This is a genomic window from Pseudomonas sp. MONT-RG-20F-20-E-7-02, assembly GCF_022662395.1.
In the GTDB taxonomy this organism is placed as follows: Bacteria; Pseudomonadota; Gammaproteobacteria; order Pseudomonadales; family Pseudomonadaceae; genus Aquipseudomonas.
Map to the genome: position 1 here is coordinate 1 of NZ_JAKNQN010000012.1, position 57,299 is coordinate 57,299.

The 57,299-nt window shown below is 60.0% G+C and carries 51 protein-coding genes (1 of these 51 running past the window's edge); 18 read left to right on the forward strand and 33 right to left on the reverse strand.

The window, feature by feature from the left end; genetic code table 11:
* Nucleotides 1-92: 92 nt before the first annotated feature.
* On the reverse strand, nt 93-569 hold the full coding sequence (locus tag L8I05_RS26330) for a cupin domain-containing protein (protein ID WP_242174399.1): 477 nt from the start codon (nt 567-569) through the stop codon (nt 93-95).
* Entirely contained in the window at nt 566-1,561 is a 996-nt protein-coding gene (locus L8I05_RS26335) for an aldo/keto reductase (RefSeq protein ID WP_242174400.1), read from the reverse strand. The genes L8I05_RS26330 and L8I05_RS26335 overlap by 4 nt, the downstream gene beginning before the upstream one ends.
* A 98-nt stretch (nt 1,562-1,659) precedes the next feature.
* On the opposite strand from L8I05_RS26335, the gene L8I05_RS26340 reads away from it, so the two are divergent.
* Nucleotides 1,660-2,553 (forward strand): LysR family transcriptional regulator, encoded by an 894-nt coding sequence (locus tag L8I05_RS26340; protein ID WP_242174403.1) that lies wholly within the window; start codon nt 1,660-1,662, stop codon nt 2,551-2,553.
* 113 nt (nt 2,554-2,666) lie between these two features.
* On the opposite strand, the gene L8I05_RS26345 is transcribed toward L8I05_RS26340, so the two are convergent.
* Nucleotides 2,667-3,998: an LLM class flavin-dependent oxidoreductase gene (locus L8I05_RS26345; protein ID WP_242174406.1), complete on the reverse strand. Its 1,332-nt coding sequence runs from the start codon at nt 3,996-3,998 to the stop codon at nt 2,667-2,669.
* Between the two features lie 205 nt (nt 3,999-4,203).
* Here L8I05_RS26345 and L8I05_RS26350 point away from each other — a divergent pair, with 205 nt between their 5' ends.
* A complete protein-coding gene (locus L8I05_RS26350) occupies nt 4,204-5,148 on the forward strand; it encodes an aliphatic sulfonate ABC transporter substrate-binding protein (protein WP_242174425.1) in 945 nt (314 codons plus the stop codon).
* A gap of 157 nt (nt 5,149-5,305) precedes the next feature.
* Here L8I05_RS26350 and L8I05_RS26355 read toward each other — a convergent pair whose 3' ends face one another.
* From L8I05_RS26355 to L8I05_RS26365, 3 genes are all read right to left on the reverse strand, one after another.
* On the reverse strand, nt 5,306-6,490 hold the full coding sequence (locus L8I05_RS26355) for a sugar transporter (protein ID WP_177017739.1): 1,185 nt from the start codon (nt 6,488-6,490) through the stop codon (nt 5,306-5,308).
* Between the two features lie 111 nt (nt 6,491-6,601).
* Entirely contained in the window at nt 6,602-6,964 is a 363-nt protein-coding gene (locus L8I05_RS26360; RefSeq protein ID WP_242174428.1) for a type 1 fimbrial protein, read from the reverse strand.
* A gap of 86 nt (nt 6,965-7,050) precedes the next feature.
* Nucleotides 7,051-8,049 (reverse strand): bile acid:sodium symporter family protein, encoded by a 999-nt coding sequence (locus L8I05_RS26365; RefSeq protein ID WP_242174437.1) that lies wholly within the window; start codon nt 8,047-8,049, stop codon nt 7,051-7,053.
* Nucleotides 8,050-8,134: 85 nt separating this feature from the next.
* On the opposite strand from L8I05_RS26365, the gene L8I05_RS26370 reads away from it, so the two are divergent.
* A complete protein-coding gene (locus L8I05_RS26370) occupies nt 8,135-8,923 on the forward strand; it encodes a helix-turn-helix transcriptional regulator (RefSeq protein WP_242174448.1) in 789 nt (262 codons plus the stop codon).
* Nucleotides 8,924-9,007: 84 nt separating this feature from the next.
* On the opposite strand, the gene L8I05_RS26375 is transcribed toward L8I05_RS26370, so the two are convergent.
* Entirely contained in the window at nt 9,008-10,021 is a 1,014-nt protein-coding gene (locus L8I05_RS26375) for an ABC transporter substrate-binding protein (RefSeq protein ID WP_242174459.1), read from the reverse strand.
* 166 nt (nt 10,022-10,187) lie between these two features.
* Between L8I05_RS26375 and L8I05_RS26380 the strand changes: the two genes are divergently transcribed.
* A complete protein-coding gene (locus tag L8I05_RS26380; RefSeq protein WP_242174460.1) occupies nt 10,188-10,616 on the forward strand; it encodes a hypothetical protein in 429 nt (142 codons plus the stop codon).
* A gap of 134 nt (nt 10,617-10,750) precedes the next feature.
* Here the strand turns inward: L8I05_RS26380 and L8I05_RS26385 are convergent, their stop codons facing one another.
* Genes L8I05_RS26385 through L8I05_RS26410 form a run of 6 tightly spaced genes read right to left on the reverse strand, consistent with a single transcriptional unit; the run spans nt 10,751 to nt 16,673 of the window.
* Nucleotides 10,751-12,493 (reverse strand): ABC transporter substrate-binding protein, encoded by a 1,743-nt coding sequence (locus L8I05_RS26385; protein WP_159955431.1) that lies wholly within the window; start codon nt 12,491-12,493, stop codon nt 10,751-10,753.
* 31 nt (nt 12,494-12,524) lie between these two features.
* A complete protein-coding gene (locus L8I05_RS26390; protein WP_159955429.1) occupies nt 12,525-12,797 on the reverse strand; it encodes a DUF2160 domain-containing protein in 273 nt (90 codons plus the stop codon).
* Between the two features lie 10 nt (nt 12,798-12,807).
* Nucleotides 12,808-13,608: a carbohydrate ABC transporter permease gene (locus L8I05_RS26395; protein ID WP_159955427.1), complete on the reverse strand. Its 801-nt coding sequence runs from the start codon at nt 13,606-13,608 to the stop codon at nt 12,808-12,810.
* Nucleotides 13,609-13,618: 10 nt separating this feature from the next.
* Complete coding sequence (locus tag L8I05_RS26400; RefSeq protein WP_159955425.1) at nt 13,619-14,485, reverse strand: sugar ABC transporter permease; 867 nt, start codon at nt 14,483-14,485, stop codon at nt 13,619-13,621.
* On the reverse strand, nt 14,482-15,579 hold the full coding sequence (locus L8I05_RS26405; RefSeq protein ID WP_242174464.1) for an ABC transporter ATP-binding protein: 1,098 nt from the start codon (nt 15,577-15,579) through the stop codon (nt 14,482-14,484). Before L8I05_RS26405 ends, L8I05_RS26400 begins: the two co-directional genes overlap by 4 nt.
* Nucleotides 15,579-16,673: an ABC transporter ATP-binding protein gene (locus L8I05_RS26410; RefSeq protein ID WP_242174468.1), complete on the reverse strand. Its 1,095-nt coding sequence runs from the start codon at nt 16,671-16,673 to the stop codon at nt 15,579-15,581. Before L8I05_RS26410 ends, L8I05_RS26405 begins: the two co-directional genes overlap by 1 nt.
* Nucleotides 16,674-17,039: 366 nt before the next feature.
* On the opposite strand from L8I05_RS26410, the gene L8I05_RS26415 reads away from it, so the two are divergent.
* The gene (locus L8I05_RS26415) at nt 17,040-18,872 is read left to right on the forward strand and encodes a sigma-54-dependent Fis family transcriptional regulator (RefSeq protein ID WP_242174474.1); all 1,833 of its coding nucleotides are present in this window, start codon (nt 17,040-17,042) and stop codon (nt 18,870-18,872) included.
* Nucleotide 18,873: 1 nt separating this feature from the next.
* Here the strand turns inward: L8I05_RS26415 and L8I05_RS26420 are convergent, their stop codons facing one another.
* From L8I05_RS26420 to L8I05_RS26440, 5 genes are all read right to left on the reverse strand, one after another.
* Nucleotides 18,874-19,806 carry a FecR family protein gene (locus L8I05_RS26420; RefSeq protein WP_242174481.1) on the reverse strand — a complete coding sequence of 311 codons (933 nt, stop codon included), beginning with the start codon at nt 19,804-19,806 and terminating at the stop codon, nt 18,874-18,876.
* Nucleotides 19,803-20,345, reverse strand: coding sequence for a sigma-70 family RNA polymerase sigma factor (locus tag L8I05_RS26425; RefSeq protein WP_242174490.1), 543 nt, complete (start codon nt 20,343-20,345; stop codon nt 19,803-19,805). Before L8I05_RS26425 ends, L8I05_RS26420 begins: the two co-directional genes overlap by 4 nt.
* A gap of 291 nt (nt 20,346-20,636) precedes the next feature.
* The gene (locus tag L8I05_RS26430; RefSeq protein WP_242174494.1) at nt 20,637-22,748 is read right to left on the reverse strand and encodes a TonB-dependent receptor; all 2,112 of its coding nucleotides are present in this window, start codon (nt 22,746-22,748) and stop codon (nt 20,637-20,639) included.
* Between the two features lie 141 nt (nt 22,749-22,889).
* Nucleotides 22,890-23,159: a hypothetical protein gene (locus L8I05_RS26435; protein WP_242174496.1), complete on the reverse strand. Its 270-nt coding sequence runs from the start codon at nt 23,157-23,159 to the stop codon at nt 22,890-22,892.
* A 138-nt stretch (nt 23,160-23,297) separates the two neighbouring features.
* Nucleotides 23,298-24,038 carry a hypothetical protein gene (locus tag L8I05_RS26440; RefSeq protein ID WP_197629255.1) on the reverse strand — a complete coding sequence of 247 codons (741 nt, stop codon included), beginning with the start codon at nt 24,036-24,038 and terminating at the stop codon, nt 23,298-23,300.
* Between the two features lie 284 nt (nt 24,039-24,322).
* Here L8I05_RS26440 and L8I05_RS26445 point away from each other — a divergent pair, with 284 nt between their 5' ends.
* From L8I05_RS26445 to L8I05_RS26455, 3 genes are read left to right on the forward strand one after another with little or no spacing between them, the layout of a single operon-like run.
* Nucleotides 24,323-24,775, forward strand: a complete 453-nt coding sequence (locus L8I05_RS26445; RefSeq protein WP_159955409.1) for a (2Fe-2S)-binding protein — start codon at nt 24,323-24,325, stop codon at nt 24,773-24,775.
* Nucleotides 24,775-27,012, forward strand: a complete 2,238-nt coding sequence (locus tag L8I05_RS26450) for a xanthine dehydrogenase family protein molybdopterin-binding subunit (protein WP_242174507.1) — start codon at nt 24,775-24,777, stop codon at nt 27,010-27,012. Before L8I05_RS26445 ends, L8I05_RS26450 begins: the two co-directional genes overlap by 1 nt.
* Nucleotides 27,013-27,028: 16 nt before the next feature.
* Nucleotides 27,029-28,369 (forward strand): cytochrome c, encoded by a 1,341-nt coding sequence (locus L8I05_RS26455; protein ID WP_242174509.1) that lies wholly within the window; start codon nt 27,029-27,031, stop codon nt 28,367-28,369.
* Nucleotides 28,370-28,648: 279 nt separating this feature from the next.
* Here the strand turns inward: L8I05_RS26455 and L8I05_RS26460 are convergent, their stop codons facing one another.
* Nucleotides 28,649-28,894 carry a hypothetical protein gene (locus tag L8I05_RS26460; protein WP_242174511.1) on the reverse strand — a complete coding sequence of 82 codons (246 nt, stop codon included), beginning with the start codon at nt 28,892-28,894 and terminating at the stop codon, nt 28,649-28,651.
* Nucleotides 28,895-29,559: 665 nt separating this feature from the next.
* On the opposite strand from L8I05_RS26460, the gene L8I05_RS26465 reads away from it, so the two are divergent.
* Entirely contained in the window at nt 29,560-29,862 is a 303-nt protein-coding gene (locus tag L8I05_RS26465) for a hypothetical protein (RefSeq protein ID WP_242174521.1), read from the forward strand.
* 180 nt (nt 29,863-30,042) lie between these two features.
* On the opposite strand, the gene L8I05_RS26470 is transcribed toward L8I05_RS26465, so the two are convergent.
* Nucleotides 30,043-30,288, reverse strand: coding sequence for a hypothetical protein (locus L8I05_RS26470; RefSeq protein ID WP_242174523.1), 246 nt, complete (start codon nt 30,286-30,288; stop codon nt 30,043-30,045).
* Nucleotides 30,289-30,556: 268 nt separating this feature from the next.
* Between L8I05_RS26470 and L8I05_RS26475 the strand changes: the two genes are divergently transcribed.
* From L8I05_RS26475 to L8I05_RS26485, 3 genes are read left to right on the forward strand one after another with little or no spacing between them, the layout of a single operon-like run.
* Nucleotides 30,557-31,504 carry an ornithine cyclodeaminase family protein gene (locus tag L8I05_RS26475; RefSeq protein ID WP_242174526.1) on the forward strand — a complete coding sequence of 316 codons (948 nt, stop codon included), beginning with the start codon at nt 30,557-30,559 and terminating at the stop codon, nt 31,502-31,504.
* 21 nt (nt 31,505-31,525) lie between these two features.
* A complete protein-coding gene (locus L8I05_RS26480; protein WP_242174528.1) occupies nt 31,526-32,659 on the forward strand; it encodes an FAD-binding oxidoreductase in 1,134 nt (377 codons plus the stop codon).
* Nucleotides 32,659-33,285, forward strand: coding sequence for a PAS domain-containing protein (locus tag L8I05_RS26485; protein ID WP_242174531.1), 627 nt, complete (start codon nt 32,659-32,661; stop codon nt 33,283-33,285). The genes L8I05_RS26480 and L8I05_RS26485 overlap by 1 nt, the downstream gene beginning before the upstream one ends.
* Before the next feature lie 142 nt (nt 33,286-33,427).
* Here L8I05_RS26485 and L8I05_RS26490 read toward each other — a convergent pair whose 3' ends face one another.
* Entirely contained in the window at nt 33,428-34,204 is a 777-nt protein-coding gene (locus L8I05_RS26490) for an ABC transporter substrate-binding protein (RefSeq protein ID WP_242174533.1), read from the reverse strand.
* Between the two features lie 251 nt (nt 34,205-34,455).
* Between L8I05_RS26490 and L8I05_RS26495 the strand changes: the two genes are divergently transcribed.
* From L8I05_RS26495 to L8I05_RS26515, 4 genes are all read left to right on the forward strand, one after another.
* Nucleotides 34,456-35,205, forward strand: a complete 750-nt coding sequence (locus L8I05_RS26495) for a response regulator (RefSeq protein WP_242174536.1) — start codon at nt 34,456-34,458, stop codon at nt 35,203-35,205.
* The gene (locus L8I05_RS26500) at nt 35,202-36,263 is read left to right on the forward strand and encodes an ATP-binding protein (RefSeq protein WP_242174538.1); all 1,062 of its coding nucleotides are present in this window, start codon (nt 35,202-35,204) and stop codon (nt 36,261-36,263) included. The genes L8I05_RS26495 and L8I05_RS26500 overlap by 4 nt, the downstream gene beginning before the upstream one ends.
* A gap of 230 nt (nt 36,264-36,493) precedes the next feature.
* Nucleotides 36,494-36,823 carry a hypothetical protein gene (locus L8I05_RS26510; protein WP_242174549.1) on the forward strand — a complete coding sequence of 110 codons (330 nt, stop codon included), beginning with the start codon at nt 36,494-36,496 and terminating at the stop codon, nt 36,821-36,823.
* Nucleotides 36,824-37,002: 179 nt separating this feature from the next.
* Nucleotides 37,003-37,626: a glycosyltransferase family 25 protein gene (locus L8I05_RS26515; protein WP_242174551.1), complete on the forward strand. Its 624-nt coding sequence runs from the start codon at nt 37,003-37,005 to the stop codon at nt 37,624-37,626.
* Nucleotides 37,627-37,718: 92 nt separating this feature from the next.
* Here the strand turns inward: L8I05_RS26515 and L8I05_RS26520 are convergent, their stop codons facing one another.
* The 3 genes from L8I05_RS26520 to L8I05_RS26530 form a co-directional block, all read right to left on the reverse strand.
* Entirely contained in the window at nt 37,719-38,564 is an 846-nt protein-coding gene (locus tag L8I05_RS26520) for a DNA/RNA non-specific endonuclease (RefSeq protein ID WP_242174567.1), read from the reverse strand.
* A 157-nt stretch (nt 38,565-38,721) separates the two neighbouring features.
* Nucleotides 38,722-40,008, reverse strand: a complete 1,287-nt coding sequence (locus L8I05_RS26525; RefSeq protein ID WP_242174569.1) for an MFS transporter — start codon at nt 40,006-40,008, stop codon at nt 38,722-38,724.
* Nucleotides 40,009-40,078: 70 nt separating this feature from the next.
* Entirely contained in the window at nt 40,079-41,464 is a 1,386-nt protein-coding gene (locus tag L8I05_RS26530) for a M20 family metallopeptidase (RefSeq protein ID WP_242174578.1), read from the reverse strand.
* 120 nt (nt 41,465-41,584) lie between these two features.
* Between L8I05_RS26530 and L8I05_RS26535 the strand changes: the two genes are divergently transcribed.
* Both L8I05_RS26535 and L8I05_RS26540 read left to right on the forward strand, forming a co-directional pair.
* Nucleotides 41,585-42,469: a LysR family transcriptional regulator gene (locus tag L8I05_RS26535; protein ID WP_242174586.1), complete on the forward strand. Its 885-nt coding sequence runs from the start codon at nt 41,585-41,587 to the stop codon at nt 42,467-42,469.
* A gap of 101 nt (nt 42,470-42,570) precedes the next feature.
* On the forward strand, nt 42,571-43,587 hold the full coding sequence (locus L8I05_RS26540) for an alpha/beta hydrolase (protein ID WP_242174588.1): 1,017 nt from the start codon (nt 42,571-42,573) through the stop codon (nt 43,585-43,587).
* 81 nt (nt 43,588-43,668) lie between these two features.
* On the opposite strand, the gene L8I05_RS26545 is transcribed toward L8I05_RS26540, so the two are convergent.
* The 9 genes from L8I05_RS26545 to tssI form a co-directional block, all read right to left on the reverse strand.
* Nucleotides 43,669-44,835 carry a restriction endonuclease gene (locus L8I05_RS26545; RefSeq protein ID WP_242174589.1) on the reverse strand — a complete coding sequence of 389 codons (1,167 nt, stop codon included), beginning with the start codon at nt 44,833-44,835 and terminating at the stop codon, nt 43,669-43,671.
* 50 nt (nt 44,836-44,885) lie between these two features.
* On the reverse strand, nt 44,886-45,872 hold the full coding sequence (locus L8I05_RS26550; RefSeq protein ID WP_347341238.1) for a hypothetical protein: 987 nt from the start codon (nt 45,870-45,872) through the stop codon (nt 44,886-44,888).
* A 75-nt stretch (nt 45,873-45,947) separates the two neighbouring features.
* The gene (locus L8I05_RS26555; RefSeq protein WP_242174595.1) at nt 45,948-47,270 is read right to left on the reverse strand and encodes a hypothetical protein; all 1,323 of its coding nucleotides are present in this window, start codon (nt 47,268-47,270) and stop codon (nt 45,948-45,950) included.
* Between the two features lie 51 nt (nt 47,271-47,321).
* Nucleotides 47,322-50,963 carry a type VI secretion system membrane subunit TssM gene (gene tssM / locus L8I05_RS26560; RefSeq protein ID WP_242174597.1) on the reverse strand — a complete coding sequence of 1,214 codons (3,642 nt, stop codon included), beginning with the start codon at nt 50,961-50,963 and terminating at the stop codon, nt 47,322-47,324.
* A gap of 130 nt (nt 50,964-51,093) precedes the next feature.
* Entirely contained in the window at nt 51,094-52,137 is a 1,044-nt protein-coding gene (locus L8I05_RS26565) for a PoNe immunity protein domain-containing protein (RefSeq protein WP_242174600.1), read from the reverse strand.
* Entirely contained in the window at nt 52,134-53,564 is a 1,431-nt protein-coding gene (locus tag L8I05_RS26570) for a hypothetical protein (protein ID WP_242174617.1), read from the reverse strand. Before L8I05_RS26570 ends, L8I05_RS26565 begins: the two co-directional genes overlap by 4 nt.
* Before the next feature lie 4 nt (nt 53,565-53,568).
* Nucleotides 53,569-54,612 carry a PoNe immunity protein domain-containing protein gene (locus L8I05_RS26575; protein ID WP_242174619.1) on the reverse strand — a complete coding sequence of 348 codons (1,044 nt, stop codon included), beginning with the start codon at nt 54,610-54,612 and terminating at the stop codon, nt 53,569-53,571.
* A gap of 8 nt (nt 54,613-54,620) precedes the next feature.
* Entirely contained in the window at nt 54,621-56,039 is a 1,419-nt protein-coding gene (locus tag L8I05_RS26580; RefSeq protein ID WP_242174622.1) for a hypothetical protein, read from the reverse strand.
* On the reverse strand, nt 56,036-57,299 hold the 3' portion of the coding sequence (gene tssI, locus L8I05_RS26585) for a type VI secretion system tip protein TssI/VgrG (protein WP_242174634.1). It continues 1,256 nt past the right edge of the window; 1,264 of the gene's 2,520 nt are visible here — the last part of the coding sequence; its start codon lies off the right edge, out of view; it ends in the stop codon at nt 56,036-56,038. Before tssI ends, L8I05_RS26580 begins: the two co-directional genes overlap by 4 nt.

Below are 57,299 nucleotides of genomic sequence, written 5' to 3' on the forward strand. Positions count from 1 at the left end.
GCGGGACGCGGAGCGTCCCAGGCGGCGTTCCCACGCAGAGCGTGGGGACGATCAACAAATTGAGTTGATCGTTGCGCGTACATGCCGGGAAGTCAAGGCGCCGACGCGTACTGGCCGTCGCTGACCTGCTCCAACCAGTCCACTACCTTGCCGTCCAGCACCTCGGCAATCGCGATGTGGGTCATCGCGGTGTTCGGCGTGGCGCCATGCCAATGCTTGACGCCGGGGGCGATCCATACGGTGTCGCCGGGGCGGATGGCCCGCACTGCCTGGCCCCATTCCTGGACCAGACCGGCGCCGGCGGTGACGATCAAGGTCTGCCCCAACGGATGGGTGTGCCAGGCGGTGCGTGCGCCCGGCTCGAAGGTTACCGTGGCGCCGCTGACGCGCGCGGCGTCGGTGCCTTTGAACGGCGCGTCCACGCGCACGGTGCCGGTAAACCAGTCGGCGGGGCCTCGGGCAGAGGGTTGCGAGCCATTCGGGGTGATGGTGAGCATTGGGGTCTCCTGTGCGCTGGATTCTTGAGTGAGCATTGACAGCGAAAGTGCTGCGGCGGTGAGGGTTTTCATAGGCCGGTCATCTTTTCCAGGGCCTCGGGGTAGCGTTCGCCTTGCACGCTGATGTTCGCCGCGGCCAGGTCAAGAGCCGACAACTCTTGCGCGCTGAGTTGGATCTGCACCGCAGCGAGGTTTTCGGTCAGGCGCGAGGCTTTGGTGGTGCCAGGAATCGGCACAATCCACGGCTTTTGCGCCAACAGCCAGGCCAGGGCGATCTGTGACGGCGTGGCATTGTTGCGTTGCCCGACCTGACGCAACAGCTCCACCAACGCCTGGTTGGCCTGCAAGGCTTGCGGGGTAAAGCGCGGCAAGTTGCTGCGAAAGTCACTGCTGTCAAACGTGCTTTGGCTGTCGAACTTACCGGTGAGAAAGCCTTTGCCCAATGGGCTGTAAGGCACCAGGCCAATGCCCAGTTCTTCCAGCAACGGCAGGATCTCGGCTTCCGGCTTGCGCCACCACAGCGAATATTCACTTTGCAGCGCCGTCACCGGCTGCACCGCGTGAGCACGGCGGATGGTTGCGGCGCCGGCTTCCGACAGCCCGAAATGCTTGACCTTGCCTTCCTGGATCAAGTCTTTCACGGCACCGGCCACCTCTTCGATGGGCACATTGGGGTCGACCCGGTGCTGATAGAACAGGTCGATCACATCGGTTTTCAGACGTTTGAGAGAGGCTTCCGCCACCTGGCGAATATGCTCGGGACGGCTGTTGAGACCCGACCACTTGCCATTGCCGGACGGGTCGAGCGCGAAACCGAATTTGGTCGCGATAACCACCTGTTCGCGCACCGGCGCCAGGGCTTCGCCGAGCAATTGTTCATTGATGAACGGGCCGTAGACTTCGGCGGTGTCGAAGAAGGTCACGCCCTGCTCCACCGCACCGCGCAACAGCGCGATCATTTGCTGTGAATCGGCCGGCGCGCCATAGCCGAAGCTCATGCCCATGCATCCCAGGCCCAGGGCCGAGACGTTTAGCGAGCTGTTGCCGAGTGTGCGTTTAAGCATGGTATTTCTCCAATTCAAGGACTGGTTTAAATCTAACAGCCGCCTATTGAGATGATTAGCCGCTAGAATCAGAAAATACTTATGAGGGCGGCTCACCAATGCTCAGGGAAAATGCCAATGACCTGCTCGCTTTCCTGGCTGTCGCGCGCGAGCGCAGCTTTACCAAGGCGGCGGCAAAACTTGGGGTGTCACAGTCGGCGCTGAGCCATACGATCCGCGCGCTCGAAGCGCGCCTTGGGCTGCGCTTGCTCACGCGCACCACGCGCAGCGTGTCGCCGACCGAAGCCGGGCAGCACCTGATCGACACCGTCGGGCCGCACTTCGATGAAATCCAGATCGGCCTGGAAGGCTTGAGCAACTTGCGTGATACGCCCTCCGGCACGATCCGCATCAACGCCATGGACCATGCGCTGGAGCACATCCTCTGGCCGGTGCTCAAACCCTTCCTGGCGCAATACCCCGACATTGCCGTCGAGGTCTGCTGCGACTACGGTTTTGTCGATATTGCCGCCCAGGGTTTCGACGCTGGCGTGCGCTTGGGCGAGGACGTGGCCGAAGGCATGATCGCCACCCGTATTGGCCCGGACATGCGCATGCGCGTCGTCGGTTCGCCGGAGTATTTTGCCCGGCATGCACGGCCGACAACGCCGCGCGACCTCACCACCCACGCCTGCAACAACCTGCGCCTGCCCACCAACGGTGGCTTGTATGCATGGGAGTTTCGCAAGGGCGGGGAAAGCCTGAATGTGCGCGTGTCAGGCCAGGTGACCTTCAATGGCGTGTATCAACTGCTCAAGGCTGCCGTGGATGGGTTTGGCCTGAGCTACATCCCGCAAGACCTGGTGGCACCGTATTTGGCGGACGGCCGCTTGATCGCCGTATTGGATGATTGGTGCGCGCCGTTTGCCGGGTTTCACCTGTACTACCCCAGCCGGCGCCAGGCTTCACCGGCGTTTGCTCTGCTGGTGGAGGCGCTGCGTTATCGCGGTTGAAGAAACTTGGCTCGCGGGACGCGGAGCGTCCCAGGCGGCGTTCCCACGCAGAGCGTGGGGACGATCAATATGGCCTGTGGGAGCTGGCAAGCCAGCTCCCACATTGACCGCGTTCAGTGAGTGAGATCGGCCAACCCCAGATGCTCACGCAGCGTCGAGCCTTCATACGCCGTACGGAACAACCCCTTGCGCTGCAAATGCGGAATCGCGCTCTCGACAAACTCAGTGAACGAGCCCGGCAAGTAGCCCGGTGAAATCACAAAGCCGTCGCAACCGCCCTGCTCGAACAGCTCCGCCAACTGGTCAGCGACTTGCGCGCCGGTGCCCACCAATTGCGGCACGCGCACGCTGCTGGCGAACAGGCGCCCCAGTTGCTCCAGGGTGGTGTCGGGGCCTTGCATCAGCAGTTTTTCGGCGGCGGCCGCAGGAATCAGCGGCGACTGCGCGATCTCGGCCAGGGTGGCCGACAGCGGGAACGGCGACAGGTCCACATTCAGCTGCGAAGCGAGTGTCACCAGCCCCAGTTCGGGCCGCGCCAAGGCATTGTGTTTGTCGCGTTTGGCGCGGGCTTCGGCTTCGCTGCCGCCAATAAACGGCATCACCGCCGTCAGCACCTTGCAGCTGTCGGCAGCACGGCCTTGCTGTACCACTTGCGCGCGCACGTCATCGCGAAACGCGCGCATGGCCGCCAAATGCGGGTGAATGGTGAAAATCGCCTCGGCCCAGCGTGCGCCAAACCGCCGACCACGTCCGGATGAGCCGGCCTGGATCAGCACCGGTCGCCCCTGGGGCGTGCGCGGGATATTCAACGGGCCTTCCACCTTGAACCACTCGCCCTGGTGCTGCACCGAGGTAATCAAACCCGGGTCGGCAAGCACACCGCTTTCGCGGTCCAGCTTGAGGGCGCCCTCGCCCCAGCTGTTCCAGAGCTTGAGCGCAACTTCCACAAACTCATCGGCGCGGTCATAGCGCAGGTCGTGTTCCAGGTGCCTGGCCTTGCCGAACAAGCGCCCTTCGCTGTCGTTCATCGAGGTCACGATGTTCCACGCCGCACGGCCCTTGGACAGGTGATCGAGGGTGGCGAATTCACGCGCGATATGCGCCGGCTCGTAGTAGGTGGTGGAGCGTGTCGCACCGAGGCCCAGCTTGGTTGTCTGGCCGATCAGGTAAGAGAGGATCGGCAACGGGTCGAGGCGCGTGGCGTCCTGGGCGCCGTAGCGCAAGGCGAATTCGCGCGAGCCGCCCATCTGATCGCCCACGGCCAGGCGGTCGGCGAAGAACAGGAAGTCGAACAGGCCTTCTTCCACCACCTTGGCGATGCGTGAATAGTAGTCAGGGTCGAGGTAGTTGCCGACGGTTTCCGGGTGGCGCCACACCGCATGGCTGTGCACCACAGGGCCGCTCAACAGAAATGCCGATAGGTGGATTTGGCGGCGGGTGGTCATGGCAGGCCTTAGCTTGTCGCGTAAAGGGTTCAGTCTTAAAACTTATATTAGTAATCGACCGTTATAAAATAACGATATATTCCATGGTTATGCCCGATTCAACGAAATGCTGAAAAACCGCCCTAAGCTCAGATCAAAAGAGTATTTAGCCAATACTTTTTAGAACTTTATGCTTGGCCTTATTTCGCTGAAGATCGAGCGTGCCATGCCTATTCGTCGTCCCCTCGCCGTTGTCATCGGGCTGCTGGCGTTTTCTGTCGCCGTGAGCGCCGAAGCCCAGGAAACCCTACGCATCGGTTACCAGAAGTCTTCAACCCTGATCACCCTGCTGAAAACCCAGGGCACTCTGGAAAAAGCCCTCAAGGCCGACAACATTGACGTGAGCTGGCATGAGTTCCCCAGCGGGTTGCCGCTGCTCGAAGCGCTGAATGTGGGCAACGTCGATATCAGCGCCGACGTGGCCGACACCGTGCCGATCTTCGCCCAGGCCGCACAGGCCAAACTCACCTACTTCGCCCAGGAAGCACCCTCGCCTTCCGCCCAGGCCATCGTGGTGCGCAAGGACTCGCCGATCCAGCAGCTGGCGGATTTGAAGGGCAAGAAAATCGCGGTGACCAAGGCCGCCGGCACCCACTACTTGCTCATCGCGGCGCTGGCCAAAGCCGGCTTGGCCTTTTCGGATATCGAACCGGCCTACCTGTCGCCAGCCGATGGTCGCGCAGCCTTTGAGAACAACAAGGTTGATGCCTGGGTCACCTGGGAACCCTTCCTCACCAGCGTGCAGCGTCAATTGCCGACGCGCACCCTGGCGGACGGCGCAGGCCTGGCCAGCTACAAGCGTTATTACTTGACCGGCACGCCCTACGCCAAGGCGCATCCCGAGGTGCTGAAACTGGTGTATGCGCAGTTGGAAAAAGCCGGCCAGTGGGTGAAAACCCACCCGCAGGACGCGGCGAAAGTGCTCGGCCCGCTGTGGGGCAACCTGGACGTGGCCACGGTTGAAGCGGCCAATGCGCACCGCAGTTATGAGGTGCAGCCGGTAACGATTGATCAGTTGGGGGAACAGCAGAAGATTGCGGACGCGTTCTTCAAGGCGGGGTTGTTGCCCAAGGCGGTGGATGCCCAGGATGTGCAGACCTGGAAGCCATAGCCTAAAGGCTCGTTCCCACGCTCTGCGTGGTAATGCATCACGTGACGCTCTGCGTCACCCTACTCAGCGCTCAAGTTTGCCGGGACGCAGAGCGTCCCAAGGTGCATTCCCACGCAGAGCGTGGGAACGATCAAACAACACATCAGGTTGTTACGCCTCAGTGCCGCACCACACCCTGGCCGAAGCGGTGTATTGCCAGGCAATAGCCAATCAATGCCAGGGCCGCCAGTGCACCGCCCGCTGCGCCGATCCAGGCGAAGCCGAAGTGGCTGCCGACCCAGCTGCCCATCAGCGCGCCGCCGCCGATGCCGATGTTGTAGATGCCGGAGAACATCGCCATCGCGACGTCGGTGGCGTCGGGTGCCAGCACCAGCACCTTGGATTGCATGGCCAGGCCGAAGCCCATGATCGCCATGCCCCAGAACACGCTCAGGCCGACGAGGTACGACTCGGCGCCGCTCAAAGGCAGCATCAGTGCCAGGCACGCGGCGAGCAGGAACACCGCGCTGACCACGAAGAGGTGCGGGTTGAAACGGTGCACCAGGCTGAACAGCAGCGAGCCGATGATGCCCGCGCCGCCGAACACCAGCAGGAACAGCGTCACCACATTGCCGCTCAGGCCGGCGACGCCTTCAACAAAGGGTTCGATGTAGCTGTAGGCGGTGAATTGCGCGGTCACCACCATGGCGGTCAGCACATACAGCGCCACCAGCGCCGGGCGCTTGAACAGCAGCGGCAGGCTGCGCAGCGAGCCGGAGTTCTGGCTCGGCAGCAGCGGCAAGGTGCGCGCCAGCCAGAACACCAGGGCCGCGGCAAACGCCGCGATCACCAGGAACGTGGTGCGCCAGCCCATGGCCTCGCCCAGCAGACGGCCCAGCGGAATGCCCAATACCATCGCCAGGGACGTGCCGGTGGCCAGCAGGCCGAGGGCTTGCACCTGTTTGCCTTCCGGCGCCAGGCGCACTGCCAGCGACGCGGTGATCGACCAGAACAACGCGTGGGACAAGGCGATGCCGATGCGGCTGACCATCAACAGGCCAAAACTGGTGGCGACGCTGGAAAGGATATGGCTGGCGATAAACAAGCCGAACAACACGATCAGCAGTTTGCGCCGCTCGACGTTACGCGTCAGCAGCATCACCGGCAGCGAGGTCAGCGACACGATCCAGGCATAGATGGTGAGCATCAGGCCGACGCTGGCGATGGGCATGTCGAAGCTGGCGCCGATGGCGCTGAGCAGGCCGACCGGCACGAACTCGGTGGTGTTGAATACAAACGCGGCCAACGCGAGGGCGATGACCGGTTGCCAGTTGGCTTGGGGCGTTGCGGCTGAAATGCTCATTGACGGGCGAGGTACTCTGGCGATGGTCCAACGGCCGCGCAGAACAGCGCCGCCGCTGGGCATTCTATAGGTTTCTCGGCCCGCTGTTGACGCGGATCGTCGCCCTGTTGCTCAGGGCGAGGTCATGGTGATGACGTAGTTGCCCGACTTGATCGGCTGGCCGGCCTTGTCCACCAACAGATAGCGCTGATCGTAGTAACGCCCGCTGCCGCTGTCTGCGACCAGCAGCACATGGGCCGCGTTGACACTGGCCACCGGCGCCACATTGCGCACATCGAAGCGGCTGCCACGGTTGGAAACGGCGCAGCCGGTCAACTCCATTACCGCGCCGCTGCGCGCATTTGTCGCACACCCAGGCTCGACGATGGCACCGGTGAACTGAATGGTGCCCTGCCCGACTGTCTGCGCGGCGCCACAAGCGCCCGCCCATAGGCAAAACAGGCCGGTAAACACTGAAATACCTTTAACCTTCATGCCGACACTCCTTATTGGGCTCTCAATAAGTAAGTCGTCTGGCCGGGCGTTAACTTGAGGTGATTCGGCCCGAGGTGTGACCTAGATCACGGATCCACCTGCCCCATCAACTCGGGGATGCTTTCCGGCCGCTTGGCATAACGCTGCGCCAGTGCCGCGCACACCATCAACTGGATCTGGTGAAACAGCATCAGCGGCAAAATCAACACGCCCATGCTCGCCCCGGCGAACAGCACCTGGGCCATCGGCACACCGGTCGCCAGGCTTTTCTTCGAACCGCAGAACAGGATGGTGATGCGGTCTTCCTGGCTGAAGCCGAAGGCCTTGCCCAGAACGGTCGACGCCACCAGCACCAACGCCAGCAACACGCAGCAGGCCACCACCAGGCCGCCGAGTTCCCACAGTGGGATCTGGTGCCAGATGCCTTCGTTGACCGCTTCACTGAACGCGCCGTAGACCACCAGCAAAATCGAGCCTTGGTCGACGAACTTCAGCCAGGACTTGTTGCGGCCGACCCACTCGCCAATCCAGCGGCGGGCGATCTGCCCGGCGATGAACGGCAGCAGCAATTGCACGCTGATCTTCAGGATTGCGTCGAGGGTCGAACCGCCGTCGCCGTGCACGTTGAGCAGCAACGTCACCAGCAACGGCGTGAGGAAAATGCCAAACAGGCTCGACGCCGCCGCGCTGCAGATGGCCGCGGGGATGTTGCCGCGCGCCAGGGACGTGAAGGCAATCGCCGACTGCACCGTGGCCGGCAGCGCGCAGAGGTAGAGCATGCCCATGTACAGGTCTTTGCCGATCAGCGGCGAAAGCACCGGCTTCAGCGCCAGGCCCAGCAAGGGAAACAGCACGAACGTGAGGCTGAACACCAGCAGGTGCAGGCGCCAGTGGCCGGCCCCGGCGACGATGGCCTGGCGCGACAGCTTGGCGCCGTGCAGGAAAAACAGCAGCGCGATGGCCAGGTTAGTCACCCAGCCGAAGGCCACGGCGGTCTGGCCGCTGGCGGGCAGCAGTGACGCGAGGATCACCGTGCCGATCAGGGTCAGGGTGAAGTTGTCAGGTAGAAAACGTGGGCGGTTCATAAGCAAATCTTCCAGGGGTTGCCAAGCGCATCGCTGCGACTCTAACGTAACGGCTTGTTACCGACTAACGCCAATGAGCCAGTAAATGCCGCCTAAAGGACATGACAAGACGGTTCGCCGCAGCGTGCCCGGGCTTTCCAGCCTGCCACGGCCGGTGTATGGGCGCACCGAATCGCTGCCCAATCGCGCCCTGACCCGCCGCCACAGCCACCCGTGGGTGCAATTGTCTTACGCGATTTCCGGGGTGCTGGAGATCCAGACCAGCGTCGGCCGCTTTGTCGCGCCGCCGCAGCGTGCGGTGTGGATTCCGGCGGGCGTGCCGCACCGGGTGTTCAGTTCGCCGCACACGGAAATGCGCAGCCTTTACCTCGACTGCAGCGTCACCGCCTGGGCGCCCGAGCGCTGCCAGGTGTTGGAGGTGAGCAGTTTGTTGCGCGAGCTGATCCGCAGCTTCAGCGAGTTGCCGGTGGAATATGCCGAGGACGGGCCGGATGGGCGTCTGGCCCAGGTGGTGCTGGACCAACTGGCCGCTGCACCGCAGGTGGACTTGATGCTGCCGTTGCCCCACGACGCGCGGTTGCGGCAGATTTACCGCAGCCTGAGCCTGCACCCGGAGCAGCAGACAACCTTGGGTGACTGGAGCCGCAAGCTGGCGGTGAGTGAGAAGACCCTCAGCCGGTTGTTTCTCAGTGACACCGGGCTGACCTTTCGCGCCTGGCGCCAGCGCTTGCGGCTGCTCAGCGCCCTGCCCGCGCTGGAGCAAGGTGAACGGGTGACGGATGTGGCGTTGGGGTGCGGGTATGAGTCGACGTCGGCGTTTATCAATGCGTTTCGCCAGCAGTTTGAGGCGACGCCGGGTGAGTTTTTCCGCTGAGTCTTAGACGAAGAAGTTCAACTGTGGGAGCTGGCTTGCCAGCTCCCACATTTTTTAACTGTATTTCAAATCTGGTGAGGGGGCTTAGCTGCCGTCACCACCATGCGCCTCTTCAAAAAAGTAATCCTTCCAACTCGCCGCCTTGTTCTTCAACACGCCCAGTTCCTGCAATTTCTGCGCATAGATGTAAGTACGCTGCGGCACGATGGTGAAGTCGATTTCCGGGTCCTGGACGATTTTTTCCACCAGGTCCAGCGGCAACCTGGATTCCTCTACCCGAATATAGGTTTTGGCTGCAGCGGGCTTGTCGGCCTTGATGATCTGCTCGGCCTCGGCCAGCGCGGAGTAGAACGCCTTGTAGGTCTTGGGGTTTTCATCGTGGAATTTCTCGGTGGTGTAGAGCACGTTGAACGAGGCCTGACCGCCGAGGATGTCGTAGGAACTGAGCACCTTGTGCACATTAGGGTTGAGCAATTCCTGGTACTGGAACGGCGGGCTGGAGAAGTGCGAGTTGATCTCCGAACCACCGGCAATCAACGCCGCCGTGGCGTCCGGGTGGGCCAGGCTGATGGAGATGTCGTCGAACTTCTTGAAATTGGCGTCGCCGAATTGTTTTGCGGTTTCGATCTGCAAGGTGCGCGACTGGAAACCCACGCCGGCGGCGGGCACAGCGATGCGGTCTTTTTCGGTGAAGTCCTTGAGGGTCTTCACGTTGGGGTTATTGGTCAGCAGGTAGTTGGGCATGGAGCCAAGGGAAGCGATGGCCTTGACGTTCTGCTTGCCCTTGGTGCGATCCCACAGGGTGAGCATCGGCGGCACACCGGCCGAGACCACGTCCAGGGCGCCGGCCAGCAGCGATTCATTCATCGCGGTGGCGCCGGAAATGCTGTTCCATTCCACCTTAATATCCAGGCCCTGTTCCTTGCCGTGCTTCTCGATCAAGTGCTGGTCGCGCACCACGTCGAGGATCAGGTAGCCAATGCCGAATTGCTGGGCGATGCTGATCTTGCCTTCGGCCTGGGCGCCGGGGCTGAGTAAGGCGCTTGCCGCCGCCAGGGACGCGGCCAGGAGAGTCAGGGAGGAACGCTTGAAAGTCATGGGGAATCTGCCGCGTTTTCGAGAAGGTGATGGAGCCTAGCGGCGATTTTTAAGACTTGAAAAGAATATTGGGATCTATTGTTATGCAAATCGCCCCCAAATTGCCGCGCGGCTGGTATTGTGCCGCGCTTTGAAAGACACCTGCCGACCTGCGAGGAAATGGACGTTGAACACTGACGATAAAATGACTGGGGACTTGTTCGAGGTGGATAAGCGCCTGTCACTCAAGCCCGTGGTGGACTTCAACAGCTACCTGCGCAGCGCGTTCGGCGACGGCCCCTGCACCTGCGTGCGCTGCGCCGCCAGCCAGGGCGATGAAAGCGGCTACGCGTTCCAGCACACCTTCAACCTCGACGGTAAACCCACCCACCGCCGCTTCGCCTCCACGGCGGGCAGCGATGTATTGATGAAGCTCAAGCAAGCGTGGCTGTCGTACACCAAGGCCGAATTGCCGCTCAGTGGCGTGCTGGTGTTGGACACGGTGAAGGAGTTTGTCGAGCCACAGTTGCACAAGCGCCTGGCGCCGCTGTTTCTGGCCAGTGAGCTGGTCAAGGATGTGGGCGGCGAACTGCAGATCCAGCCGCAGGCCGCTTAATTTCAAATTCGCCACCGAACAAATGTGGGAGCTGGCTTGCCTGCGATGCAGACACCTCGGTGCCTCTGGTGCACCGAGGTGATGCCATCGCAGGCAAGCCAGCTCCCACATTCGATCTTTATTGCCCATCGCTGTTACTTACGCGCCGCCTCCCACGACTTGAGCAAATCGCCATAAGCCACGGTTTCGCCCTTAGGCTTCTCGTTGGCCAGTTTCGGCTTTGGCGCGCCCGGCTGGTCGAACCAGTATTGGGCATCACGCTCGGGGTTCATTTTCGGGCCACACACCGGTTGCACCTTGGAGCGTTCCAGGCGCGTCATGATCGCGTCCTGCTCCTTGGCCAGGTTGTCCAGCGCCTGTTGCGGGGTTTTCTCGCCGCTGGCGGCGGCGGCGATGTTGCTCCACCACAGCTGCGCCAAACGTGGATAGTCCGGCACGTTGGTGCCGGTCGGGGTCCATTCGACGCGGGCCGGGCTGCGGTAGAACTCGACCAGGCCACCAAGTTTCGGTGCCAGGTCGGTCATGGCCTGGGAGTTGATGTCGGACTCGCGAATCGGCGTCAGGCCAACGATGGTTTTCTTCAGCGACACGGTTTTTGAGGTCACGAACTGCGCGTACAGCCAGGCCGCGAGTTTTTGCTTCTCAGGCGTCGACTTGAGGAAGGTCCAGGAACCCACGTCCTGATAGCCCTTCTTCATGCCTTTTTCCCAATACGGCCCGACCGGCGATGGCGCCATGCGCCACTTTGGCGTGCCGTCGGCGTTTACCACCGGCAGGCCCGGCTTGGTCATGTCGGCAGTAAACGCGGTGTACCAGAAAATCTGCTGGGCGATGTTGCCCTGGGACGGTACAGGGCCGGATTCGGAGAAGGTCATGCCCGCCGCTTCCGGTGGCGCATAGGCTTTCATCCAGTCCACGTATTTCTGCGTGGCGAATACCGCTGCCGGGCCGTTGGTGTCGCCGCCACGGGTGACGCTGGAGCCCACCGGGTGGCAGTCCTCCACGCGAATGCCCCACTCGTCCACCGGCAAACCGTTGGGCAGGCCCTTGTCGCCGCCACCGGCCATGGAGAACCAGGCATCGGTGAAGCGCCAGCCCAGGGATGGGTCTTTTTTGCCGTAGTCCATGTGCCCATAAATACGCTTGCCGTCGATTTCCTTGACGTCTTCGCTGAAGAATTTGGCGATGTCTTCGTAGGCCGACCAGTTCACCGGCACGCCGAGGTCATAGCCGTATTTTTCCTTGAACTTGGCTTTCAGGTCCGCGCGCTCGAACCAGTCGGCGCGGAACCAGTAGAGGTTGGCGAACTGCTGGTCGGGCAGTTGGTAGATCTTGCCGTCCGGCGCGGTGGTGAAGGAGATGCCGATAAAGTCCTTGATATCCAGGGTCGGCGAGGTGAAGTCCTTGCCTTCATTGGCCATCAGGTCGGTGATCGATTCGGTCTTGCCATAGCGAAAGTGCGTACCGATCAAGTCGGAATCGTTGACCCAGCCGTCATAGATGTTCTTGTCGGACTGCATCTGGGTTTGCAGCTTTTCCACCACGTCGCCTTCCTGCAGCAGGTCGTGGGTCAGCTTGATCCCGGTGATTTCGCTGAAGGCCTTGGCCAGCACCTTGGATTCGTACTCGTGGGTGGTGAGGGTTTCCGACACCACGTTGATCTTCATCCCACGGAACGGTTCGGCCGCCTTGATAAACCACTTCAACTCTTCGAGCTGCTGGGCTTCGGTGAGGGTGGACGGTTTGAACTCGCTGCCGATCCATTTTTTCGCCGCATCTTCATACGCATCGGCCCAGGCCGTGGCGCTCAAACCGCTGAGGGCCAGTACGGCGGCCAATGAAATGCTATGTCGCAGCTTATTGTTTTTATTCAACATAGAGACCTCCTGGTGGTTTATTCACGGAGCACTAGCCCCAACGCATCACACACAACAGCCACACCAGGGACAGCGCGGACGCCACCCAGATGCTCCAGTCGGTTACGCCGATCACCAATAAATGCAGGTAGGCGCTGCCGAGAAGACCGATAAACAAGCGATCACCACGGGTGGTGCTGATCGGCAAAAAGCCGCGCCGAGGGATGCTCGGCGAGCGCAGTTCCCAGGTGGTCATGCCTGCCAGCAGCAGGCCAATGGCCGCAAAGAACAACGCGGTGGGGGTGGTCCAGGCCATCCATTCCATCATCGACTCCTCAGACCCGGCCGAGGGCAAAGCCCTTGGCCACGTGGTTGCGAACAAACCAGATCACCAGCATGCCGGGCAGGATGGTCAACACCCCCGCCGCCGCCAGCACGCCCCAATCGATACCCGAAGCCGAGACCGTGCGGGTCATCACCGCCGCAATGGGCTTGGCGTTGACCGAGGTCAGGGTGCGCGCCAGCAGCAGCTCGACCCAGGAAAACATGAAGCAGAAAAACGCCGTCACTCCGATGCCGGAACCGATCAGCGGGATGAAAATCTTCACGAAGAACTTGGGAAAGCTATAGCCGTCGATGTAGGCGGTTTCGTCGATTTCCTTCGGCACGCCGGACATGAAGCCTTCCAGAATCCACACCGCCAACGGCACGTTGAACAGGCAATGGGCCAGGGCCACGGCGATGTGCGTATCGAACAGGCCGATGGACGAATACAGCTGGAAAAACGGCAGCAGGAACACCGCCGGCGGCGCCATGCGGTTGGTCAGCAGCCAGAAGAACAGGTGCTTGTCACCCAGGAAGCGGTAGCGCGAGAAGGCATACGCCGCCGGCAATGCCACGCTCAGGGAAATCACCGTGTTCAGGCTCACGTAATACAGCGAGTTGATGTAGCCGCTGTACCAGCTCGGGTCGGTGAAGATCACCTTGTAGTTGGCCAGGGTGAAATCCTGCGGAAACAGCGTCAGCCCGCCGAGGATTTCGGTGTTGCTCTTGAAGGACATGTTCAGCAGCCAGTAGATCGGCACCAGCAGAAACAGGATGTAGATGAGTAAGGGGATTAGCTTGCGCTTGCTCATGTTGGCGGCCTCAGCGGTTGGCGTCGGAGTGGGTCATGGCGGTGTAGAACAGCCAGGACACCAACAGGATGATCAGGAAATACACCAGGGAAAACGCCGCCGCCGGGCCCAGGTCGAATTGGCCGACAGCCATCTGGGTCAAGGTCTGACTGAGGAAGGTAGTGGCGTTACCCGGCCCGCCACCCGTGAGCACGAAGGGCTCGGTGTAAATCATGAAACTGTCCATAAACCGCAGCATCACCGCGATCAGCAGCACGCTTTTCATCTTCGGCAACTGGATATGTCGGAACACCGCCCAGGCCGATGCCCGATCAATCCGCGCGGCCTGGTAGTACACGTCCGGAATCGCCCGCAGCCCCGAGTAACACAGCAGCGCCACCAGCGAGGTCCAGTGCCATACGTCCATCACCAGCACGGTGACCCAGGCGTCCATGGTGTTGGCCGCGTAGTTGTAATTGATGCCCATGGCGTTGAGGCTTGAACCGAGCAAACCGATGTCGGCCCGCCCGAAAATCTGCCAGATGGTGCCCACCACGTTCCACGGAATCAGCAGCGGAATCGCCAGGATAATCAGCACCAGCGAGGACCAGCGCCCCTTGGTCGGCATGGTCAGGGCGATGGCGATACCCAGCGGAATTTCGATCAACAGCACGCAGGCCGAGTAGATGAACTGGCGCAGTAGTGAGTCGTGCAAGCGCGGGTCGAGCAGCACCTGCTTGTACCAGTCGGCGCCAACGAAGTAGCGGCTGGACTGGTCGAAAATGTCCTGCACCGAATAGTTGACCACCGTCATCATCGGGATCACCGCACTGAACGCCACCAGCAAAAACACCGGCAACACCAGCCACCAGGCCTTGTTGTTCTGCACCTTGTTCATGGCTGCACCTCCAGCAGGTAATCGTCGGCGTAGACCATCAGCCATTGCGCGGGAAAGCTGATAGACGCCTTACCCTCGGGCACCGGCTTGTCTTCGGCCAGGCGCACTTTCAGCGGCGCACCGTCGAGGTTGAGGGTCATGATCTTGTAGGTGCCGAGGTCTTCGACGTGAGTGACATCGGCCTGCAGCGCGTCGGGGTTGTACTCGTCCCACACGTGGATAAATTCCGGGCGGATGCCGACCTGCAGCTTCTTGTAGTGCGTCTCGCGCAAGCGTTGCTGCAAGGCCTCGGACAGCGGCAGCAGCGTGCCGGCAAAACGCACCCCGCCCGCCTCGGCCTGCACCTCGATCAGGTTCATCCCCGGGCTGCCGATGAAATAGCCGACAAAGGTATGGCTCGGCCGCTCGAACAACTCACGCGGAGTGCCGAACTGCACGATCTGCCCGCCGTACATCACCGCGATCTTGTCGGCGAAGGTCGAGGCTTCGAGCTGGTCGTGGGTCACGTAGACCATGGTGATGTTGAACTGCTCGTGAATCTGCTTGAGCTTGCGCCGCAGTTTCCACTTCAGGTGCGGGTCGATGACCGTCAGCGGCTCGTCGAACAGGATCGCCGACACGTCGTCACGCACCAGGCCACGGCCCATGGAGACTTTCTGTTTTTCGTCGGCGGTGAGGTTGCGCGCCTTTTTGCTCAGCAGGTTTTGCAGGTCGAGGACTTCGGCGATTTCCTGCACCTTGCTGTGAATTTTCGCCTCGGCCATGCCTTGGTTACGTAGCGGAAAGGCCAGGTTGTCGAACACCGTCATGGTGTCGTACACCACCGGGAACTGGAACACCTGGGCGATGTTGCGGCGTTCCGGGGTGAGTTCGTTGACCACCTTGTGGTCGAATAACACCTGGCCTTCCGAAGGGCTGAGCAAGCCAGAGATGATATTCAGCAAGGTCGACTTGCCGCACCCCGACGGCCCGAGCAAGGCGTAGGCGCCGCCCTGCTCCCACACGTGGTTCATTGCCCGGATCGCGTAGTCCTCCGGACCGTTCGGCGTAGGGCTATAGCTATGGGCAAGGTTCTGCAAATGGATTTCGGCCATCAGGCAACCCTCGCAACACGGCGCCCAGGGGCCTGGACCAAGCGGCCCTGGCCATCGAACACAAACAGTTTATGGGTGGGGATATACACGCGGATTGGCGCGTCGACGTCGTACTCGTGCACCCCCGGCAGGTGCAGCACCAGCAGGAAATGCTCGCTGCGCACATGCAGGAAGGTTTCCGAACCGCTGATCTCGGCGACTTCCACCGTCACGGCCAGCTCCAGGTCATCGTCGTTGCTCGGCACCAGGCTGATATGACTGGGGCGCACGCCAAAGCGGAACTCGCCCTCGCCGATGGAACGCAGGTCGACGTTGAGCGGGAAGTGCACGAAATTGGCGAAACTCACTTCATTGCCGCTGATACGGCCCGGCATCAGGTTGATCGGCGGCTCGGAAAACAGCTCGGCGGCCAGCACGGTCTGCGGCTGGTGGTACACCTCGGCGGCCTTGCCACTCTGGATCACCCGGCCCTCATGCAGAATCGTGGTCGTGCCGCCGAGGGCCAGGGCTTCGTTGGGTTCGGTGGTGGCGTAGATTGCGATGGTGTGGCGCGCCTTGAACAGCTCGCGCATTTCCTGACGCAGTTCTTCGCGCAGTTTGTAGTCCAGGTTCACCAGCGGCTCATCGAACAGGATCAGCTCGGCGTCTTTTACCAGCGCACGGGCCATGGCCGTGCGTTGCTGCTGGCCACCGGACAGCTCCAGCGGGTGGCGCTGGAGGAATTTCTCGATGCGCAGCATTTTTGCGGTTTCGAGCACTTTGCTCTGGATCAGCTCGTTGGACACACCGGCCTGGCGCAACGGCGAGGCGATGTTCTCGAACACGGTCATGGTCGGATAGTTGATGAACTGCTGGTAGACCATCGACACATTGCGCAGGCGCACCGGCTTGTGGGTGACGTCCACACCGTTCATCAGGATGCGCCCGCTGTCGGGCTTGTCCAGGCCGGCCATCAGGCGCATCAGGCTGGTCTTGCCGGACAGCGTGCGGCCGAGCAATACGTTGAAGGAACCGGCTTCGAAACGCAGGTTGGCGTCGTCGATCCAGGTCTGGCCTTCGACGACGCGGGAGACATGTTCCAGGGTCAATGACATGACACGCCCTTTTTATTATTGGAATGAAACTGGCCATTCAGCAGAGCGAGTTTCGTGCCAAACCTGCAAGGGCTTGATCCACAAGGAAACAGCGTCCTGCCGCTGTTCAAGAGTGAACACTGTGCTTGAACACCTGAACAGGTCGGGGTTGACAATGAACAGTTCTGAACAACACTCTTTGAACCCGATTGAGTGACCAGCACAGGGCCAATGTGGGAGCGGGCTTGCCCGCGATGAGGGTGTATCAGCTTGCCTATTCAGTGGCTGACCCACTGCTATCGCGGGCAAGCCCGTTCCCACCTGTTGATCCGGTTTGAACGGCTGAATTGAGCAAGACCCCAAAACAATAAAAAGAAGGTCGCCCCCATGGCCGAACCCTTGGCTCACGACACCCTTATCCAGGATTCCTGGCGCCGTTGCCGCGCCTTTGGCCTGGACCACCAGAGCGCCCCCAGCTTTGACCAACTGCCCGCCGAGGGCATCAGCCAATTGCTCGAAAGCCAGCATTCACTGGTGCAGACCACGCACCAGGAAGTGCTGCCCTACTACGAAAACATCCTGAGCAATTCCAACTGCCTGATCATGCTGGCCGACAACCAGGGCCAAGTGCTGACGTCGTGGGGCACCCAGCGGTTTATCGAACCGAAACTGGCGCGGGGTTTCAGCGCCGGCGCCAGTTGGCGGGAGCGCAGCAGCGGCACCAATGCGATCGGCACCGCACTGGCCTGTGCCCAGGCGGTGCATATCGAGCACGACGAACACTTCCTCAAGGCCAACCGTTTCATGACCGGCTCGGCGGCGCCGATCTTCGATGCCCAGCGTGAAATCATCGCGGTGCTGGATGTGTCCAGCGACAGCTATTTGCCGCCCTCCCACACCTTGGGCATGGTCAAGATGATGAGCCAGACCGTGGAAAACCGGCTGATCCTCAACCTGTTTCGCGGCGAGCATTTCCAACTGACCTTCAACACCGGCCTGAACAACCTCGACAGCCAATGGGCCGGCCTGCTGATTTTTGATGAGAGCGGCCAGGTGCTGTCGGCCAACCGCCGCGCAGACAACCTGCTGGGCATCAGTTTGTCGCGGGTGCTGATCGACAGTTTGTTCAAGGTGTCGTTGCTGGAGTTGCTGAATCAACCGGAAGGTTTGCCGTTTTCGCTGCAGGCGGCGGGTCGCAATCGGTTTCAGTGTTTATTGAAACGCCCGAAGAAGATGCCGGTGCAGGCGCGGGTTTTCAGCGAGCCCAAGCCCGCCAAACCGGCGGCGGTAAAACCCGCCTCGATCAGCCTCAAGTCCCTGCATTTTGGTGATGCGCGTGTGGAAAAAGCCGTGCGTCAGGCCGAGCGCCTGTTGGAAAAGGACATTCCGCTGCTGATCCACGGCGAGACCGGCGTAGGCAAAGAAGTGTTTGTCAAAGCCCTGCATCAGGCCAGTTCGCGCAGCACGCAGGCGTTTATCGCGGTGAACTGTGCGGCGATTCCGGCAGAGCTGGTGGAATCGGAGCTGTTTGGTTATGAAAAAGGCGCCTTCACCGGCGCCAATCAGAAAGGCAGCATCGGCCTGATCCGCAAGGCCGACAAAGGCACGCTGTTTCTCGATGAAATCGGCGACATGCCACTGCCGACCCAGGCTCGCTTGCTGCGCGTTTTGCAGGAACGCTGCGTGCAACCGGTGGGCAGCAGTGAGGTGTTCCCGGTGGACTTGCGGATCATCTCCGCCACCAACCGCGCGCTACGCGAATGGGTGCAGGCCGGGCGCTTTCGCGAGGATTTGTATTACCGCATCGGCGGCCTGACCCTGGAGCTGCCGCCGTTGCGCGAACGCACCGACAAACAGGCGCTGTTCCAGCAGCTATGGCAGCAGCACCGCGAGCCGACCCAGTGGGCCGGGCTGAGCAGTGAGGTGCTGGCGTTGTTCGAGCAACACCCGTGGCCGGGGAATCTGCGCCAGGTCAGCAGCGTGTTACAGGTGGCGCTGGCGATGGCCGAGGAACAGCTGGTGCGCCCGGAGCATTTGCCGGATGATTTTTTCGTGGATTTGCAGGTGGCAGTGCCCTCGCCGACCCGCGAGTGCCTGCAAGATGACCTCGATTTGACGCAACGCTTGAAGGCGGCTGGCGGGAATATTTCCCACTTGGCGCGGGAATTGGGCGTGAGCCGCAATACCCTGTACAAGCGCCTGCGCCAGCACCAACGCTGAGCTAGCGCGGCTTGACCACCACCAGCAAGTCGGTGAAGTACTCCACCTGAATCGGCAGGTTGTCGGCGAGGGCCGCGAGCGCGGCGGCGGTGTCGTCGAGCTTGAACACGCCGGACACGCGCAGGTCTTTCAGCGCTTGCGCATCGAAACGCACCAGGCCATGGCGGTAGCCGGCCAGGGTTTGCAGCACGTCGCTCAACGGCTGGTCGTTGACCTTGAGCAAGCCCCGCGTCCACGCGTCGGGGTCGGTGTTGCCAATCGCTTGTGGCGGCCGGGCGCGGCCATGCTCGAGAACCGAGCGCTGGCCGGCGGCGACCTTGACGCCTTCTGCGCCCTCGCCTTTGACCGCCACGCTGGACTCAATCACCGTGACCACGGTGCTGCCGTCCGCCGCGCGCTTGACCAGGTAACGCGTGCCCAGTGCCGTGGCCGTGCCTTGGTCGGTGCGCACCACGAAAGGCCGTTGCGCATCCTTGGCCACCTCGACCCACAGCTCGCCTTGCAGCAACTCGATCACACGTTGGTGGCCATCGAATTTCACATCCACCGCCGAATTGCTGTTGAGCTGCAACCGGCTGCCGTCTTCGAGGGCGATTTGGCGGCGCTCGCCGACGCCGGTGCGCTGGTCGGCCATCCACACCGGCGCGCGCTCCAGGCCGACCCAGCCGCAGAGCAATACGCCGAGCAAACCCAGCACCTGAAAGCCGCGCGAGCGTTGTGGGGCGAAGGCGCGATTGAGGGCAATACGCGCTGGCTGCGCGGGCAATGCATCGAAATGGCCCCAGAGCACGCGCATGCGTTCGATGGCCACGGCATGGCGCGGGTCGGCCTGGCACCAGGTATTGAAGGCGTGGCGGTCGGCCTCGGTGACGTCTTCGTCGTGCAGCCGCGTCAGCCAATTCGCTGCCTGCTGGATGATGTGTTCGGTGTTCACGAGAGCGGGTCCGACACGTGCAGGCTGTGGTAGCAATGCACCAGGGCGGTGGAGATGTAGTTTTTAACCGTGCTGGAAGACACGTCCAGGCACGCGGCGATTTCGCTGTAGGTCAGCCCGTCGAGGCGACTCAGGAGGAACGCTTCACGGGTTTTCGCCGGCAGGCCGGCGAGCATTTCGGCGATGCGCTCCAGGACTTGCAGCGCCACATGCACCGCCGCCGGGTCGGGCATGCTGGCGTCTTCGCATTGGAGCACCAGGGCGTCCATGTAGGCCCTTTCGATGCGCCGTCGACGCGCCCCATCAATCAGCAGGCGCCCGGCCGTGGTGGCGAGAAAGGCGCGGGGTTCCTTGATGGCTTGGGGCTCGGCGAGCATCAAGACGCGGATGAACGCGTCGTGGGCCAGGTCGGCGGCGTATTGGGAACAGCCGAGTTTTTTGCGCAGCCAGCCGTGCAACCAGCCGTGGTGCTCGCTGTACATTGCCGTAAGGGTCTGCTGACGGGCGCAATCGCCCGGCGCGGCCGGAATGTCATGCATGCGCAAAAACTTCTCAAATGGGAAATATTACCAATTGCACGAACAATGCCAGTAAAACGGTGTGGGGGCAAGAGGTGCCCAGGCAGGCCCTGATGCTGTTTGTTGAAGAAATGCAGATTTGCAGACGAAGCCGGTTGAACGGGGAGACTGGCTTGTGTGGGAGCTGGCTTGTGTGGGAGCTGGCTTGCCTGCGATGCAGGCAACTCGGTGGGTCAGTTACACCGTGGTGATTTCATCGCAGGCAAGCCAGCTCCCACAACAGCCAGCTCTCACATTCGAGTGATGGCCGGCTTAACGCCAGCTCCACGACACACCGATATAGACGCCCCGCCCATCTGCAGGCGTGGACCGAGCTACATCCAGGCCCTTGTCGTCATAACCCGGCGTCACCGTGTTGGCATAGCGCCGATTGGTGAGGTTGCGCACATCCACCCACGCTTGCCAGTCCTGCTTGGGCGCGTCGTAGCCGAAGGTGGCGCCCAGCGTGGTGTAGGCCGCTGCGTAGTAGGAATTGGCGTAGTCCACCGCCACGCGCGAGGAATGCTCGGTGTTGAGGCTGGTGTAGAAACCTGTCGGATGGCTGTAGCGCAGTTGCGCCTGGTAATAATGCTTGGGAATGCCCGGCAAGGTGTTGTCGCCGAAACGGTCGTCGTCACGGTAGTGGAAATCGCTGTAAGTGTAGGCCTGGCGCAAGGCGAGCTGGCCGTTGCGCCCGCCCTCCCACAACGGGCTGAGCAGGCTCAGCTCCACACCTTGGTGCACGGTGGGGCTGGCGTTGGCTTCGGCGACAATCGCGTCGCTGGTGGCGGTTTGCGCTTGGGTTTCCACCGTTAGCAATTCATGGCGCACTTCGGAGCGGTACAGCGCCAGGTCCCATTGGCCGAACCACTGCTCGCCTCGGCCGCCGACTTCCAAGGTAGTGGCGGTCTGATTGCGCAGGCTCACGCCTTCGCGGGCCAAGCCGTTAGCCGGGCCACTCGTAAAGTATTTGTTGGAACCCCAGATCATCGACCACGCATGCGGCGGCTCGACCGAGCGGCTCAGGTTGCCGTACACCTGCAATTGCGGGGTGAAGTCATAACGCAGGCCGATGCGCGGGGCGTAATCCCAATCGTGCTGGCTGAGTGGAGCCTGGCCTTCGGGGTATGTCACTTGGGTTTCGCGGCGCGTGTAGATGGCGGCCAGGCCGGTGGTCAGCCACAAATCCGGGACCAGTTCCAGGTCGTTGCCGATGTGCAGCACGGTGTCGGAACCCAGGTAGCTGTAGTCGCGGGTTTTGGTGCCGGGGGCATAGCCCGCGGTATTGCCGGCAGGCACGCGCACATATTCAGAAGCGCCATTATTCGGCATCGCCTGGGTGGTGCGCAGGCCAAGCGTGGTTTTGCTGTCGTGACCGAACAGACTGTCCTGACGGATGTAGTTCAGCGTGCCACTCACGTCGGTGTAGGCGACTTTGAGACGGTTGGTGCCTTCGCGCAGGTCCATCGGGTAATCGTGATACGCCAGGCCGACTTCGACGCGGGAATTGTCATCGAGCTGCAAGGTGGTCTTGTTGGCGAGCCAGGTCGAGCCGGGTTGCAGGCGTTTTGAATCGCGGGCAGCGTTGAGGCTGTTGGCGGCCGTTGGGTCATGGCGGATCTGGTAGCGCGTCAGCTTGCCGGGGGTGTCGTTGGTGGTTTCGCGGTAGCGAAAATAGAAGCGCGTCTCCAGGTCCGGGTTGAAACGGTAGCCGAAGTTGGCCGCCACGCCCTTGCCGGTGCCGGCGCTCTGGTGCTGGTAACCGTCGGATTCCGAGTCGGTCAAGCTGATGTAATAGTCGGCATCGCCCAGCACCTGGCCGGAGCTGATCTCGCGTTGGGCGTAACCGCGACTGCCCGCTTCATAGCGTACTTGCAGCTTGGGCGCATCATAGCCGGTGTGGGTCACGTAGTTGACCGAGCCGCCCAAGGCCAGCGCGCCCTGATCAAAACCGTTGGCGCCGCGCAGCACTTCGACACGGCTTTGCCACAGCGGGTCTTTCAGCTCATAAGGCGTGCCGCCGGGGCCGGTCAGCGGCAAGCCGTCGAACATTTCATACAGGCCGGAGGCGTGGGCGCCTGGGCTGCGGTTCAAGCCCGAACCGCGGATCGAGAGTTTCACGCCCTCATTGTTCGCCGCCTTGGCGTACACCCCGGCCTGGTACTTGAACACATCTTCGTTGGTGCTCACGCGCCCCTGCTGCACGCTGCTCATGTCGATGTAATTGGTGCCACCGGGCACGCTGTTGAGTTGCGCCTGGGCCACCTCGCCGGCGCTGGCTTCGCTGCTGGTGACCTCGACCGGCGCCAATTCGAGTTCCTCGGCGTGTACCAGTGAACTGAGGGTCAGGGCGGCAAAAAACAGCGGAGGTTGGCGCAACAGCATGGGCAGGTCCTTGGAATACGGGGGCGTAGAAGGCCTGGGCCAGCACGCGAACTGTGATGGGAAGGCAGGCAGGCGCGCCAAGTCACGCCTTATTAACGGACCAGACCGATCCCACAACAGTGTCGGACCGAGGTCATCTGTTTAATCCGCGTTGATCAACAGCGCTTGCATCAGATCATCTGCCTCAGACCCTAGTGAGAATCTGAACCCGTGCATTTCATCGCAGGCCAGAATGCCAGCGAGGGTGTCGCGTAATTGCGCCTCTGTCGGCGAGTCACGCAGCATTTTGTGTGCGGGTAGAAGCAACTCGGCGGGAGCACCCTGGGCACTCGCTGCATCGATCACCGCGAAGAGAATAAATCGCAGGCGAACTTCGCGGTCAGTCGGCCAAACCGTTTTTCGCTTACCCAAGGTAGGCACTCTTCGTTAGGAAAAGTCCGAGGCTATTGCCGACCGGAGGGTGTTTCAAGCGCAGGGATACAACATAGGCCACTTCCTACACTGGAAAGAGAAATGCCGCACCCAGTCACCGAGCGGCACTGGCGCCCCTCACTGCACCGGCAAAAAATTCATCAACAGCAAGCTCTGCGCGTAATTGAGCGCGACGCGCCGGTAGCGTTCGTCGAGCATCTGGGCGAGCAGGTCGAGGCGCGCGACCACTTTGCCGAACTCAACGGCAAAGCTGAGGTTGCTGCCCTCCTCCGATATCTCGTTGGAGAACAGCAGCAAGACGCCATTGGCGTCCTGGCGCTGGCTGAGCAGCCAGGTGGCTTTCTCGATATTGCGCGCGGCGTTGCTGACAAATTGCGGGTTGATTGAGTCAGTTATATAGAACTGGGTACGACCGCCGTGCGCGGTCACGATCATGCTGCCAATGGCATATATAAACGCCCCGACCCGGTCGCCACGAAACTCCGGGCTCAATGAGTAGCTCAGTGCAACCAGGTCGCGACGGTCGCCCAAGGCCGGCAAAGGTTGACGGTTCTCGATGGCCTGGCGGATTTCCCGCGCGGCACTCACCGCATCCGGATAACCCGATTGCCGCCACTGGTTAGGGTTACGCAAGTAGAGCTTGTTCATCAGCAGGTACAGGCTTTTCAGGTTGTCGCGCATGCTTAAGGTGGCCATGCGATCAACGCTGGTCTGGAAGAATTCATCGGGTTTGCCATCGCTGAACTGCCTGGCGATGTCGCGGCTCTGCTGCTGGCTGCAACCGCTTGCGTAGAGCATAAACACCGCTGCAAACAGCAGCGGCCATCGGCTGATAAAAGCTATTAACGTTCGATCCATCGGCACCGGGTCTGGCTGCTGTCCACGCGCAGAATGAGCGCGGTCGTGACAGGGATAGATCAGGAGAATGAAAAAAAGTGCGGCGCGTAGGCTCAGTTCAGCAAAGGCCTACAGGCTGGAACGCCTGCGCAGTGGTGCAATCCTGTCGAATACTTGCCTAATCCTCCGACTTATCGATAACCGGATCGATAGGCCTTGCGCCGTGGTCTAGAGTTCAACGATGGGCGACCAATCGCCTGGCAATTATAAAAAAGCCACACCAACCGATGATAAGCAGGTGAGTCATGGAGCTACGCATTAACCAAAAGGCCTATCAAGTCGACGCCGACGCCGATACGCCGCTGCTGTGGGTAATCCGCGATGACTTGGGGATGACCGGCACCAAGTACGGCTGCGGGCTGGCCCAGTGCGGCGCCTGTTCGGTGCTGGTGGACGGCAACGTGGTGCGCTCCTGCGTCACGCCGGTGTCGGGTGTGGTCGGGCGCGAAATCACCACCATTGAAGCGATTGAGGCCGACGACGTCGGCAAGCGCGTGGTCGCGGCCTGGGTCGAGCATCAGGTGGCGCAGTGCGGTTACTGCCAGTCCGGGCAGGTGATGGCGGCCACCGCGCTGCTCAAGCACACCCCGGCGCCCAGCGATGCGCAGATCGAAGCGGCAATGATCAACCTGTGCCGTTGCGGCACCTATAACGCGATCCGCACCGCCGTGCATGATTTGGCCAAGGAGCGCGTCTGATGAACACACCCAAGGGATTCTTTGACGCGCCCCTGAGCGAGCCGGTCAACCTGTCGCGTCGGCACTTTCTGGCCAGCACCGCCGTGGGCGCGCTGGTGATCGGTTTCGGCCTGCCGCTGGGCTCACCAAGGGTGTACGCCGCCACGAATGCGGCGGCAGAACGCGGCACACAAGTGCCGGCGTTTCTGGAGATTCGCCCCGACGGCAGCGTGCGCCTGCTCAGCCCCTTTATGGAAGGCGGCCAGGGCACCCACACAGCCATGGCGCAGATTGTCGGTGAAGAACTGGACGCCGACCCCGCCACCTTCGTGGTCGAGGCCGCGCCGCCTGGCGATGCGTACGTGGTGATGGAAAACGGCATGCGCATCACCGGCGGCAGCATGTCGGTGCGCATGAGCTACCCGGTCATGCGCCGCCTTGGCGCCCTCGCGCGCGCCATGCTGCTGCAGGCAGGGGCCGAGCAATTGGGTGTGCCCGTGGCCGAACTGACCACGCAACCCGGCCGTGTGGTGCACACCGCGTCCGGCCGTTCGCTGGGCTACGGCGAGTTGGCCGGCCGCGCCCTCGACATGCAGGTGCCCGACCCGGCCACCATTACGCTGCGCGACCCGAGCCAGTTCCGCTGGATCGGCAAACCGGTGAAACGCCTGGATGCGTACGACAAATCCACCGGCAAGGCGCAATACAGCATCGACCTCAAAGTCGACGGCATGCTCCACGCCGCCGTCCAGCATGCGCCACGCCTGGGCATGACCGTGGGCAGCCTGCGCAACCAGGCACACGTGGAGGCCATGAAAGGCGTGCACTCGGTGCATCAATTGCCCGGCGCCGTGGCCGTGGTGGCCGAACGCTGGTGGCACGCCAAGCGCGCCGTGGAAGCGATCCAGGTGGAGTGGCTGGAAGCCGCCGCCGATTCCACCGTACGCGCTATGCCGGCGGATTTTTCCAGCGACAAGTACCGCGACTTCCTCGCCGCCCAGCAAGGTCCGGCGCGTGACGACGAGAACGAAGGCGACGTGGCCGGCACGCTGGCCAACGCCAAAACCAAGGTCGAAGCCACCTACCATAATCAGTACCTCAACCACGCCCAGCTGGAGCCGCCGTCGGCCCTGGCCCGCTTCAACCCTGACGGCTCGCTGGACGTCTGGCTGCCGAACCAGGCGCCGGACATGTTCCGCGCCGACATCGCCAAGCGCACCGGCCTCGATCCCGCAAAAATCACCCTGCACTCGCCGCTGCTCGGCGGCTTTTTCGGCCGGCACTTCCTGTATGACTCGGCCAACCCGTACCCGCAGGCTATCGCGCTGGCCAAGGCGGTGGGCCGCCCGGTCAAGCTTATCTGGAGCCGTGAAGAAGAGTTCCTGCGTGATGTGCTGCGCCCGGTCGCGGTGGTCAAGTTCCGCGCTGCACTGGATGCGCAAGGCTTGCCGGTGGCGATTGAGGCGGTGAGTGCCACCGAAGGCCCGACCGAAGCCATTGCTGGCAAACAGGGCGACAAAATCGACCCCACGGCCCTTGAAGGGCTGTCGGGCAAGTCCTACGCCATTCCCAATAAACGCATCGCGCAGATCTACGTAAAAGGCGCGCCCATGCTCGGCTACTGGCGTTCGGTGGGCAATTCGCTGAACGACTTCTTCTACGAAGCATTCCTCGACGAACTGGCCGACAAAGGCGGCCACGACCCGTACGAATTGCGCCTGCACCTGCTGCGCGACAACAAACGGCTGACCACGCTGTTGCAGGCGGTGGGCGAGTTGTCCGGTGGCTGGAAACGTGGCCCGTACACCGCCGAAGACGGCAGCCGACGCGCCCGTGGCGTGGCCATGGCCTCGCCGTTCGGCTCACAGGCGGCAGTCGTCGCCGAAGTGTCGATCGAGAACGGCCAGGTCAAGGTGCACCATATTTGGGAAGCCATCGACCCGGGCAGCATCGTCAACCCGGCCATTGTTGAAGCGCAGGTGAATGGCGCGGTGGCTTTGGGCCTGTCGCAAACCTTGTTGGAGGAAGCGGTGTACGTGGACGGCAAACCACGGGCGCGCAATTACGACCTGTACCCGATTCTGCCGCTGTCGCGGATGGCGCAGGTACACGTCAAGATCGTCGAGAGTGGTGAAAAAATGGGTGGCATCGGCGAACCGCCGCTGCCCGCCGTGGCGCCGGCCGTGGCCAATGCGGTGGCGCACCTGACCGGCCAGCGTATTCGCAGCCTCCCATTAAGCCGATACACCTTCGCCTGACCGACAAGGAACGCCCATGAACAACCGTCGATTCGCAAGAACCGCAGGCTGGCTGGTGCTGGCCGGCGCGGTGGCAGCCGGTGTGCTGGCCTGGTACGTCACCCGCGAGCCCGCCTCGCCTTTTGAGCAACAACCCGCCGCCGGTTTCGACCCGGCACTGGTCAGTCGCGGCGAGTACGTCGCCCGCGTCAGCGACTGCGTGGCCTGCCACAGTTTACCGGGCAAGGCGCCGTTCGCCGGCGGCCTGGAGATGGCCACGCCGCTGGGCGCGATTCACGCCACCAACATCACCCCCGACCGCGACACCGGCATCGGCGCCTACACCCCGGCCGACTTCGACCGCGCGGTGCGCCATGGCGTTGCGCCGGGTGGGCGCAGGCTTTACCCGGCCATGCCCTACCCGTCTTACGCCAAGCTCAGTGACGACGATATGCGCGCGCTGTACGCGTTTTTCATGAAGGGCGTGGAACCGGCCAAGCAAGCCAACCTTCCCAGCAGCATTCCCTGGCCGCTGAATATGCGCTGGCCCATCGCACTGTGGAACGGCGTGTTCGCGCCGAACACCACCTACGCGGCCAAACCCAACCAGGACGCGCTGTGGAACCGTGGCGCCTACATCGTCCAAGGCCCCGGCCACTGCGGCAGTTGCCACACGCCGCGCGGGCTGGCGTTTAACGAGAAGGCGCTGGACGAAACCGGCGCGCCCTACCTGGCGGGCGGGTTGCTCGACGGCTGGTATGCACCGAGCCTGCGCCAGGACCACAACACCGGGCTGGGGCGCTGGAGCGAGGACGAGATCGTGCGGTTCCTCAAGACCGGGCGCAACCAGCATGCGGTGGTGTATGGCTCGATGACCGAAGCGTTTAACAACTCGACGCAGTTCATGAGCGATGAGGATTTGAATGCCATCGCCCGCTACCTCAAGTCGCTGCCCGGCGACCCGCAGCGCGACGGTTCGCCCTGGCAGTATCAGGCGGCCAACACGCGCGCGGATGCGCCTGGCGCGCACACTTACGCGACCCGTTGCGCGTCCTGCCATGGATTGGACGGCAAGGGCCAGCCCGAGTGGATGCCACCGCTGGCGGGCGCCACCTCGGCACTCGCCAAGGAAAACGCCTCGGCGATCAACATCACGCTTAATGGCTCGCAACGGATCGTCACGGCGGGAGTGCCGGATGCTTACCGTATGCCGGCGTTTCGGGAGCAATTATCGGATGAGGAAATCGCCCAGGTGCTGAGCTATGTGCGGGGTACGTGGGGCAACAATGGCGGTGCAGTCGATGCCGCGGCGGTGAACAACCTGCGCGGGCATACCGACCCGGCGAGCAGTAGCCCGATTATTCTGCATATGCGTTAAGGCCCGGGTCGCAGATCGTTCCCACGCTCCGCGTGGGAATGCCGCCCGTGACGCTCTGCGTCACCCGTACGCAGAACTGGAAGCGTGCGCTGGCTGGCGGGACGCGGAGCGTCCAAGGAGGCGTTCCCACGCGGAGCGTGGGAACGATCTAAAAATGTGGGAGCTGGCTTGCCTGCGATGGCGGTGTGTCAGTCAGGTTATCTGTTACTGATACTCCGCCATCGCAGGCAAGCCAGCTCCCACAATGAGTCCACGGCGAATAGCCCTCTCACACACCCGCTAGGATTTGAACCGATCAGGTAAGTAATCCTGCCTCACCATCTCTTTCAATACCTCAGTGACCCCTGCAAGAAAGTAAGAAAGCTCCTCCTTCGACTCGCAAACCGTCATATCGGCAATCTCCGAATCGCTATAGTTCTCCATAACAATTTTTATGCAGTCAGCAAACACCATCAGTTCACTCTCTGCCACTTTCAAATCAAACAGCGTGACAGTGGCAATACACTCTTTATTCAAAATATCCATGTTCACCACCTCACATAATCAGAAAATTTGGATGCGAATTTTTTCAGCTCTTCTTGGGAGGCTCGGGTCCAAGATCCACGCCGAATCCGCTCGTTGGTATTGGCTTTAGCATTTGGGAATGACGTCACCACCTCTCCGTCCGGTTCTAAAATATGAATGCGGTCACCTGCGCCTTTTACAACCCAACGCCCGTCATCCTGAACAAGAATATCTGACGGGCGCGATGTCTGAACATCATTAACTACAAACCCTGTCGGACGCCCCTCAGCGCTTCTGATTTTTGGCTGGCGGGACGCGGAGCGTCCCAGGGGGCACTCCCACGCAGAGCGTGGGAACGATCTGATTAGTGGCATTGGGTCATGGTTTGTAAAGGGCCAGCAAGCCGTGTCTCTTTAAATTGCAGGACGTTTCCTAGACAATCCCTGCCGCCTTGTGCCTGTTGGAATCGATGGCTAGTCTGCGATCCGTCACTGCTTATCAGTGATCGGGTTTAGTCGCTCGGGTCTTACGTGGCGCATGGTTCTCCATGAAGTTTCATGGTGGCTGTGCGTAGGGCACCTTCGGGTGCGCCGGTTTTCCATGTGACCGGTCGACTAACCTGCGTACAGCCGCCACCCAACGTTTAGTCGCGACGGGTGTCAGCTCCAACCATGTGGAGTTACACCATGAAAAAAGTCGTCCCCGATCCACCCCGCAATGCCACCAAAGACCGCGCCGCCTTCAACCGCGCTATCGACCATTACCTGCCCACACAAGGTATTCAAATCGAAGACCTGAGCTTCGAAGACGCCCTGCTCTACACCTCAAGCTTGCTCGACAGCGCTTCGGCCACGACACTCAACTGCAGTGAGCAACTGCCTAACCCCGAGCGGGCGAAGATCCTGGCCGTGTGGCATTTGCTGGAAATGGCCAAGACCACCGTAGACCGCTCCATCGAGTGCCTGAACCCTGCAAAAACGCCGGCCTGAACACTGTAGATCGTTCCCACGCTCCCGCGTGGGAATGCATCCCGTGACGCTCTGCGTCACCCGTACGCAGAACTGGAAGCGTGCGCTGGCTGGCGGGACGCGGAGCGTCCCAGGAGGCTTTCTCACGCAGAGCGTGGGAACGATCTGACGGTCTGAAACAATAGCCTTCTCACACACCCGCTAGGATTTGAACCGATCAGGCAAATAATCCTGCCGCTCCATCTCTCTCACGACATTCGTCACCTCGGAAAGAAAGAACGACAGCTCTTGCTTCGACTCACACACGGTCATCTCGGCAATCTCGGAATCGGTGAATTTCTCCATCACAATTCTCATGCAGTCGGCAAACACCATCAGTTCGCCCTCCGATACCCGCACATCAAACAGCGTGACGGTGGCAATGCACTCTTTACTCAAAATATCCATGAACACTCCTTCGCCTGATCCCGCCACGATCTGAAACTGTAGATCGTTCCCACGCTCCGCGTGGGAATGCCGCCCGTGACGCTCTGCGTCACCCGTGCGCAGGCTTCAAAGTATATGCTGGCTGGCGGGACGCGGAGCGTCCCAGTAGGCATTCCCACGCAGAGCGTGGGAACGATCTGAACGGCGCCACAGATTTTTTTCGCCTGGACGTTGCCTGAGATAACTAAAAGTCCATAATGGACAAATTAGTTTATCTGCGGAGATAACCATGTCCAGCACGCCCCACGTGATCAACCAGGCCCAGGCCCGTGAATTACTCGCACAGGTCGATGTGCCCCACATCCTGCACAAGCTGTTCCGCGACCTGGCGGCCGGGCAAGCGGTGCAGCCGGCGCAGCAGTTGGTGGAGTTCCCGCAAGGCGCCGGCGACTTTATCAATTACCTGGGTGTGCTGGCGGAAGATGAGGTGTACGGCATCAAGACCTCGCCTTACATCGTGCGCGAGCAAGGGCCGCTGGTGACCGCGTGGACGCTGTTGATGTCGATGCGCACCGGCCAACCGTTGTTGCTCTGCGATGCCGCGGAGCTGACCACTGCGCGCACGGCCGCCACGACGGCGTTGGCCGTGGATGCGCTGGCACCGCCAGCAGCGCGGCGCCTGACGATTATCGGCAGCGGCAAGGTCGCGCAGGCGCACCTGCGCTATGTGCAGAACCTGCGCGACTGGCAAAGCATCCGCCTCTACTCGCCAAGCCTTGGCCGCGCCAGCGCGGACACCCTCGCCCACCTCAACGGCCTGGACCCACGCCTGAGCCTGGCCGAGACCTGCGATGCTGCGGTGCAAGATGCAGATGTCATCCTGCTCTGCACCTCGTCGGCAAGCCCGGTGATCGACCCGATGCGCTTGAGCCAACCCGCGCTGATCACGTCCATCAGCACCAACGCGCCGCGCGCCCATGAAGTGCCGCCCGCAAGCCTCAAGCACATGCAGGTATTCTGCGACTATCGCCAGACCACCCCGGACTCAGCCGGTGAAATGCTGATCGCCGCGCAGCAGCATGGCTGGGACAAGCGCGCGGTGGTCGGCGACCTACCCGAACTGCTCAGCGACATGGTTCAGCGCCCGGGCTATGACCGCCACGTGTTTTTCCGCTCCATCGGCTTGGGCCTGGAAGACATTGCACTGGCCAATGCCCTCTATCACATCCAGCGCTAAGCACTTTTTCAGGAGACGTTCATGAGCCACGCAGACTTCATCATCATCGGCGGCGGGATTGCCGGCGCCTCCACGGGTTTCTGGTTGTCGCAGCATGGCAAAGTGTTGGTGCTGGAGCGCGAAAACCACCCGGCCTATCACTCCACCGGGCGCTCGGCGGCGCTGTACACGGCGGCTTATGGCACCCCGCAAGTGCGCGCGTTGACCTTGGCCAGCCGTGAGTTTTTCGACAACCCGCCGGTGGGATTCTGTGAACATCCGCTGCTGACGCCACGCGGCGAAATGACCGTGGACTTCAGCGGCGACCCGGCGGAACTGCACAACCAATACCTGAGTGCCAAGGCCACCGTGCCGCAAGTCGAGCGGCTGAGCGTCGACGAGGCGTGCGCGAAGTTACCGATCCTGCGTCGCGAAAAAGTCCACGGCGCGATCTTCGACCCAACCGCCAGCGACATCGACACCGACGCCCTGCACCAAGGCTATTTGCGCGGCATTCGGCGCAACCACAGCGAAGTGCGCACCGACAGCCACGTGCTCGGTTTGAGCCGTGACGCCGACGGCCTGTGGCAGGTGCGCACCCAGGACGCGACCTACACCGCGCCCGTCATCATCAACGCCGCCGGCGCCTGGGCCGACCATATCGGCGGGCTGGCGGGCGCGGCGTCCATCGGCCTGCAACCCAAGCGCCGCTCGGCGTTTATCTTCGCCGGGCCAGAGGGCGTGGACACCCACCATTGGCCGATGCTGGTGGCGCTGGACGAAGCCTTCTACATGAAACCCGACGCGGGCATGTTCCTCGGCTCGCCAGCCAACGCCGACCCGGTCGAACCGCAGGATGTGCAGCCGGAAGAGCTGGACATCGCCATTGGCATTTACCAGATCGAAGAGGCCACCACCTTGACCATCCGCCGCCCGACCCGAACCTGGGCCGGCCTGCGCAGTTTTGTGGACGATGGTGATTTGCTCTCGGGTTTCGATCCCCAGGTGCCTGGGCTGTTCTGGGTCGCGGCGCAAGGCGGTTATGGCATTCAAACTTCCCCGGCCATGGGCCAGGCAAGTGCCGCCCTGGTGCGCGGCGCGCCGCTGCCGGAGCAACTCACGCGGTTCGGCCTGGACGCTGGTATGCTCTCGCCCGTCCGCCTGGAGCCGCATTGATGAACACCGCCGAACACGACAAAGTCATGCAGAATTTCCGTGCGATTGCCGATGCAATCGCCACGCTGTTCTTCCCCCACGCCGAAGTGGTGCTGCATGACTTGCGCACACAAAAAGTCGATTACATTGCCAACAACCTGTCCAAACGCGCTATCGGTGACGACTCGGCACTTGAGGACATGGTCAGTGATGACGTCAGCGAAGTGAATATCGGCCCGTACGAAAAGCTCAATTGGGACGGCCAGAAAATTCGCAGCCTGAGCACCGTGCTCCACGACCACACAGGTCGCCGGCTGGCGGTGCTGTGCATCAACCTGAATATCTCGCTGTTCGAAAATGCCAAGGCGGCGCTCGACCTGTTTCTGTCGCCCAGCAAGCTGATCCCGCAACCGGATTCGCTGTTTCGCGATGACTGGCAGGAGCGCATCAACACCTTTTTGCATGCGTGGATGCGCGAGCGCCAGTTGAGCCTGAACCTGCTGACCCGTGACCACAAGCGCGAGCTGGTGCTGGCGCTGCATGCCGAAGGCGCGTTCAAGGGCAAGAGCGCCTCGAACTATGTGGCGAATGTGCTGGGGATGGGGCGGGCGACGGTGTACAAGCACCTGAAGGAATTGAAGGGCTGAGCGGATAATCTTCGAAACACCATCGATCAACTGTGGGAGCTGGCTTGCCTGCGATAGCGGTGTTTCAGGCAATGAATGGTTGACTGACAGATAGCTATCGCAGGCAAGCCAGCTCCCACATTGACTCAGTCGAGCTCCACACTCAGTCGCCGTAAATGTCGGACTTGAAGTACTGCTGTGAAATCTTCTGGTACTCACCACTCGCCCGGATGCCGTCGATGGCCGCATTCAATTTGCCGACCAACTCGGTATTGCCTTTGCGCACCGCGATCCCGGCGCCCTCGCCCACGTATTTCGGGTCTTTGAGCTCCGGGCCGACAAAGGCGTAGCCCTTGCCGCGAGGCATCGACAGGAAGTCGCTCAGCGGGATGGTGTCGGCAAAGATCGCGTCCAGGCGGCCTGACGCCAAATCCATGTAGATTTCTTCGTTATTGCTGTAGCGCTTGACGGTGATGCCCTTGGGCTCGAACACCTCGGTGGCATAGCGATCGGTGGTGGTGGCCCGCTGCACACCGACGGTCTTGCCTTTGAGGCTGGCGTATTGGTCATCCACCACGGCGCCGTCCTTCATCACCAGGCGCGACGAGGTGAAGTAATACTTGTGGGTGAAGTCCACTGACTTCTTGCGGTCTTCGTTGATGGTCATGGACGATAAGGCCATGTCGATTTTCTTGACCTTGAGGGAAGGAATCAGGCCGTCGAACTCACCTTCTACCCACACGCACTTGGCCTTCATCTGCGCGCACAAGGCGTTGCCGATGTCGTAGTCGAACCCTTCGATCTTGCCGTCCCGCGTCTTGGAGGCGAACGGCGGGTAAGCCGCCTCGATGCCGATGCGCAAGGGTTGGTCGGCCGCCAGCACGTGGCTGGACGCAATCAGGCTCAGGGCCAGAGCGGAAATGAGCGTGTGTTTCTTCATGATCGTTGTCTCGCAAGTTGTTGTTGGTTTGGCAAGAAGTGAAGAAAGGGAACGGCAAAGATTTTTTGTACTTATAATTCCATATTGGACTTTTATGTATTTTCCGTCAATCCACGCCTGCTCTGGCTGAAATGATCGCGCCGCGCCAATATTTTCGCCCGCCTCCATCGTTTCTCCACAAAACCTCCCACAAAAGCGCATCGTCCTTGCGCACAATCACCAACGCCCAAGGCACTTGGACCTAGCCCACTATGAATGACGTCCCCATTGCATCGACGCCCCGCCCCGAGAGCGCCCGCGACACCCAGGCGCTCGTGCTGATTGCGGAAGACGAGCCAGAGATCGCCGATATTCTGATTGCCTACCTCAAGCGCAGCGGTTTTCGCACTGCCCATGCCATCGACGGCCGACGCGCCCTGGACATGCACCTGGCGCTCAAGCCGGACCTGCTGCTGTTGGATGTGCTGATGCCGCACGTGGATGGCTGGCAGGTGTTGGCCGAAGTGCGCCATCGCGGCAACACGCCGGTGATCATGCTGACCGCGCAGGACCAGGACATGGACAAGTTGATGGGCCTGCGCATCGGCGCCGATGACTACATCGTCAAACCGTTCAACCCGGCCGAAGTGGTGGCCCGCACCCAGGCGGTGCTGCGCCGCTCCCTTGATTACAGCTACCGCACCAGCCCCACGGTGCTGCGCGTGGATGCGTTTGATATCGACCTGGAAAGCTACGAAGTCACGGTGATGATTGCCGGCGAAAAAGTCCCGCTAGCCTTGACCGTCACCGAGTTCAGGTTGCTCGCCCAGTTGGCCAAGGCGCCCAAACGCGTGTTTACCCGTGGCGAACTGCTGGCCCAATGTTGCCCGGAAAGCGACAGCCTGGAACGCACGGTCGACAGCCATATCAGCAAATTGCGCCGCAAGATCGAAGAGTTGGGGTTGCAGGGTGTGCCGACCAGCATTCGCGGCGTCGGCTACCGGTTTGGGAGTGCCTCGTGAAAATGCTCAACGGCTTGAGCCGCCAGATCATCCTGTCCATGTCTGCCGTGGTGTTGTGCGTGATCGCACTGGCGGTGATCGGCTCGTATATTTTCTATGCATTGTTGTGGACGTACTGGCCGCTCACCGACGAAGAAGTGAATGAATGGTTGCCGGCAAACATCGAGTGGATGTGGATGGGCCTGACCACCTGCGTGAGCCTGGCGGTGGGCTCCATCGTCGCGATGAAGCTGTCGCGGCGGATCCTCATGCCGCTGAACTCGGTGGCCGAAAACCTACGCAAACTGGCCGACGGCGACCTGGATGTGCAGGCCGTGGCCGGTGACCAGTCCATCGGTGAAGCGGCCATCCTGGTCGACGACTTCAACAGCATGGCCAAACGATTGCAGCGCATGGCGCAAGAACAGGCGTTCTGGAATGCGGCGATCGCCCATGAACTGCGCACGCCCCTGACCATCCTGCGCGGGCGTCTGCAAGGGCTCGCCGAAGGTGTATTCGAGCCGGACACCGCCCAGTTCTACAGCCTGTTGGGCCAGGTAGAGGGCTTGACGCGGGTAATCGAGGATTTGCGCGTGGTCGGCCTGGCTGACAGCGGCTACCTGGAGCTCAATCTGCAGGAAGCCGACTTGGCCGCCAGCATTGAAGACGCTGTGCGGCTCTTCGAACCGAGCCTGATGGACGCCGGCTTCGTGCTGCAGCTGGACCTGCAACGCCGCACGATGCGCTGCGACCCGGCCAGGATCCGCCAGGCGTTGTTGGCGCTGCTGGACAATATCCGCAGGCATGCGACACCGGGGAGCGTTGTCGTGCACCTGAGCACCCGCGATGCCATCAACTACCTGCGCGTGCGCGATGACGGCCCCGGTATCGACGAGGGTTTCGCCAAGCATATGTTCGAGGCGTTCCAGCGCGGTGAAAACTCCCGCTCCCGCGCCCAGGGTGGCAGCGGCCTGGGCCTGGCGGTGGTGCGCGCGATTGCCCTCGCCCATGGCGGGGCCGTGACCTGCCGCCGAATGGACAACGGCGGAACGCTGTTCGAACTCAGTTGGCCTGTGTGATTTAACCAGGAACCGCGATGCGCATTTTTCCTCGGTGGTTCAAGCGAGCCCCCCGTTATCGACACTTTGCTTCGCTGGATACCCAGGGTGTGTGCAGGGCGTTCAAGAGCTGTGCTGAACAGCCTGCCGGCGAGCACTGGGTAGAAGTTGAACACATCAACCTGACCTGGCTGGGAAGCACGCTGCCCAAGCGCGCCCGAATCGTTTAGCAACCTACGTGGGCCGGACCTATGTCAACCGCACCACCCTCCTTCGCCAACGCCTACTTGGCCAGCCTTGAAGACGCGTTGAGGCTGCATACCGTGCGACTGAAGAAACTGCAGCGCTTCTGGGTGCCGCTGCAGCAACGCGCGCCCAAGTGGGTGCTGGCGTTGTGGGTGGTGGGGGTCTGTGTGTCGGTCGTCACCCAGTGCTACTGCCATTGGCTGGTGACCGCGCCGCTGATTTGCGGATTGATCGTGGCGGAAATCATCATCGACGAGCGGCAAATGACCCTGCTATTGCGTGCGGATGCAGCACGGGACTTGCTCAGGCAGGCTCGGGAAAGCGGCCGGCAATAACCCGAAGACAACACCGGGTCACCGTAGAGGCACAGGAAAACACCCACAAAAGTTATCGAAAGTTCTTGCGAACTTCCCTACATACGATGACCGGTTCAAAACATAGCATTGATCGCTGACCCACCTTATAAGTTTAAAAGGCAGTGATTGCTACTATGTCATCTCTCGGAACATTACACGTGGACGGTGTACTGTGCATCAGTCTTGAAGAGCGCGAAGACCGTCGCAACTTAATTCTAAGAGAATTCGCAGACTGCAATTTGAATATCGAGTTTTATAGTGCAAAACGAGATATCAACCCTGAACGCGGATGCTTTACTTCTCATCAGGCGTGTGCGGCGTTGGCGCTTGAGCGCGGGTACAAAAACGTTCTGATCCTGGAAGATGACGCCACGCTGGTAGGGGTTAAACACTCGACGGTGCAACGCATCAACCATTTTTTGTCCTCCCGGCAGCCTGAACTGTTTTACCTGGGTGTCACGCTGGGCACTATGTGGCTCACGTGGAACTTGAATATTACCCGATGCCGGGCAAAAGGCACTCACGCTTATATACTGTCCAGCTCGGGGTGCAAGAAACTGCTGACATTCAAGTACGCCGACCTGGCCATAGACAGTCTTTACTCCAAATACTTTAAAGCCTATTGCGCCTTCCCCATGATCTGCCAACAACAACCTGAAGAAATAAACCCGAGCGATATAAGTTCAGGTGCCACTGCTGACTTCTGGGAACGTAATTGGAAAAGACAATATCAGGAAGTGTTCCGAAACCTTGGAAAAACATTGATTAGAAAGGGCTTCTAGCGACAGTTGTACGCCCTTGCGACTCCCCGTCCAGGCGTCGATAGGCTTCAGCCGTCCAAGCGGATCGACGGCTGAAGCCTATTTGTCTACCGCTACTTGCAGCCGATGCGGCTCGGCAACTGGCCCTGCTTGGCCTTCAGCGCGACCTGAACCGATTGCGGCAAGTTGCTCCAGAACGTCAGCCCCGACCGTTCTTCGATCTGCTTCACCGTCACCTGATAGTCACAGAAATTCGCCCCCTTGGGCGTTTCCTGATTCATCACAAACGAGGCGTACACACCGTTTTCAGGTGAGCTGCCGACAAAGATGATTTTCCAGTAGCCACTGGGAATGGTGTGCACCTTGTTCGTCCCCGGAAGCGTGCCGACAAAACGCTCATACAGCGGCCCGGTGGTGACGTACACCTGATCGATACCTGCCTGTTTGCTCAGGTTGCGTTCCTGGTCTTCCAGGTGCGCCCAAGGCCCCTGGTTGAGATCGGACTTCTGCGGGGTGATGTTCGACAGATAATTGAGGGTGTGCCAGTCAGGAACGCCGGCCATCGACGCGAGGTTGGCCTGGTGGCCGCGGTCGACTTTGAGCGCGACATTCGCGCCGTTGTAATCCACCGGGTCAAGGGTTTCGCCAGCAGGAATGTCCGGGTCGGTCTGCCAGTCGCGTGGGCGACCGCTGGCGGGTGTGTCCTTGGTGATTTTGTACGACACCCAGTTGGCAAACTTGGTCGAGCCATTGTTGTTCAGGGTGTACGCCTGGCGGTTCAGCGTCAGCGGGCTGCCGCCGGTTGGGCAACCCACCGAGCAGTTATCGAACGGCAGTGCCTGCTGCGTCTGGGGCTGAGTATAGACAGCGGGTTCGCGGGTTCTGTCGGTTGTGGTACAGGCCGCCAAGAGCGGGATCAACAGATAGGCCAGCGGCTTTAACTTCATACGTCCTTGCATGGTGTAGCTCCTTGGGTAAATGACAACGGCAGATGCCGGGCCGACGCTTGCGGTTCCATCGCGTGTCGGCCTAAACATTAAACCACGTTAAACATTTCAAATTAACGTTCCAGCGTTTGCCGGGTTTTCAACGCCGTTCGCATAAACAAAGCCGCGATTAATTCAACTTCAGCTTACGCTTTGCCAGCAACAGCGCTGCGATGCTCAACGCGCACGCGCCGATCAAATAGAAGCTGGGGGCCAGGGGTGAACCGCTGAGGGCGATCAGCCCGGTCGCAATCACTGGCGCAAAACCACCGAATATCGTTACCGAAAGGTTGTAGCTCAGCGACATACCGGTCACGCGGGTATGCACCGGGAATACGTCCGCCATCAACGAGGCAAGCGGGGCGAAATACACCGCCTTGATCAGCGCCATCATCGACACCACCAGCAGCAGCGATGAGGTGCTGGGGGTTTTATTCAGCCAGAAGAAAGCCGGGAAAATCGCCAGGATGTACACACTGGACGCCCACAGCATGATCTTGATCCGGCTGACATACCCGGTGATAAACCCCACGATCGGCGTGACCAGCGTCAGGATCAGGCCGCCCGACAGCGTCGCCAGAAAGCCGGTGGACTGCGGGATATTCAGGGTGGTGGTGGCATACGACGGCATGTACTTGATCATGAAGTTCGACGCCGTCGAAACGATCAACACGCCCATGGCCACGATCAACAAGGTCTTTTGCGAGAACAGCACTTCGCGCAGCGGCTGCGTGCCTGGCTGGCTCTCCTTGAAGTCGGGCGATTCATCCACCGTACGGCGAATGTAGAGCCCGACCGGCAACAGCACCAGACCGAAAAAGAATGGCACGCGCCAGCCCCAATCGAACATTTGCTGGTCGCTCAGGTTGACAGTCAGGAAATAGCCGAACATCGAGGCCAGCACCACGCCGAAACCCTGGCTGGCGAACTGCAAGCTGGCGACAAAGTTGCGGATCTTTTTCGGCGCGTGTTCCATCATGAAGGCGGTCGAACTGCCGAATTCACCGCCAGCCGAGAAGCCCTGCAATAAACGCGCAGCCAAAATGCCAATGGGTGCAACGATGCCTATGGTCGCGTAGCTGGGCATGATGGCAATCATTGCGGTGCCGACGAGCATGATTGCCATGGACAAGCTCAAAGCGTTCTTGCGCCCTCGCCGGTCGGCATACGAGCCCAGTATCGCCGCGCCAAGAGGCCGGATAAGAAACGAAATACCAAAGGTCGCGAACGCAAGGAACAGCGAAACGGCGGGATCGTCGGTGGGGAAAAATACTTTGCTGATGGTCAAGGCAAAGTAGGCGTAGACCGACAGGTCGAACCATTCCAACGTGTTGCCGATCAGGGCGGCACCCAGCGGTTTCCAAATGGATTTGCCGGCGACGACCGAAGGTGCTGCGGTGCTGGTTAAGGCTGACATTCCAGACGCTCCTGGTTTTGTAAGAGTATGAGCGGCAGTGAAAAAGGGCCTTTCAAGACCCTGGCTATTATTATTCTGCGGGCTGTTGTAGCTGGCCCAGGTCCCAGAAGATCGAGGTCATGATTTCCAGGCCCTCGAGGATCACCTCACCTAACATATGCTCGTCCGGCGCATGCTGTGAGCAGCCTGGGTAAGAGTGTGGAATCCATAACGTCGGCAACCCCAGCACATCGGAAAAGATGTCGTTGGGCAGCGTACCGGCAAGGTTGGGCAGCACCGCGAGCTGGCGCGGCGAAGCCTGCGCCATTGAGGCTTTGGCGAAACGTACCCAACGGTTATCCGGGTCCAACCGCGTGGCCGGTGTGCAACGATCGATGACCACCCTCACCTGCTCGAACCCTGCGGCATCCAGGTGCTGACGCAACAGGGTCTCCAGTTGCTGCCAGTCGGTGCCGACGACAAATCGAAGTTGGCAATGTGCAATCGCCGACGGCGGGATAGCATTGACTGGCTTGCTGGGGTTGCCTGCGGTAAACGCCAGGATTTCCAGCGTGTTCCAGCCGAAAAGCCGTTCTCCCAGGGTCAACCCCGGTTCGCCCCAACTGGCGTCCAGGGTACGGCCCAGGGAGTGTTCGTCGATGTTCAAGTCGGCGATGGCGGCACGCACCGAGTCGGGAATGGATGAAGGCACCAGCGTGCGGCAGCGTATCCGCCCGTGTTGATCGACCAGGCTGGCCAGGGCGTTGCTCAAGACCACGGCGGGGTTGGCCATCACCCCGCCCCAGTTGCCCGAATGCAAGCCCTTGTCACGGGCTTTAACCTCAAGCGAAAACAGCGCCGAGCCACGGGAGCCAAGGAAGATGGTCGGGCGACGGTCGTTCAGGCGCGGGCCATCCGATGCGATGAACACATCGGCCTGCAGCAGCGCTCGATGGGTCGTGCAGACCTCGCGCAGGCCGGGCGAACCGCATTCCTCGCCCGTCTCAAAGAGGACTTTGACATTGAAGCCCAACCGCCCCTGCCGCGCCTTGATCACCTGTTCGAGTGCGGCCAGGTTGATGCTGTGCTGGCCCTTGTTATCCGCCGTGCCACGGCCGTACCAGCGGTCACCTTCGAGGGTCAGCGCCCACGGGCAAAGGCCTTCACGCCATTGCTCGTCATAACCGAGCACCACATCCCCATGCCCGTAAGTCAGCACCGTCGGCAGCTGTGCGTCCTCGTGGCGCGATGCGAACAACAATGGCCCGGCCCCGCTTGGGTTGTCGATGGCCTGGCATTCAAAGCCCATGCGCAGGAGTGCAGGCTCGATTTCTTCGTGCAGGTACCGCGTCAATTCCGCCCTCTTACCGGGGTCCTGGCTTTCGCTGCGCATGGCCACACGTCGACGTAGATCGGCTTCGAAGTGCCCCTCGGACAAGTGCCGGCGAACACCGGCGAGCGCGTTTTGCTTGGACATGACGATTTCACTACGGCTGAAGAATGCAGCCAATATAGAAGTCGAACAATCAATCTGTATATTGCCGTTTTTTGAGGTTTGGCTTCTAATTAATAGAAGCCTAAGCCAGGGATACAAAGCATGGATTATCGTTATTTTCTCGCGGTCTTTGACGCCGGCTCCCTGGCGGGTGCAGGTGAGCGCCTGCACATCGCACCCAGCGCCGTCAGCCGCCAAATCACGATTCTGGAGGACACCATCGGCGTGCCGCTGTTTGAGCGCAAGCCAAGGGGCATGCAACCCACGGCGGCAGGCCTGGCATTGGCCGGGCACGCCCGGCGCGCTTCACTGGAAGAGCAGAACCTGTTGTCGGAGTTACGTGCAGGCGATTACCCCGGCGCCAAGACCCTGCGCCTGGTATCCACGGAAGGGCTGTCGCGGTACTTCCTGCCACACGCCTTGATCGAGCATTACCGCCAGCACCCCGCCTTCCACTATGTACTCGAGGTCATGACGCCGCATGAATGTGTGGAGAAGGTCATACGCGGCGACGCGGACGTCGGCCTGACCTTCAGCACCGCGCCGATTGAGGGGGTGGACATTCAATACTCCGGCACTTCAGCCATTCGCGCGGTGATGCGGGTTGATCACCCGCTGGCCAGGCACACACAACTCGCCCTGCAAACGCTGACGCCCTTCCCCTTGGCGCTCACCCCCAAAGGCACTACACAACGGCAATTGTTCGATCTTGTCTGCCAACGGGAGGGGCTGACGTTCCAGCATGTGGTCACCTGCAACTACTCGGGCGCTATTCATGAGTTTGTCCGCCACTCGGACGCCATCGCCTTCGGCGGCGCGATCAGTCTTCGCGCCGATGAAACCGACGACTTGATCTCGGTTCCGCTGACGAACCCGCAATTTGCCGACCGCTCTGTGCAAATCCTGACCATGCCCAAGCGGGTTTTGCCGGCGTCGATTGAGTCGTTTATCCAGACACTGATCGGTTGTTTGAAAAGCGTCAGTTAATCCTGTCACAAGGCTTAAATGGGGAACAAACAACAACGCGTAACGCTCAGTAGAGTGTTGGCGCTTCGCGTTTATCAGGCCGCATAGCATGAGGCGATACTGTGTCCCCATCCAAGCTGACCTCCCGTGTCTGCAGCACACCCCGTCATACGACGCACTATGTAGAGTCGGGACCTGTCGACGGGCCATTGATGATGTTCCTGCACGGCTGGCCGGAGCTCAGTCTGATCTGGCGCGCGCAGCTAGAGGCGTTCGCCGCCAAAGGCTGGCACTGCGTGGCACCCGACATGCGCGGTTATGGTGCCTCTTCTGCGCCAGCAGCCATCAGTGCCTACACGATTGAAAATATCGTGGCCGATATGGCCGAACTTCATGACCACCTCGGTGGAGCGCCCGCCATCTGGGTGGGCCACGATTGGGGCAGCGTTGTGGCGGGTGAATTGGCCGCCCATGAACCCCAGCGCAGCCGCGGCGTCGTGCTGATTTCGGTGCCGTACTTCCCCACCACGAACGCGCTGGCGACGCTCGTCCCGCTGATTGACCGAAGGATCTATCCGGCAGACCAGTATCCGGACGGCCAGTGGGACTACTACCGCTACTACAACACGCACTTTGCGTCTGCCGTGGCGGATCTTGATGCGGATAAAGCCGCCTCACTGGCGTCGATCTATCGGCGAGGTGACCCTGCAAGCATCACCAAGGTTGCATCAAATGCCGAAGTAACACGCAAAGGCGGGCGATTTGGCCAAGCGCACAAAGCCCCACCCACCGATCCAGACCTCGCACTGTGGCCGCAGGCGGACTTCGCTGTACTGCTGCGCAGTTTCGAAGAGCAGGGTTTCCGCGCGCCCTGCGCGTGGTATTTAAACGACGACGCCAACATCGATTATGCCCAGCGAGCGCCCAATGGCGGCCGCTTGTCCTTGCCCGTACTGTTTGTGAACGGCGATTACGACCCGATGAATACCATCAATGGCAATCAGTTGGGCGATCCCATGCGCGCAGCCTGTGCAGATCTCACCGTGACGAGCCTGGCCGGCGGGCATTGGTTGCCGGTGGAGTGCAAGACGGGACTTGTCGAAGCTATAAGCACGTGGCTACGCAGTAGAAAGTTTTGATGAAGATCGAGAGCACGATTTTGCCAGTCCCTCACCTCACTTGGTCCGTCAAATGAGGTGGAGATCGGAGGCTATGGATTATTAATATTCGGCCTCTTCAGCTTGAAACATCTCAATCAGCTTCTGGTTGTAGTCATCCAAATACCGTTGAAGCCCCTCACGATCAATCAGACGCACCGCCGCCGTGCCGGCCAATTCCTTTGCGAATCGGGTGAAGTACGAGTTGGTAACAACCATTGCCTCGTCACAGCCATAGAATGCCTTGGCCGAAATCGCCTGCTGAACGGCAGAGTTACCCACTGAACCGGTATAGTTTTTCGCTTGAATGACCATGTTTTTGCCGAAGCGACTCACAAATAAATCAGCGCCTTGATCTGCTGTTTTTTTGGTTTCCTTAACGTCATAGCCAATGGTCTGGAAGATCTCGACCAGGAATGCTTCAAACTGGAAACCATCCATGCCGTCGACGAGATACATCGTAATGAAGCGATTGGGGTTGAAATGCTCAAGCTGACTTGCCAGTCGCTCAACCAAAATATCGAAGTAAATCGTTTCGCACAGGCTAAGCCCTTGTCGAAACGCCTGCATCGGCAACAATGGTGTACCGGCCGTGGACGTCGCCAACGGATTGAACTGGATACCCGAATAATCGACTTCGTTCTCCCACAGGTAGTAGTAAAACAGCGCCAGATCCGCTCGAAATGTGGTGCCTGCCTCTTCAATCCATGACCTCAAGGTATCGGAGAGAGTGGCTTTGATATGACGGGTAAGCTCTCTGGAAAAACCTGAATAAGCCGAGTTGAACGCCGTCGTCAGCAGCAGTTTATCCAGAAGCGATGGTAGCTCTTCCAGTTCATCGAAGCCTTTGCGAATCAACACTTCACGGAACAACTCCCGCTCCGTATAAGCGCCGTCCATCCTAGGTCCTGGCACGCCAGCATCATCGCGACCGCTCGCCCCCTCACGCGTGGTGTGAATGAAGTTGGTGAAATAAGGCTGCTTTAGTTCCGAGTATTTACGAAGCACGTTGTTCAACAGGTCATTGAGCTGTGCCTGCTCCTTTTTCTTGCCCAGAAAATCCTTCAAAAGACCTTTTGATCGGTATTGAAAGTCCGGGTAGAAAGAGGGATCGAGAGGCGTTAAATGACGCGCACTCAACTCGGATGATGGCGAGAGTTCAGAACCCGTACACCACGGACAGGCAGTTTCGAACGTGGTCCTGTTGCAGGCGTTGCACTGATAAATCATTGGCGTTTCGTCCCGAACAAATTTTTCATGCTGACTGGTGGCCCGACGACTCAGGCATTAAAAGCAAACCGCGCCGCATCAACTGCGTTAACCGGTTGGAAGCCTGCGGTCTTCTTGAAGCTCATGTTATGAACGAAATTTTTCATTGCATCAGACGGGTCGATAGCGTCGAGGTTGAGAGAATCCACAGTCGAACGTGAGAACGCCACGCTGAGGATCGGCAGCTCTTCCAGGTGCCCTGTTGAACTGTTGAGCACTTTATCGATGGCAGTGACGATTACGATGTCATCCGGCAGAAGGGCGAGCAATTCTCGCCCCACGCGCAATGCACAGCTGCAAACATAGTCCTGATGAAGATCATTAAAACGCCCTACCGGCATTGCTTTAGTCGAAAGCTTGCCGCTTTTGAGCAGGGACTTGATCTCACTCGGAATGACATGTGAGCCATGAATCGAAAGCCGTGTTTCGATGATGCCACTTTCATGCACGATCATTTGAATGGCCGATCCCAGATGAGCGATTTCCGCGAAAGGCTCAAACGCTTCGATAGCATCGAGCTTGGCCCGACGATCACCGTCCAGAATCCGTTGAGCCAGGTCTCGCTCCTCTTTCCAGTCAGTATGATTCGCCTCCCACTCTTTCACCTCTGCCTGATAGCGGGCCAAATCTTGGCGCCGGGCGTCCTCAAGGTTCAATGAGAGCGCTGCCCGCTGGCGGACCTCCAGCTTGAACATTCGACTCCAGAAATTAGGTCGGTAACTTGAAAGTGCGTGAGTTGCGGACTGTTCAAGCAAGTCGCTTTTCTGTGGAGCATTGGGCTCAGCCTTGGAGATCAACTGCCTCCAATTGACACCGTCCCCACATTCCTTGTGCATGGATAGAAGCACATCAAGATGGTTTTCGTAGACATCCACTTCGTATGCAGCTTGTTCAAGTGCCTCCATGCGAGCGTACTCTTTGCTTTGACGCTCCAGTTCACGCTGACGCCGGTGAGCATTGCGCTCTGATCGTCTTGCTGACGCCTGCAGCGAACGCACAGTTCCCTTCCATCCCATTTCTCAACTCTCCCTAGTCATGATGCAGAACGTGATGGCACTAATACCATCCAGTACTCACAATCGCAAAGCACTACCAATTTCCTCCACCGCAGAACCAACGTCATGACCCGCACGGATCAGTTCCGCAAACCGAAGCATAACGGTGGAACCAACGTCATGCGCCAGCGCGATAGTCATCAGCTCTCGCACCGGCTCTTGAAGCTCGGCTTCCACAGTGGGTGAACATGTCTGCCCGGTGAGCCAGGTAACAAGGGACGAGACCGTACGGCCTGATGTAGTTTCATCAACACCCAAAATCTCGCTCAACACCATCCCCAATGTACCTGCGGGATGCTGCTCCGGACGGCTCCACGCTTTGAGTTCAATCGACTCTCGCTGGACCTTCTCCAAGTTCCGCCGAATCTTTCCAGGAATGGTCGCAGCCGCTTTCCAGCGGTTGTAGTACTCGCGATTCGCCAGACTGGCAGCGTCTCTGACGACCTTCCAGACTACCGACCAGAGCTGCGAGACACTGTAGGATTTGAGTGCCGAACGCACCGTGCTTTTGATTTCCTCCAGCTCTTGTTCGGACAGTTCATGGTTGTAGAGCTGGCACTGAGCTTCCAAATAGCGCATCACATCAGCGACCGAGTAATCGAGCCACAGACTAAAGAGCCCTTCGGCATCGGTGTACACCCTATCGAGCAGGCTCCGGATGACCTCGTCCGCTCTTCTTGATTCGGCATCTGGTGCCAAACGATAAACCACTTGTTCCCGCAACATCCAAATATCATCACCTTCCCAGTAGTAGGTGCCCGGTCTTGCTTTACTGGGATCATCAAGAACCAATCCAGCTTCACGCAACTGCTGCATAAAGTCGCCGACGTACCGAGGCGCAATCCCTCGGCAGTCACCTATGGTGAAGCCGGCATTGGTCAGCCTCGGCGTAACGGCCCTGTCTAATGCCAACAGCAGGAGCACGTGCCTATCCGCAATAGCGGAGTAGTCCACAGTTCGCGCTGACTGGTTGCGGGCATATTCTGTCAACTGCCGCTCAAGCTCCGCGGCCTTCGCTTTTTGAGCTTCCAACGCAATAGCATCTTGGTCTTTCTGACACAACGTACAAAGCTTGATGGATGGCTGAAGGACCTTTTTAGCCTGTGAGCGATTCTTGATTTCAACCAGTCCTGCGCATTCCGGACACACCTGATTTTCATCGAACGCATTGCAACGTTGCCGAATGAAACTGGCAAGCGTAACGCCCTGAGCCATTTCGACTATGCCCTCTAGAGCACTCACTTTTTCGAGGTATTGCCCTGATTCATCAACGGCCCAATAACGCTCAATCAACTCAATTTCTTTGGGGTCTTCAGTCAACATTTGTAGCTTGATGGCCATGTAAACGATCCTGTTTCACTTGTAATTACTTCGTATCCAGCACTCGCTGACTTATTCGCGCTCATCGCTGAACACTGTTGCGGCGACACCCTCAACTTTGTTTGGGGTCTTCTTTGATCGCCGTTCCTCCAACAACGTCCTAGGCAACACAAACCCTTCGAAACTTCGCTGGGTAATCGGGTTGTTGGCCTTCTCTGCACCAATGCGATAACGCATCAGCCCATCGGCAATGGCAAAGGTCAGGTCCACGCTGGTGTCGGTCCTGCCATTGAGATGCCCACGGCTAAGCAGCCGGAACAACGACCATGGCCCGCGATAGCTCATGCTTGCGGTGTTGCCGGTGCTGTGCACCAGCGTGAGCTGGCTGCCATTGGTGTTGCCCAGGCTGTTGGGCCATACCAGCCCCGTGCGTTGCGGTGCGCCGTGCTGGTAGGGGATCAATTGACCGTCGACGCTGAGCATACTGCTCAGGCGGGTGGCGCTGAGGGCCAGGGGTTCGATGGTGAGTTGCACGGCCAGGTGGCCGCGATGGTTGAAGAAGGTGTCGCGGATGCGCTCGACTTTTTTCAGTTGTTCGAGCACGTCGCCGCGCACCAGGTAGCCGCCGAGGCTGTCGGAGTACAGGGCGTCGAGGTTGTCCTTGAGGAACACGTTCAGGTATTGATCGTGGAACTGCTGCAGGCGCCCCTGCGGGCCGAAGAAGGCTTCGAAGTCCTCCAGCGAGGCGTCCTCGCCGTTGGCCTTGAACGGGTAGCGGCCTGCCAGGCGGTCGCGGTAGAAGCTGTAGATTTCACTGTCCCAACGCTTTTCCAGTTCGCGTAGGGCGGCAATCACCAGTACCTGCGAGGTCTGGTCGGCAAGTTTTTTGACCTGCTGGTTCAGTGGCTCGGGCAGGCCCACGGCGACGCGTTGCAGGTTAGCGATCGGGTCGGCACCGTCCAGGGAGAAGCGGTTGAGTACGGTTTTCAGCGCCGCCTTGCCGGGGTCGGGATTGTCGTGCACGGCTTTGGCGTAGTCGTAGACGGCGCTGACCGAACGCAGGGTTTCTTCGTAATAGGACGGCTGCTCGCCTCGCGCAGTGATCAGTTCCGCCAAGCTGGAGAACGCGCGTCGGATGCCAGCGGCTTGTTGCTGACCGTCCGATACCTTGTCCAGCGAGAGCGGCGCTTGCCCTTCGGCCAGGGGCACCGACGGGTAGATCACGCTGTTGTCGCGCAGGGTCTCCAGCAGGCGCCGCAGGGGGGCGGCCGGGCCGGTGACTTGTTCCAGGACCGCCACGCCGTGGCTGAGGTCGTCGAAGTCGGTGACCGCGAACTGATTCAGTACCCGGCGCCAGCTGTCCACGTAATCGGCGCTGTAGAGGGCGCGGATCCGTTGGGTCAGCACTTTGCGGTCTTCTTCGGAGTAGTCCAAACGTTGGCGTTCGCCGAGCACCCACTGGTCGATCATGGCCAGTTCGATGATGCCCTCGGTGCCGGGCTCGAAGTAGTCCTTGAAGCCCTTGGCGGTAAGCAGCGGAGCCAGCAGCAAGCCGCTGCCGTCTTGATCGGTGTTCAGCGGACGGTAGACGATATCGAACGCCGGACCAACCTCGTTGCGCAGGTCCAGCGGGCGGTGCAATCGCTCCAGAGCATCCTGTTTGAGGCTCATGTAGACCCGTTCGGCCATGGGCAACTGGCGCAATTGCTGTTGCACCTGGGCAATGCGCTCTCGGTAGTGCGGCAGGTCGGCGTCGGCGTATTTCAGCGCGTAGCCCAGGTGCCCCATCAAGTCGGCCTGTAACTGGCCCTGGCCCGGATAGGCGCGCTGCCACTGTTTGGCAACCCACTCCTCGACGATGGCCGGGCGGCGGTTTTGGCGTTCTTCGAGCATGCGGTACACGCGCAGGGCCGCCAGTTGCTGATTGCTGCCAGCGGGCGCGGTGTTGATTGCATCCAACACACCGCTGGCAATCGCCGGCAGGAAGCGTTTGGACAGCAGATTCAGATAGGCCTCATCCACCGTCGGGCCAATCGCCCTGCCCTGGTACAGCCCCATATCCGACAGCAACGGCCACGCCTCGCGGTAGTCGCCGTACACCAGCACCGCATCACGAATCTGGTCCAGCGGCACCAGCAGGTTGCGACCGGTGGTGTCGACCCTGGCGTCGATGTCCCGCCCACTGAAGTCCTGGCTCTTGGCCAAGACGCTGGCTGCCTTGTCGCGGTTGATATTGAAGTAAAACTGCCAGGTTCCGATGACCACCAGAACGCCCAAGGACGCGACACTGAACCCGGCGATCAGCAGCCGCCGTTTGTTGCGGGCGACCTTGATGTTGTCGCCCGCCAGGCCCGCTTCGGGGTAGATCACCCGCTGGAACAGTTGCTGGGCAAAGTAGATCGCCGTGCCACCGGCAGGTTTGACCTCGGGGGGCGGCGGTGGCAGTTGATACGCCTGCCCCGCTTCTTTGACGAAGGCATTGCTCAAGGTGCCCTGCTGCAACACCGAGGAGAAATACAGCCCACGCACCAGCGCCGGGGTGGTGAAACGATCACTGCCGAGCATTTCACTCAGGAAGCCGAACAGTGCCGGGCGTAGGCCCGCCATCTGATGCACCAGCGCCTGCAAGCGATCGCGCTCGGTCAATGTACGCGAGTCACCGGCGCCGTCGAAAATTTGTTCGCTCAGGCAAGCGACAAAAGTTTGGTATTGGCGGGTCAGTTCCGCCAACCAGGCGTCGAAATCATCCACCGCGTCCAGGCTGAAGGTGAAGCCCAACAGGTCTTCGCGCCCACTGCGCGACAACCGGGCGAAGAACTCTTCGAAGCCTTCCAACAGGTCGAACTTGCTCAGCGTCACGTACACCGGCAGGCGCGTGCCCAATTGCCGCGTCAGCTCAAACAGCCGGGTACGCAACAGGTTGGCGTGGGCCTTGCGTTGTTCGGGACGTTGCGCCAACAGCGCCTGCACATCGACCACCAACACAACCCCATTGAGTGCCCGACGACTGCGGTTGCGCGCCAGCCAGTCGAGCAGGTGTCGCCATAGACGCGGGTGGGTGCCAGGGGGCAATACCGGTTTGATCTTGCCCTGCTGCTCGGTGTTATCAGCCGTTGGCTCCGGGTGACTGAGGAACTCACCTGGCGGGTCGATCAACACCGCCTCATCACCGATCCACCAATCCACCGGATAGGCCAATTGCTCTTCCTGATGCGCCCTGACCCCGGCCTTGGTCACATGGGACAAGGCAAAGCTCTGGTTGGAGCGCGTGATCAGGCTGGTCTTGCCGGCATTTTCCTCACCCAGCACCAGATACCACGGCAGTTGATAGAGCGAACGGCGGCGCTCCATGTTGTTCAGCAAGTTGCCCAGGCTGCGGTCCAGTGCTCGCTCCTGCGCATCGATATAAGGCAGGCACGGATCGGCCTGCACCGCAGCCTCATGTTGGCGTTCATGCTGCAGGCGGTGATAACGATTACGCACCCGCCATGCCCAGATCAGCAGCGGCACCACCAGCACCACGACAGTGGCCGAGATGCGCATCGCCAACTCACTCAACGGCTGATGCTCACGCCAGGTCCACTGCGGGCCCAGCCACCAGATGGCGATCAATAAAAACACCACGCCCAACAGCACCAGTACGGGCACCGCCTGGTTGAACTGACGCAGTACCGGCAGGCCCCAGCGTTTGAGGTAACTCCAGACCATCCCCATAAATCGCTCCTAATATGTTTCGCTGTTCATTGGCCCACTGCCAGATCCTGAATTCCAAACGGGATCGCCTTGGCGCCAACCACGCTGTCGCTTGACGAAATATCCATCGGAAATGAACCGGCGCATGGCTTCAACCTTCCTGCCGCTGATCGAGTGCCCAGCGCCATACGGTAATTCCACGCGCCATGCCGCTGGCGATGTCCGGAAAAAGCTCTCCGGCCTCGAAACGCCTTAGGGAGTCGTGGCTGGCATCGCTCCACCACCAGCCGCTTTGCGGGCAGGCCTGGCCGGAGTGCAGAACGGACTCAATGGGCGGTGGTGGGTATTGGCGGGCGTAGTCGACCCAATCTTTTGGGTAAAACTGCATATCGTGGTAGCTGCTGTCGTCGATGCGGAGCAACCAAGTGACTGCGGCGGCTTCCCAGGACCAGTAGCCGTAATGGGTATAACCGCCCTCTTCGTGCTGATCGATATAGGGTTCGCGGCGGCTGGCGTGGTACCACTCGTCCAGGTAGGCCTGCATCAGTTCCGGACGCTTGGCCGGAGCAACGTTGAACACCTTGAGCAGTTTTCGGTACGGCAGGTGCCGTGTACAGCTATCCGGTGGCAAACCGCGATCCGGTACAAACAGCCGTACCAAACGTTCCAGCAAACCGTCGCGCACGCCCATTAGTTCATTGGCGTAGTCGAGAAACACCATGACCCTTGGCATCGTGTGTGCGTAACCACTGAGCAGGCCGAAGCAAGTCAGGCGCAAGGCCACAATCCAGTATTCTTCGGTACGCAAGGCGGCATGCGGAGCCATGTAGTTTCCCGCCTCGGGCGACTGGTCGAACAGTGCATCGAAGTGACCATATTCTTCTGCCCATTCCAGTGCGTAAGGCCAGACCTCGGCTAGTTGCTCCACAGGGGCTCTAGCGGAATACTGTAGATTGATCCAGTCGAGTGTGTCCCAGAGCCGTTGATTGGTAGAAAACATCAAGCCACTGGTGTTGGCGCTCGTTATGTGATCGGGCAAGTCCGTAGTAATCATGTGCATACGGCCCATGAAGTCATCAAAACGCTCAGGATAATTTTTATAGAGCACATAACGCTCGCGACGCGTTTCAAAATTGACCTCACTGATTTTCCAACTCAACCAACGTGCCCAATCAGGAGGAGGAAGACGCTTCATACATTCACCCACTTGATTAACATTTGTGTAGGCAGCACAAATTCAGTGCCGATTTGATGTGACACTGCGGCTTTGCAGCATCTAGGTATGACTGGACCTTTGGCTCGCTCGTGCAGGTTATGGTTGGGGCCGACCACGGTGATCAAACTGCGGTCGTAAGGGCACTTCACCAGTCGGCGAGTGGCTTCACCGTTTTCGAGACGGGTTTCGGCTCTCATTTTGAACGCCATACCCTTCCACGCTTCAATCTGGCGACCCAAAATTAACTTGTGCTGCTCAACCAACTGAGCATCCCTGATCTTCGCCGCAATCCACTTATGACTCAGCTGCCGCCCATCCCCCACCGTGGGCTTATTCACCGCACGCTCCACCCGCTTTTCATCCTCCATCCCCAGGTACGCATCAATCCCGTACTCCAGCCCCGCAAACACCGCCCTCGCCGTTTCCAGTTTGTGAAACGCACCTCCCGTGCCCTTCGTGTCGCTGATGCGGTAGCTCAACGGCAAGCCACCGCCATGCCACACATGGTCAATACCTCGATGCCCTGGCTGACTCATTTCATACAGTTTGCCGCGATGATTGACCTTGGCCCGGCGGCGCTGGCGTTTGACGAAGTAGTAGTCGGCGATGTGCTCGCCCGACACGCTGATCTGATGAGATGTTTTGCTGGAACGTTCGCTCTGACGTTGCTGGGCAGTGACCCGCCCCTGAGCAGGTAATTGAGTGCCTGCCGTGGGCGTCGCCACATTGCCGCTGGCTTGACTGTTCGGCGCAGGCGCTTTAACCCCTCCGGGCGCCGCCGGTGTGTGCGCCGTGGTGTTGGGCAATGGATCAGCCAGGGCTTTTTGGTGAGCGCGCTTGAGGGTGTTCATTGCGTCGGTGATCTGACGCTGAGCCATATCTTGAAGCTGACGCAACTGTTCGATCAAACGCTGAACGCCTTTGCGCCCCAACGCCCAAGTCGACAGGCTGCGGCTGAGCATGGTGATTAGCCCGGACAGGATTGCGTCGATGTTCTGGATGATTTCGGCGGTGTAGCGCGCCCAGTCCAGCTGGCGAAACCACGTCTCTATATCGCCGCGCACGTGGCGCGGCAAACTGTCGAGAATGCGCCCCATGGGTTTGCCGTGACGCAGCATGTTGAACACGTTTTTCAGTGCATCGCCGAACCCCGGCACCAGGGCGACCAGCGATAACACCAAGTCCAGCCAGTGTTGGCCGCTGTCAGGAGTGCGTGAGAGCTGATAAAGACAACGCAGGATGTTGTACGCATCGACGGCCTGCCCCACAAATGGAATCAGGCCCAGAACGGTGCTAACCATCATCTGTGCCAGTGACGCACCACGCCCTTCGACAACCTCTTCGACCCAGTTGAGGATCTGCAAGAAGGTGTCGTCTTCAAGGCGGGAAGCGGCTGGATGGCTCATGGCTTCAACCTTCTTGCCGCTGATCGAGTGCCCAACGCCATACGGTAATTCCGCGCGCAGTGCCGCTGGCGACATCCGGGAATATATCCCCGGTCTCGAAGCGACGCAGGGATTGGTGGCTGGCATCGCTCCACCACCAACCGCTTTGCGGGCAGGTCTGGCCTGAATACAGGGTGGATTCGATAGGCGGTGGTGGGTATTGACGGGCGTAGTCGACCCAATCCTTGGGGTAGAACGGCATGTCACGGTAGCTGCTGTCGTCAATGCGCAGCAGCCAGGTGACTGCGGCGGCTTCCCAGGACCAGTAGCCAAAATGGCTGAATCCTCCTTCAAAGTGCCTATCAATGTAGGGCTCGCGTCGGCTGGCGTGGTACCACTCGTCCAAGTAGGCTTTCAGTATCTCCGGACGTTTGGCCGGAGCGGCACTGAACACTTTGAGCAGTTTTCGATACGGCAGATGGCGCGTGCAGCTGTCTGGTGGGAGACCGCGACCCGCTACAAACGGACCAACCAAACGCTCCAGCAAACCGTCGCGTACGCCCATCAGTTCATTGGCGTAATCCAGGAAGGCCATAACTCTTGGCATGGTGTGGGCGTAACCACTGAGCAGGCCGAAACAGGTCAGGCGCAGCGCCACGATCCAGTATTCTTCGGTGCGCAGAGACGCGTGCGGAGCCATGTAATTGCCAGCTTCTGGCAACTGGTCGAACAACGCGTCGAAGTGCCCGTACTCTTGCGCCCATTCCAATGCGTATGGCCAAACCTCGACCAGTTGTTCCACGGGGGCACCGGCTGAATATTGCAGGTTGAGCCAATCGAGAGTGTCCCATAACCGTCGTCGCGTTGAGGTCATCAGCCCGCCAGATTTGGAGCGTTCGCGATACTTGGGCAAATCTGTGGTGATCATCACCATTCGATTCACGTTATCGTCGAAATTGATCAAGTAATTCCCGAACAGGACGTAACGCTCACGACGCTTTTCAAAGTCGGTTTCGCTGATCTTCCAACTAAGCCAATTGGACCAGTCGGGGGCAGGTAAATTGGGCATAACTTCACTCACTTGATTAACATCTGGGTAGGCAAAACAAACTCGGTACCGATCTGATGCGACACCGAGGCTTTACAGCATTTGGGGGTGACGGGGCCTTTGGCCCGATCATGCAAGTTGTGGTTGGGACCGACCACGGTGATCAGGCTGCGGTCGTAGGGGCACTTCACCAGTTGACGTGAGGCCTCACCATTTTCGAATTTGGTTTCAGCGCCGATCTTAAAATCCACGCCCTCCCAAGCTTTGATCTGACGAGTTAGCCGAAGGGAGTGAGCCTCCGTTAACTGAGCCCCCTCAATCTTTGCCGCCACCCACTTATGACTCAGCTGCCGCCCATCCCCCACCGTGGGCTTGTTCACCGCACGCTCCACGCGCTTTTCATCCTCCATCCCCAGGTACGCATCAATCCCGTACTCCAGCCCCGCAAATACCGCCTTCGCCGTTTCCAGTTTGTGAAACGCACCTCTCGTGCCCTTCGTGTCGCTGATGCGGTAGCTCAACGGCAAGCCACCGCCATGCCACACATGGTCAATACCTCGATGCCCTGGCTGACTCATTTCATACAGTTTGCCGCGATGATTGACCTTGGCCCGGCGGCGCTGGCGTTTGACGAAGTAGTAGTCGGCGATGTGCTCGCCCGACACGCTGATCTGATGAGATGTTTTGCTGGAACGTTCGCTCTGACGTTGCTGGGCAGTGACCCGTCCCTGAGCAGGTAATTGAGTGCCTGCCGTGGGCGTCGCCACATTGCCGCTGGCTTGACTGTTGGGCGCAGGCGCTTTAACCCCTCCGGGCGCCGCCGGTGTGTGCGCCGTGGTGTTGGGCAATGGATCAGCCAGGGCTTTTTGGTGAGCGCGCTTGAGGGTGTTCATTGCGTCGGTGATCTGACGCTGAGCCATATCTTGAAGCTGACGCAACTGTTCGATCAAACGCTGAACGCCTTTGCGCCCCAACGCCCAAGTCGACAGGCTGCGGCTGAGCATGGTGATCAGCCCGGACAGGATCGCGTCGATGTTCTGGATGATCTCGGCGGTGTAGCGCGCCCAGTCCAGCTGGCGAAACCACGTCTCTATATCGCCGCGCACGTGGCGCGGCAAACTGTCGAGAATGCGCCCCATGGGTTTGCCGTGACGCAGCATGTTGAACACGTTTTTCAGTGCATCGCCGAACCCCGGCACCAGGGCGACCAGCGATAACACCAAGTCCAGCCAGTGTTGGCCGCTGTCAGGAGTGCGTGTGAGCTGATAAAGGCAACGCAGGATGTTGTACGCATCGATTGCCTGCCCCACAAATGGAATCAGGCCCAGAACGGTGCTAACCATCATCTGTGCCAGTGACGCACCACGACCTTCAACAACCTCTTCTACCCAGTTAAGGATCTGTAAGAAGGTGTCGTCTTCAAGGCGGGAAGTGCTTGACTGGCTCATCGCACTGCCTCTTGATCGTTCTCTAAGGAAACCTGTTCATGCTCACCTGCCGTGATGGGATCCGACTCATCACTGGCGGGGTCCTCGGCATAGGCATAACTTTCAATCATGTCGTCGTAGTCCACACTGCCCGCTTCTAGAGCCTCAATTTCATCGGCAAAGTAAGTGTTTTGCCGGTGTTCATCTTCTTGTCGTCGGTAGCGCTCAATGGCCTGTTCAGCCTCCTCTGGCGTGTTGGGCAAAAAGCCTAATACGTCATTTTTTGTCTGTTTACTGATGGGGAACGGCTCTCTGATGTCATAACCGAAATAGGCAACGCCAATGCTTGGGGGGTTGTCGATTAGCGCAGTCCCCTGATCATCTAGATTGCCAGTTCGCTGCGTGCCGTCCTCAAACTCAACTCGATACAGGGCCCCGACTTCCGGCTTCAAATCGGTATAGGTGTAATGCAACTCAAGCGGCGGCCTGTTGATGAGTACCGAGCTGTCGCTTTCGCCCAACTTGATATTGAGATCCACCTCAGCGCCGCTAATAACAACTGGCCCCGAGGCACTGAAGTCGAACGAACAACCGTTGATAAGAACGGTGCCGTCGGACCTCATCACCAGTATGGACCTGCCCACCTGAATCGAAAATTCGTCTTCGACTTCGATAGAGTAGGTATGCCCGATGCACTCGGATTTGCTCAGCCCAACTTGCTCACTCTGGCTCAGCCCCACTGTTGTATTCATGGCCCCACCCACTGTTCGCTGGTAAGCCGCGCCAATGGTCAGTGCCTTGGCTAAACCGATGGTTTCCGCTTTGGCCAGCTTGATGGTTTCGGCCTTGTTGCCGCCGATGGTCACGCTGCGGTTGGCGCCGATGCTGATGGTTTCGTTTTGGCCGACGTCTTCGGTGCGGTGGTCGCCGATGGATACGGTTTCGTTGTGCTCGACCCGCTCCTTGCGGTCATTGCCGACGAAAATGCCGTTGTTGTTTTTGATATGGACGTTCTTGTCTTTCTCGGCATGGATAAAGACTTCCTGCTGCCCCAACTCATCCTCAAAGCGCAGCTCGTTGAAGCCAGGTCCCTTGTGAGTACGGCTTTTGATGGTCATCCGCGTCTTGTGTTTGGGCAGTTCATAGGGCGGCAGATTGGTTTGGCGGTAGGTGCGGCCCGTGGCGATAGGCTGGTCAGGATCGCCATCCAAAAAGCTGATGATCAGTTCCTGATTCACGCGTGGCACGGCCATGGCGCCCCAGATCGCGCCCGCCCAGCCC

Excerpts from the sequence above, each read along its gene's own strand:
- L8I05_RS26390 (WP_159955429.1), bottom strand. The coding sequence starts at position 12,797 with ATGGAATGGATGGCCTGGACCACCCCCACCGCGTTGTTCTTTGCGGCC.
- L8I05_RS26510 (WP_242174549.1), top strand. The coding sequence starts at position 36,494 with ATGTCAACCGCACCACCCTCCTTCGCCAACGCCTACTTGGCCAGCCTT.
- L8I05_RS26405 (WP_242174464.1), bottom strand. The coding sequence starts at position 15,579 with ATGGCCGAAATCCATTTGCAGAACCTTGCCCATAGCTATAGCCCTACG.
- L8I05_RS26465 (WP_242174521.1), top strand. The coding sequence starts at position 29,560 with ATGAAAAAAGTCGTCCCCGATCCACCCCGCAATGCCACCAAAGACCGC.
- L8I05_RS26450 (WP_242174507.1), top strand. The coding sequence starts at position 24,775 with ATGAACACACCCAAGGGATTCTTTGACGCGCCCCTGAGCGAGCCGGTC.
- L8I05_RS26470 (WP_242174523.1), bottom strand. The coding sequence starts at position 30,288 with ATGGATATTTTGAGTAAAGAGTGCATTGCCACCGTCACGCTGTTTGAT.
- L8I05_RS26410 (WP_242174468.1), bottom strand. The coding sequence starts at position 16,673 with ATGTCATTGACCCTGGAACATGTCTCCCGCGTCGTCGAAGGCCAGACC.
- L8I05_RS26445 (WP_159955409.1), top strand. The coding sequence starts at position 24,323 with ATGGAGCTACGCATTAACCAAAAGGCCTATCAAGTCGACGCCGACGCC.
- L8I05_RS26365 (WP_242174437.1), bottom strand. The coding sequence starts at position 8,049 with ATGAACCGCCCACGTTTTCTACCTGACAACTTCACCCTGACCCTGATC.
- L8I05_RS26570 (WP_242174617.1), bottom strand. The coding sequence starts at position 53,564 with ATGAGCCATCCAGCCGCTTCCCGCCTTGAAGACGACACCTTCTTGCAG.
- L8I05_RS26355 (WP_177017739.1), bottom strand. The coding sequence starts at position 6,490 with ATGAGCATTTCAGCCGCAACGCCCCAAGCCAACTGGCAACCGGTCATC.
- L8I05_RS26460 (WP_242174511.1), bottom strand. The coding sequence starts at position 28,894 with ATGGATATTTTGAATAAAGAGTGTATTGCCACTGTCACGCTGTTTGAT.
- L8I05_RS26440 (WP_197629255.1), bottom strand. The coding sequence starts at position 24,038 with ATGGATCGAACGTTAATAGCTTTTATCAGCCGATGGCCGCTGCTGTTT.
- L8I05_RS26430 (WP_242174494.1), bottom strand. The coding sequence starts at position 22,748 with ATGCTGTTGCGCCAACCTCCGCTGTTTTTTGCCGCCCTGACCCTCAGT.
- L8I05_RS26385 (WP_159955431.1), bottom strand. The coding sequence starts at position 12,493 with ATGTTGAATAAAAACAATAAGCTGCGACATAGCATTTCATTGGCCGCC.
- L8I05_RS26580 (WP_242174622.1), bottom strand. The coding sequence starts at position 56,039 with ATGAGCCAGTCAAGCACTTCCCGCCTTGAAGACGACACCTTCTTACAG.
- L8I05_RS26545 (WP_242174589.1), bottom strand. The coding sequence starts at position 44,835 with ATGATTTATCAGTGCAACGCCTGCAACAGGACCACGTTCGAAACTGCC.
- L8I05_RS26575 (WP_242174619.1), bottom strand. The coding sequence starts at position 54,612 with ATGCCCAATTTACCTGCCCCCGACTGGTCCAATTGGCTTAGTTGGAAG.
- L8I05_RS26395 (WP_159955427.1), bottom strand. The coding sequence starts at position 13,608 with ATGAGCAAGCGCAAGCTAATCCCCTTACTCATCTACATCCTGTTTCTG.
- L8I05_RS26400 (WP_159955425.1), bottom strand. The coding sequence starts at position 14,485 with ATGAACAAGGTGCAGAACAACAAGGCCTGGTGGCTGGTGTTGCCGGTG.
- L8I05_RS26360 (WP_242174428.1), bottom strand. The coding sequence starts at position 6,964 with ATGAAGGTTAAAGGTATTTCAGTGTTTACCGGCCTGTTTTGCCTATGG.
- L8I05_RS26345 (WP_242174406.1), bottom strand. The coding sequence starts at position 3,998 with ATGACCACCCGCCGCCAAATCCACCTATCGGCATTTCTGTTGAGCGGC.
- L8I05_RS26475 (WP_242174526.1), top strand. The coding sequence starts at position 30,557 with ATGTCCAGCACGCCCCACGTGATCAACCAGGCCCAGGCCCGTGAATTA.
- L8I05_RS26425 (WP_242174490.1), bottom strand. The coding sequence starts at position 20,345 with ATGCATGACATTCCGGCCGCGCCGGGCGATTGCGCCCGTCAGCAGACC.
- L8I05_RS26520 (WP_242174567.1), bottom strand. The coding sequence starts at position 38,564 with ATGCAAGGACGTATGAAGTTAAAGCCGCTGGCCTATCTGTTGATCCCG.
- L8I05_RS26535 (WP_242174586.1), top strand. The coding sequence starts at position 41,585 with ATGGATTATCGTTATTTTCTCGCGGTCTTTGACGCCGGCTCCCTGGCG.
- L8I05_RS26370 (WP_242174448.1), top strand. The coding sequence starts at position 8,135 with ATGCCGCCTAAAGGACATGACAAGACGGTTCGCCGCAGCGTGCCCGGG.
- L8I05_RS26335 (WP_242174400.1), bottom strand. The coding sequence starts at position 1,561 with ATGCTTAAACGCACACTCGGCAACAGCTCGCTAAACGTCTCGGCCCTG.
- L8I05_RS26495 (WP_242174536.1), top strand. The coding sequence starts at position 34,456 with ATGAATGACGTCCCCATTGCATCGACGCCCCGCCCCGAGAGCGCCCGC.
- L8I05_RS26340 (WP_242174403.1), top strand. The coding sequence starts at position 1,660 with ATGCTCAGGGAAAATGCCAATGACCTGCTCGCTTTCCTGGCTGTCGCG.
- L8I05_RS26415 (WP_242174474.1), top strand. The coding sequence starts at position 17,040 with ATGGCCGAACCCTTGGCTCACGACACCCTTATCCAGGATTCCTGGCGC.
- L8I05_RS26555 (WP_242174595.1), bottom strand. The coding sequence starts at position 47,270 with ATGGCCATCAAGCTACAAATGTTGACTGAAGACCCCAAAGAAATTGAG.
- L8I05_RS26565 (WP_242174600.1), bottom strand. The coding sequence starts at position 52,137 with ATGAAGCGTCTTCCTCCTCCTGATTGGGCACGTTGGTTGAGTTGGAAA.
- L8I05_RS26480 (WP_242174528.1), top strand. The coding sequence starts at position 31,526 with ATGAGCCACGCAGACTTCATCATCATCGGCGGCGGGATTGCCGGCGCC.
- L8I05_RS26485 (WP_242174531.1), top strand. The coding sequence starts at position 32,659 with ATGAACACCGCCGAACACGACAAAGTCATGCAGAATTTCCGTGCGATT.
- L8I05_RS26490 (WP_242174533.1), bottom strand. The coding sequence starts at position 34,204 with ATGAAGAAACACACGCTCATTTCCGCTCTGGCCCTGAGCCTGATTGCG.
- L8I05_RS26455 (WP_242174509.1), top strand. The coding sequence starts at position 27,029 with ATGAACAACCGTCGATTCGCAAGAACCGCAGGCTGGCTGGTGCTGGCC.
- L8I05_RS26375 (WP_242174459.1), bottom strand. The coding sequence starts at position 10,021 with ATGACTTTCAAGCGTTCCTCCCTGACTCTCCTGGCCGCGTCCCTGGCG.
- L8I05_RS26530 (WP_242174578.1), bottom strand. The coding sequence starts at position 41,464 with ATGTCCAAGCAAAACGCGCTCGCCGGTGTTCGCCGGCACTTGTCCGAG.
- L8I05_RS26525 (WP_242174569.1), bottom strand. The coding sequence starts at position 40,008 with ATGTCAGCCTTAACCAGCACCGCAGCACCTTCGGTCGTCGCCGGCAAA.
- L8I05_RS26330 (WP_242174399.1), bottom strand. The coding sequence starts at position 569 with ATGAAAACCCTCACCGCCGCAGCACTTTCGCTGTCAATGCTCACTCAA.
- L8I05_RS26350 (WP_242174425.1), top strand. The coding sequence starts at position 4,204 with ATGCCTATTCGTCGTCCCCTCGCCGTTGTCATCGGGCTGCTGGCGTTT.
- tssM (WP_242174597.1), bottom strand. The coding sequence starts at position 50,963 with ATGGGGATGGTCTGGAGTTACCTCAAACGCTGGGGCCTGCCGGTACTG.